Genomic DNA, 56,554 nt, shown 5'->3' with positions numbered 1-56,554 from the left:
TGCCTGGGTCAGGTCGTCGTCCCGGAGGAAGTGGCGGGTCATGCGGTGGTCTCCTGGTCGGCGCCCGCGACGGCAGCCATGCTCTGGGCGAGGATCGCGAGGAACTCGTCGATCTCGTCGTCGGACACGATGAGCGGCGGCGCGATGCGCAGGCTCGATTCGTTCGGGGCGTTGATGATCAAGCCGCGGTCGAGCGCGGCGGCTGACACGGCGGCTGCGACGGGCAGACGCAGGCCGACGCCGACGAGTAGGCCGCTGCCACGCACCTCTTCCACCAGGTCGGAACCGAGTGCGGTGATGCCGGCGCGGATCCGCTCACCCTTGACGACGGCGTTCTCGACGAGGCCGGCCCGTTCGATCTCGGCCAGGACCGCGTTCGCGACCCGGGTGCCGAGCGGGTTGCCGCCGAACGTCGAGCCGTGCTGGCCGGCCGAGAACAGGTCGGACGCTGCCCCGAAGGTGACGAGGGCACCGATCGGGAACCCGCCGGCGATGCCCTTGGCCACCGTGATGGCGTCGGGGGTCACGCCGGTGTTCTGGAACGCGAACCACGACCCGGTCCGGCCGATGCCGGTCTGGATCTCGTCGAGGATCAGCAGGGCACCGTGCTGCTCAGTCAGCGCCCGGGCTGCCTGCAGGAAGCCCTCGGGCAGGTCGACCACGCCGGCCTCGCCCTTGATCGGCTCGAGGATGAGTGCGGCGACGGTGTCGTCGATCGACCGTTCGAGGGCCTCGATCGACGTCTCGATGTGCTCGACACCGGGGATCATCGGCAGGAAGTCCTCTTGCAGGGCGGGCTTGCCGGTGAGGGCGAGTGCCCCCATGGTGCGGCCGTGGAACGCCTGCTGCAGCGCGAGGATGCGGGTCTTCCGACCGTCGGCACCGCGGTTCAGGCGTGCGAGCTTGAAGGCCGCCTCGTTCGCCTCGGCTCCGGAGTTGCCGAAGTACACGCGGCCCGCATCACCGGCTCCGGAGATGCGCTTGAGGCGCTCGGCCAGTTCGAGCTGCGGCGGGGTGGCGAAGTAGTTCGACACGTGCACGAGCTTCGCGGCCTGGTCGCTGATCGCCTCGACCAGCGCCGGGTGGGCGTGGCCGAGCGAGTTCACGGCGATGCCGGCGAGGAAGTCGAGGTACTCGTTGCCGTCCACGTCCCAGACGCGGCAACCCTCGCCGCGCTCGAGCATGATCTTCGGCGGGGTCAGGGATCGCATGAGCGACGCCCCGAACCGGTCGTTCCAGGTCTCGGTCTGCGTCTCGGTGCTCACCGTGGTGTGCCCTTCTCGTCGTGGTGCGGGGTCGTTTGGTGCGGGGTCGCGTGCTCGCCGGCGGCGCGACGGCCGATCTCGGCGTGGGTGTTCTGGTTCTCGGTCCGTCGGCTGGGGTCCGGGATCACCTCGGTGCCCGCACCGCGCAGGGTGAAGACCTCGAGCAGGATCGAGTGCGGGATGCGACCGTCGATGATGGTCGCACCGCCGACCCCGCCGACCACGGCGTCCAGGCACGCGGTCATCTTCGGGATCATCCCGGACTCGAGCGAGGGCAGCAGCTGCCGCAGTTCCTCGACCGCGATGAGGTCGATGATCGAGTCGCGGTCGGGCCAGTTGCGGTACAGCCCGGGGACGTCGGTCAGCATCATCAGCTTCGACGCGTTCAGGGCGATCGCCAGTGCGGCCGCAGCGGCGTCGGCGTTCACGTTGAGCGCCTGGTCGGGGTGCGCGTCGTCGATCGCGATGCTCGACACCACCGGGATGCGGTCGGCGCGGATCGCGGCGAGGACGCCCGACGGGTCGACGTGCGTGATGTCGCCGACGTGGCCGAGGTCGAAGTGCTCGCCGTCCACGACGACGCCCTTCTTCTCGCCGGTGAACAGCGACCCGCCGTCGCCGAACACGCCGACACCCAGGCCGGGGCCGTGTTCGTCGATGAGGTCCACGATCTCGCGGTTCACCTCACCGGCCAGCACGTCGCGGACGACGGTGATCGCCTCGGTGGTCGTCACGCGGTAGCCGCCACGGAACTCGGACTCGATGCCCTGTTCCTTCAGCGCCGCCGAGATCTGCGGACCGCCACCGTGCACGACGACGGGGTGCAGGCCGGCGTACCGGAGGTAGACCATGTCCTCGGCGAACGCCCGCTTGAGGTCGTCGTTCACCATCGCGTTGCCGCCGAACTTGACGACGACGATCTTGCCCGAGAACCGCTTCAACCACGGCAGGGACTCGATGAGGGTCGCGGCCTTGACGGTCGCGAGCTCGTGCTCTTCTTCCTTCGACAGGTCCGGATCGCTCATCAGCTGGAGTACGCGCTGTTCTCGTGGACGTAGTCGTGCGTCAGGTCGTTCGTCAGGATCGTGGCCGCGTACGGTCCGACCCCGAGGTCGATGAGCACGTGGGTGTCCCGCGGGGTGAGGTCGACGCTGTCGCTCGGCTGGTCGGGGGCGCCGGCGTGGCAGACCCGGATGCCGTTCATCGAGACGTCGACCGCGTACGGATCGAACTCCGCGTCGGTCGTCCCGATCGCTGCGAGGACGCGGCCCCAGTTGGGGTCGTTGCCGAAGACGGCAGCCTTGAAGAGGTTGTTCCGCGCCACACTGCGGCCGACCGTGACCGCGTCGTCCTCGCTCACGGCACCGACCACCTCGATCGCGATGTCGTGCGCGGCGCCCTCGGCGTCCTGCTGGAGCTGGCGGGCGAGGTCGGCGCAGACGGCGGTCAGGGCCTCCTGGAAGTCACCGACCTCGGGCGTCGTGCCGGACGCACCGGAGGACATCAGCACGACGGTGTCGTTCGTCGACATGCAGCCGTCCGAGTCGACACGGTCGAAGGTGACCCGGGTCGCGGCGCGCAGTGCCTGGTCGAGTTCGTCCGAGGTCAGCGCCGCATCGGTCGTGATGACCACGAGCATCGTCGCCAGCCCCGGTGCGAGCATGCCCGCACCCTTCGCCATGCCGCCGACCGTCCAGCCGTCGACGGTCACGACGGACTGCTTCGGCTTGGTGTCGGTGGTCATGATGGCCGTCGCGGCGTCCGGTCCCCCACCGTCGGCGAGGGCGTCGGCCGCGAGCGTCACGCCGCGGAGGACGCCGTCGCGGAACGTCTGGTCGCCCCGCCCGATCAGGCCGGTGGAGCAGACGACCACGTCGCCGGCGCCGACCCCGAGGGCGTCGCCGACCGCTTCGGCGGTGAGGTGGGTCGTCTGGAAGCCGAACGCTCCCGTGAAGCAGTTCGCGCCTCCCGAGTTGAGGATGACGGCACGCGCCACCCCGTCCCCGACGACCTGGCGGGACCAGATCACCGGGTGCGCCTGAGCACGGTTCGAGGTGAAGACAGCGGCCACGGCATCGGACGGGCCGTCGTTGACGACGAGCGCCACGTCCGGCTTGCCGCTCGTCTTCAGGCCGGCGGTGACGCCGGCGGCGCGGAAGCCCGCGGCGGCGGTGACGCCCTGGAGCGCATCCTGGGCGGACGGGAGGCCCGTGGTCGCGTCGTCCGCGCCGGTCCCGTCGGTGCTGTCGGTGCTGTCGGTGCTGTGGTTGCTGTCGGTCACGGGGCGACTCCGTCCACGCTGAGGCCGAGCGTCTCGGGGAAGCCGAGCGCGATGTTCGCGGACTGCACGGCTGCGCCGCCGGTCCCCTTGGCGAGGTTGTCGAGCGCGGTGACCGCGACGACTCGACCGGCTGCTTCGTCGACGGCGATGCCGACCAACGCGGTGTTGGCACCGATCGTGTCGGCGACCCGCGGGAAGACGCCTTCGGGCAACAGGTGCACGAAGGGCTCGTCGGCGTAGGCCTGCTCCCAGGCGAAGCGCACGTCGTGCGCGGTGACCCCGGGAGCCAGGCGAGCCGTCGTCGTCGCGAGGATCCCGCGCGACATCGGCACGAGCACCGGGGTGAACGAGATGCGGACGTCGGACGCACCGGCGACGCGGAGGTTCTGCTGGATCTCCGGGACGTGCCGGTGGGTGCCGCCGACGGCGTACGCGCTGGCGGAGCCCATGATCTCGGCGGCGAGGTAGGTCGGCTCGAGCTTCTTGCCGGCACCGCTCGGGCCGACGCTCAGGACGGCGACGATGTCGTCGGACTCGACGAGGCCCGCCTGGACACCGGGCTGGATGCCGAGCGTGACCGCGGTGACGTTGCAGCCGGGGACCGCGATGCGCTTCGTGGCAGCGAGCTCGGTCCGCTGCCGGCCCTGCTCGACGATGTCGTCGACGTCACGCCACTCCTCCGCTGCACCCGGCGCGGGCGGAGCGTGCAGCAGTTCCGGCAGACCGTAGGTCCACGCACCGTGGAACTCGCCGCCGTAGAAGGTCGCCCAGGCGCTCTCGTCGGTCAGGCGGTGGTCCGCGCCGCAGTCCACCACGAGGGTGTCCGCGTCGAGTTCGGCGGTGATCGCACCGGACTGGCCGTGCGGCAACGCGAGGAACACCACGTCGTGACCGCGGAGGTTCTCGGCCGTCGTCGCCACCAGGGTCAGGTGCGCGAGCGATCGCAGGTGCGGCTGCGTCGCGATGAGCGGCTGTCCGGCGTTCGAGAACGCCGTGACCGTCCTGATGTCGAACTCGGGGTGAGCGGAGAGGATGCGCAACAACTCGCCACCCGCGTAGCCGCTGGCTCCCGCCACGGCGACGGATACGGACATGGGTTCCACCTTTGGTCGGACTGTTCGTCGAGAGAGTCGGAGGCGGCGACCCCGGGCGGTGATCCGTCGTGGATCAGTCGCGCAGGGTCGCCCCGAATCGCTCGCCGGCACGTCGGACTGCGCCGTCGCGGGCCTCGGAGGCCTCGGCAGCGGTCAGCGTGCGGTCCGTGGCACGGAAGCGCAGGGCGAACGTCAGGGACTTCTGTCCCTCGTCCACGCCGGCACCCCGGTAGTCATCCACGAGCCGAGCATACTCCAAGAGGTCTCCGGCACCAGCGCGTACCTCGGTCAGGACGTCACCGGCGGGCACCGACACGTCCACCACCAGTGACAGGTCCTGGGTCGCGGCCGGGTACGAGACGATCGCCGAGACGTCGACCAACTCGGGGGCCGCGGCGACCAGGGCGTCGAGGTCCATCTCGACGACGGCGACCACACGCGGCAGGTCGGCGTCCGCCGTGCGCTCCGGCAGCAGCTCGCCCGCGACGCCGACGACGACGTCCCCGACGAGCAGCGACGCAGCGCGTCCGGGGTGCAGCGACGGGTGGCTGGTCTGCGCGACGGTCAGGTCGACGCCGACGGCCCAGGCCACGGTGCGAGCGACGTCGAGGGCGTCCGCGATGCCGAACGGTTCGACCGCGGTGCCCGGCTGCTTGAGCACGGCGTTGCCGACGAGCAGGGCACTGACGTGGAACGGCTGCGGGGGCAGCGCGGCGTCCAGAGCCGTGAGGGTCTCGGCCGTCGGACGCTGCGCCCCGACCGGGACCTCGACGGTGCCGAGCTCCACGCCGGGCTCCGGCAGGAACACCCGGGAGGTCTCGTACAGGGCGACGTCGACAAGGCCGCGGGAGAGGTTCCGACGGGCGACGTCGACGAGTGCCGGCAGACCGCTCCGGCGCAGGTGGTCCTGAGCACTGTCGAGGGCGTTCGCCAGGACGACGCTCGGGCCGCCCGCAAGGTCGATGCCCGGGAACGCGGCAGCGGTGGCGGCGGAGACGAACGGGGCCGTGACGACCTCGGTCAGTCCGGCAGCGGCGAGGGCGGCCGAGACCCGGCGTCGGGCCTGCTGGTGCCGCGTCAGCCCACGTCCGGGCGGCGCGACCGGCAGCACGCTGGGGATGCGGTCGTACCCGACGATGCGGGCGATCTCCTCGACCAGGGAGACGTCGTCCACCAGGTCGGGGCGCCAGCTCGGCGGGGTCACGGCGACGCGGTCACCGTCGACGATGACGGTCGCCCCGATCGCGCGGAGGGTGTCGAGCACCTCGGCGTCGGTGTACTCGACACCGATGAGCCCGGCAGCCCGGTCCAGGCGCATGGTCACGGTGGGGCGCGGCGACTCGTCGACCAGCGTCGACCCGAGGGCGTCCGGCGTGCCACCGGCGAGGTCGACGAGCAGCTCGACGGCGCGGTTCGCCGCGGCCTGGGCGACGAGCGGGTCGACACCGCGCTCGAACCGCCGCGAGGCCTCGCTCGGCAGCTTGTGCCGCCGGGCCGTGCGGGCGATGGACACCTGGTCGAAGCCGGCGGCCTCGATCAGGACGTCGGTCGTCGCCGCGGTGATCTCGGTGCGTGCGCCACCCATGACGCCGGCGAGGCCCACGGCCCCGTCGCCGTCCGCGATGACCAGGTCTTCGGCGTCGAGCGTGCGCTCCACGTCGTCGAGTGTGGTGAGGCGCTCCCCCGCGGCGGCCCGACGGACGGTGAGGCCGCCCTGGAGCGTGCCGAGGTCGTACCCGTGCAGCGGCTGACCGAGCTCGAACATCACGTAGTTGGTGATGTCGACGGGCAGGGAGATCGACCGGACACCGGCGAGCGACAGGCGCGCGACCATCCAGGCCGGCGTCGGACGGCTGGCGTCGATGCCGCGGACGACCCGCGTCACGAAGGTGCTCGACCCCACGCGCCCACGGATCGGCGCGGCGTCGTCGATCGTCACCGCGAAGCCGTCACCGGTGCGCGGCAGGACCCGGTCGACCGGGTCCGAGAAGGTCGCCCCGGTGGCGTGCGCGTACTCACGAGCGACCCCGCGCATGCTCATCGCGTAGCCGCGGTCCGGCGTCACGTTGATCTCGACGGCGGCGTCGTCCAGGCCGAGCAGCGCGATGGCGTCCGCACCGACCTCGGGGTCCATGCCGAGATCCGCGAAGCGGAGGATGCCGTCGTGCTCGTCGCCGAGCCCGAGTTCACGGGCCGAGGCGATCATGCCGTCGGACACGTGGCCGTAGGTCTTGCGCGCGGCGATCGGGAACGGACCGGGGAGCACGGCGCCGGGCAGGGTCACCACGACGAGGTCGCCGACGTCGAAGTTGTGGGCGCCACAGACGATGCCACGGGGTTCGGCTTCGCCGACGTCCACCTGGCACCAGTTGATCGTCTTGCCGTTCTTCTGCGGCTCCGGGACGCGTTCGAGCACCCGGCCGACCACGACGGGTCCGGTCAGGTCGAACGTGTGCACGGCTTCCTCTTCGAACCCGACCGACACCAGGGCGGCGTGGACGTGCTCGAGCGAGACGTCGTCGGGCAGGTCGACGGATTCGCCGAGCCAGCGGAGTGGGACGCGCATCAGACCACCGTTCCGAACTGCTGCGAGAAGCGGAGATCGCCCTCGAGGAAGTCACGCATGTCGTTCAGGCCGTTGCGGAACTGCAGCGTCCGCTCGATGCCCATGCCGAAGGCGAAGCCCTGGTACTCGTCCGGGTCGATGCCGGCGGCGCGCAGGACGTTCGGGTTGACCATGCCGCAGCCACCCCACTCGACCCAGCGCGCGCCGCCCTTGGCGTTCGGCTGCCAGACGTCCATCTCGGCGCTCGGCTCGGTGAACGGGAAGTAGTTCGGGCGCAGTCGGATCTGCGCTTCGGCACCGAAGACCTGGCGCGCGAAGTGCTCGAGCGTGCCGCGGAGGTGTGCCATCGTCAGGCCCTTGTCGATCGCGATGCCCTCGACCTGGGTGAAGACCGGCAGGTGCGTGGCGTCGAGTTCGTCGGCGCGGTACACCCGGCCCGGGGCGATGACGTAGAGGGGGAGCTCGCGCGACAGCAACGACCGCACCTGCACCGGCGAGGTGTGCGTGCGCATCAGCAGGTGCCGGTCCACGGGCTCGACGAACACCGTGTCCGCCATCGCCCGCGCCGGGTGGTCCTGGTCGAAGTTCAGCGCGTCGAAGTTGAACCACTCGTGTTCGAGCTCGGGGCCTTCCGCGACCTCCCACCCCATGCCGACGAAGATGTCCGCGACGGTCTCGTTGAGGACCGACAGCGGGTGCCGCGAACCCGGCGTGCGACGTGACGGCAGCGCGGTGACGTCCACGCGCTCGGCGTCGAGGCGCGCGCGCTCTTCCGCTTCGGCGAGGACCGCTTCCTGCGCGGCGATCGCCTGGTTCACCTGACCGCGGGCCTGACCGACGAGCTTGCCCGCGGCGGCCTTCTGCTCCGGCGGGACGCTGCGCATCGACGCGTTCATCCGCGCGAGCGTCGACTGCTCACCGGTGTGCTCGGCACGGGCCTGCTTCAGCTCGGCGACGGTCGTCGTGGCGCGGACGGCGGCGAGGGCCGCTTCCACGGCACCGGCGACCGCCGATTCGCTGATCTCGAGAGGTTCTGACACGAGAGCCAAGCCTACCGGCCGACGGGATACCGCCGCCCTGCACCGGTCGGACGGGGCCCACGCGGGCCGGTACCGACGCGCTGCGGAGCCTGCGGAGCGGCGTGGCGGCCGAGCCCGTGGGGAGGGAGAGTGCCCCGTCAGTCGCTGGCTGTGGAGGAACGGGTGCGCTGGGCGAACGCGCTCTCGTAGAGGCACACGGACGCCGCGGTCGCGAGGTTCATCGACTCGGCCCGCCCGTAGATCGGCACCTTCACGGCCCGGTCGACCAGCGCGAGGTCCTCGGTGGTCAGGCCGCGGGCCTCGTTGCCGAAGACCCAGACGGTCGGCCCGTCGAGCATGCCGTCGGCGCGGACGTCCGGCAGGTCGTCGCCGGACACGTCGGCGGCCAGGATCGTGTAGCCGAGACCCCGCGCGCGCTCGATGGCGTCGACGAGCGTCACCCCGACCGACACCGGCACGTGGAACAGCGAGCCGGTGGTGGAACGGACGACCTTGGGGTTGTACGGGTCGACACTGCGTCCGGTGAGCACGACGGCGTCGGCTCCGGCGGCATCTGCGGCCCGGATGATCGTGCCGGCATTGCCCGGGTCGCGGACCTCTTCGAGGATGGCGACCAGTCCGGGCAGGGCGCCGGACTCGTCGGAGTCGACACGCGCCTCCAGACGGGCGTCCGGGAAGACGTCCTTGACCGACGTCGGGAACTGCTGGCACACCGCGACCACGCCCTGCGGGGTGACCGTGTCGGCCATCGCGTCGAGCACCTGCTCGGTGACGAACCAGGTGTCGACCGGGGCGTCGTCCAGACCGTGGCGCGCCGCCGCGGTCGGGGTGACGTAGAGCTCGCGGAGGAGCTCCGGGCGGTACTCGATCGCCTCGCGCACGGCCTGCGGGCCCTCGAGCAGGAACAGCCCGGTCTCGGCACGGACGTCCTTCTTGGCCAGGGCGGCCACGGCCTTCACTCGGCCGGCACGGGGGTTCTCGAGGAGTTCGCTCACGGACCCAGTCTAGGAACCACCGGCTGCCCGCCACGACCGGACTGCCGACGGATGGCCCCGGGAACGACGGAACCCCCACTCCACAGGGAGCGGGGGTTCCGGTGCACGGGTGACGTGGCTCAGGCTGCCTTCGGCGCCGAGGTGTCGGCCGGCAGGGCATTCTTGGCGGTCTCGACGAGCGCGGCGAACGTCTCGGCGTTGTTGATCGCGAGGTCCGCGAGGATGCGGCGGTCGACCTCGACGCCAGCCAGGGCCAGACCCTGGATGAGGCGGTTGTAGGTCAGGCCGTTCGCACGCGACGCAGCGTTGATGCGCTGGATCCAGAGGCGACGGAACTCGCCCTTCTTCGCGTGACGGTCACGGTACGCGTAGACGAGGGAGTGGGTGACCTGCTCCTTCGCCTTGCGGTAGAGGCGCGACCGCTGACCGCGGTAGCCCTCCGCGCGCTCGAGGATGACGCGACGCTTCTTGGCGGCGTTGACCGCTCTCTTGACTCTTGCCATTGATCTGTTCCTTTACGATCCGGGTCGACTCAGTGGCCGAGGAGCTTCTTGACGGCCTTGACGTCGGCCTTCGCGAGGACCTGGTCCTCGTTGAGGCGGGCCTTGCGCTTGGAGGACTTCACCTCGAGGTTGTGGCGCATACCGGCCTGCTGCTTCATGATCTTGCCGCTGCCGGTGATCTTGAAGCGCTTCTTCGACCCGGAGTGGGTCTTCTGCTTGGGCATCGTGGTGCCTTTCCGTGGGGTGGATGGGGACCGCGTCGAGCGCGGATCGGCCTGGGAGGACCTATTCGGCCGACGAGTCGGCCGGGGCTGCTGCGGCGGGAGCCGACGTGGGCTCGTCCTCCGACTTGGCCTTGGCGGAGTGCTCGGTGGCCTTCCGCTCGGCCTTCTCAGCGGCACGCTTGGCGTTCTGCTCGCCCTTGACGTCCGACTTGTTCTTGAGCGGCGCGATGATCATCGTCATGTTGCGGCCGTCCTGGGTCGGACGCGACTCGACGACGCCGAACTCTGCGATCTCCTCCGCGAACTTCTGGAGGAGCCGGACACCCTGCTCGGGACGCGACTGCTCGCGACCGCGGAAGAGGATCATCGCCTTCACCTTGTCGCCACCGAGGAGGAACCCCTCGGCGCGCTTGCGCTTCGTCTCGTAGTCGTGCACGTCGATCTTCAGGCGGAACCGGACCTCTTTCAGGTCGGTGTTGACCTGGTTGCGGCGGGCTTCCTTGGCCTTCTGAGCGGCTTCGTACTTGAACTTGCCGTAGTCCATGATCTTGGCGACGGGCGGCTTCGAGTTCGGCGCGACCTCGACCAGATCCAGCTCGGCTTCCTGCGCGAGGCGCAGTGCGACGGCGATGGGGACAACGCCGACCTGCTCGCCCTGGGGTCCGACCAGTCGGACCTCGGGGACGCGGATTCGGTCGTTGGTACGGGGATCGGTGATGCGGAGCTCCTTCAATCAGGTGGTGGCCGTCCGGGGCGTTTGCCCGGGACGACGGCACGAGAGAGGAGATCTGACGCACGGATCGAGACCCGTTCGGCAGCCGCCCGACGCCGACCCTTGCGGTCCGACTTGCGCCGACCCTTGCGGTTCGGCCTGCCGATGTCCACATCGTGGACTCCGGCGGAGCGGTGGTGACCCGGTAGCCTTGGTGCAGCCGCGGGTGGGAGGAACTCCTCTTTCGTGACGCTGTCCTGATCCGGACCTTCCCGAGTACAACCGGAAGGATCTGGGCTCGACCGGAAAGATCCGGGCGCGCGGACAGTGTCTGCCGTCGGCGAGTCTAGCAGAGGAGCACCGTGACCGACACCCCGAGCAACCCGGCCCCCGCATTCGACGATTCCGACGAGGCCGCGCGCGACATCGCCGAGGTCCCCGCGATCGAACTCATCAACACCGTGGCCGTCCACCTGCTCAGCGCCGCCGCCGTGAAGGTCGGCCTGGCCGACGACCCGGAGCAGCAGACCGACCTGGACGAGGCGCGGAAGCTCATCACCTCGCTCGCCGGGCTCGTCACCGCGGCCGCGACCGAGATCGGCGACCAGCACGCGCGTCCGCTCCGCGACGGGCTGCGGTCCGTGCAGCTGGCGTTCCGCGAAGCGTCGGCGATCCCGGACGCTCCGGGCAAGGGTCCGGGCGAGAAGTACACCGGACCCGTCAACTAGGCGGTCCCACTGACGGACGGGAGGCCCGTGGCGGTGTCGCCACGGGCCTCCCGTCCGTCATCCGGTCACGCTGCACGCGCGACCCACCGTCGTCATGCTGCCGAGCGCGCGACCAACCGGTCGACCGCCGCGACGGGGATGCCGACCCAGGTGGGGCGGTTCCGCGCCTCGTAGACGACCTCGTAGACCGCCTTGTCGAGCTCGAAGGCGTCGAGCAGTGCGCGGTGGGCGCGCAGGTCGGAGCCGCTGCCCCGCTCGTACCCGTCGAGGAACGCACTGCGCGCCTCGTGCGCCCAGTCGCCGGTGTCCACGGGCTCGTCCTCGTGCGCGAGGGCGCCGGCGACGTAGTCGAAGGACCGGAGCATGCCGGCGACGTCCCGCAGTGCGACGTCCGGACGTGAGCGCTCCGGCATCGGACGGAGCGGTTCGCCCTCGAAGTCAAGGAAGACCCAGCCGCGGGGCTCGGGCGCCGAGAGCACCTGCCCGAGGTGCAGGTCGCCGTGGATGCGCTGCATGGTCGGCCACGGCACGGTCGCCGCCCGGTCGTAGACCCGGCCGACGGCGGCGGCGTGCTCGGCGACCTGCGGCACCTCGGCGGCCGCCGTGTCCAGGCGACGACGCATCGTCGCGATCGCCTCGTCGACCTGGTCGGGTCCAGAGGTCGCGGTGGGCATCGCGCCGGCCAGGACCGTGTGCACCTCGGCGAGCGCGGCACCGAGTCGGTCGGCGGCGCTGGCGAAGGACTCGCCGCCCCGGGCCGCGGTCAGCGCGACGCGCCAGGCGTCCTCGAGCCCGGGCAGGAACTCCTGTGCGAAGGCGAGGTGGCCGTGCGCGGTGCCGCTCGCCTGACCGGCGTCCGGCCACTCCCCCGTCAGCGCGCCGAAGGTGCGTGGCACGCGGACGGAGCCGGCGGTCGACAACGCACGCTGGGTGGTGACGTCGGGGTTCTCACCGTCGTGCAGGACACGGAAGACCTTGGTGATCACCCGGCCGCTCTCGGCGGTGTCGGCGATGACGGACGTGTTCGACTGCTCGCCGCTGAGGACGCGCGCGCCGGTGACCGGACCGATGTGTTCGCCATCGGCCTCGATGCGGCCGAGCAGCCAGCGTGCGTAGGCGACGTCGTGCGGCGCGTCGTAGACCGCTGCACCGTCGAGTTCGGTGACCAGGGCGTGCGCGAGCTCGGGGACCGCTGCGGGTCGCACGGTGAGCGGGACCTGGTAGAGGACGGGGCCGGTGGGGGCGTCGTCGAGGACGAACAGGGTGCGGATCGTCGCGTCCGCGGTGGTGTCGGTCTGTTCGGCGACGACCCGGATGCTGGGGGTCCCGCCCTTGGCGGCGTACCACCGTTGGTCGGCCATCCAGCCGGCGACGGCGGTCTCGAAGGGGTCGGCGTGCACAGCGTCGGTCATGTCGGGGACGCTACCCGTCGCTGCTGCGCTGGGTCGCGGGATCACGGGTGTGGGGTGCGTCGCGGCGCGGTGGCGGGCCGCGTCGGGTCGCGGGTCCGGGTTGCGTCGGATCGCGGGTGCGGGCTGCGTCCCTTCCTGCACAGGGCGACGCTGGCCGGGAGGCTGTCCACAGTTCGCGGGGACCGTCCCGGCCCCGGGGTGGTCCGGACGACACTGACTGGCATGCCCCAGCGAGACGATCCCCACGATGACGACTTCCCGGCCCCACGCCTGACGTGGCGGGTGCCGGACGCCCGACGGCTGCCCACCCTCGAGCCCTACGCGGACGTCGTCGGGCGGGTCCCGCACGTGATCGTGCGCGAGACCGTCTGGGACACGTCGGACGGGGTGCTCGCCGCCGCCGGGATCGACCTGGTGCGCAGCGAGGACGGCGCCTGGACGATCGACCGCGGGGACGGCCCGGAACACCTGGCGGACCGGACGGCTGACGCCGCGGTGCCGGAACTGGCGGTGTACCTCCGTGGTCGCCCCCTGACCGTGGTGCGGCGGCGCGACACCACGACGGCCCTGCTGGTGCTGCACAGTCGGGACGGCCGTGTGCGTGCCGAGGTCGCCGACGTCCGGGTCGACGAAGGCGCTCCGGGCGAGCCGGTGCTGCGGGTCGGCCGGTGGTGGGCGCTGGCGGACGTCGGCAGCGAGCACGCACTCGTCCGCGGGGTGGAGCGGGCGATGCGGGACGCAGCCGAGGACAGCACGGACGTGGCGTGCACGGACGTGGCGTGCACGGACACGGACACGGCGAGCACGGCCGAGGGCGACGAGCGGGGCGCAGGCCTGTCCGAGCAGCCGCCGGTGTCGCTCCCCCGACGGGCGCCCGTCCGTCGACCGGCCGGAGTGCGCCGCCCGAGATCGGGCACCGCCGCTCGGTTCGTCGTCGATGCCCTGGCCACGCTCCGTGCCGACGTGGTCCGGATCGACCCGCTCGTCCGGCGCGGGGAGCCCGACGCGCTGCACGCCCTCCGCGGGTCGCTCCGCCGGATCCGGAGTGTCCTGGCCGTGTACCGCGGAGCACTCGACCGCGACGCCACCGAAGTGGTGCGACGGAGCCTCGGCCACGTCGGGCGTGCCGCCGGAGTGGCCCGCGACGCCGAGGTCCTGGTCGGGACCGTGCGGTCACTGGCCGACCGCGCACCCATCGGACTCGTCGGCGACGCCGCGTCGGCCGCGCTCCTCGCCCGCCTGGCCACGGCTCACCGCGAGGCGGCGACCGGGTTCGACGAGGTGCTGCGATCCGCCGAGTGGTTCGACGCCCTCGATGCACTCGACTCGCTCATCGCCGACGCGCCACCCGGTCCTCGGGCCGGAGACCCCGTTCGTCCCTTCGTCGAGCGTCGCCTGCACCGCGAACGACGGCGCGTGCGACGTGTGCGGGACACGGCAGCCCGCGCCGGTGACCTCGAGGTGCTCCACGATGCCCGCAAGGCCGCGCGACGGCTCCGGTACGGCGTCGAGGCGGTGGGCGGGTCCGTCGCCGGCCACCAGCACCTCGGTCGACTCCGGAAGGTGCAATCGGCCCTGGGCGACGGACTGGACGCCGCGCACGCCGTCACGGCCCTGCAGCTGGGCACGGACTTCACCGCCGGGGTCCTGGCGACGGTCGGCCGTCAGCGGGCCGACCGTCGGTTCAGGCGCGGGCGTGAGTTGCTCGCCCGCCTCTGATCAGGACGCGCACTTCGTGGTCGAGAACTCGTTCGAGCCGACCACGTCGTTGTCACAGGACACCGTGTTGCCGAGGACCGGACGGAAGGCGAAGGCCACACCGTCGCTGTTGCCGAGGTCCACGGTGTTGCCGGAGAACGTGTTGTCCGTTCCCCATCCGTCCAGTAGCTCGTGCGTCTGGAACCCGTCGAGGATCGAGTGCACACCGCGGTTCCCGGTGACGCTCCAGCCGTTCCCCTTCACGTCGACCCAGGAGTCCGCATGGTTCTGCCCCTGCATGCCCGCACCGTCGAAGGAGTTGTCCGACAGCACGCCGCCGGTGGTCCCCTCCTTGATGTCCACGTTCTCGGCCGCGGTGTCGGTGATCGTGTTCTCCGTCACGACGTTGCGGTCGCTGCGGTCCGGCTTGCAGTCGGACACGTCGCACCAGTTGTTCTTCGACGAGCCGATGTAGATGCCCTCGCCGAACTTCGGCTTGCGGAGTCCGGTCTCCGACACGTGGTTGCCCCGCACCGTGTTGTCGCTGCTGTTGGCACGGACGTGCATCGCCTCGTCGCCGATCTTCCGGACCGTCAGCCCCTGCAGGACGGAGTGCTGGGTGTCGTCGAGCATCACGCCCTTCTGCCCGTTCTGCACGGTGAACCCGGACAGGGTCCAGTACGCGCCGCCGTCGAGGTGCATGACGTAGCCGTCGGACGGGTCGCCGCCGTCGAGGACGGCACCGCTCCCCCCGCACAGGGCGATGGGCTGGCTGGCCGTGCCCGTGGCGGTGCCCTCGAAGGTGCCGTCGTAGGTGCCGTTCGCCAGGGCTATGACGTCCCCGGCTTTGGCGTCCTCGAGCGCGGACTTGAGCGCATCGGCGGTGCTGACCCGGATGGTCGGCGACGTGCACGCCGCGGCCGGGGCCGCCGTGGCGGTCCCACCGGAGCCGTTCGCCGTGCCGCCGCTCGTCCCGCTGCCCCCGGAGTCGGTGCTGTCGGACCCGCCGTCGTCACCGAGGGTGCCGAGTTGCGGAGTGCGGCTCGCACTCGGGGCGCGGCCGGGGTCGGTCGTCGCCGACGAGCTGGGGGCCGGTGCCGCGACGGTCTCGGGGCCGCGCACCGCTGCGCTGACACCCCAGATCCCGCCGACGATCACGGCTCCGGCGACGAGGCCGACGACCCCGGACAGGATCTGGACGCGATGTCGTTCGAAGAGGTTCGTCATCCGCGTCACCGGGCCGCCGCGGCGAGCGCCGCATCGACGTCGGTGCCGTCGGACCGTGCGGCGTGGGCTGCATGCCGGCTGCCGTCGTGGTCCGTACCGACCCGGTCGGTGCCGACTCGGTCGGTGCCCTGGTCCGTGCCGACTCGGTCCGTGCCGACCCGGTCCGCGGCGGCTTCGGCCATCGGCGACGAGATCGGCGACGCGGGGAGGCCCAGCGTGGTCGGGTCGACGACACCACGGGTGAACGAGGACAGCGGTGCGAGCTTGGCGTACGGGTGCTCGCGGGCCTCGCCCCGGCGGCCGCGGATGACACCACCGATGGCGGCGACCACGACGATGAGCAGCAGGATCAGCCACAGCACGGTGAGCGGCTGGAAGATCCCGCGCAGCGTCACGAGCAGCGGCTTGGTGGAGTGCCACCCGGTCGTGGTGTTGCCGTGCTGAACCGCGTCGTCGGACCGTGCCAGGTCGATGGCGCTCGGTCCGCGGCCGGACACCGAGTTGTCGGTCACGGTCGTGCCCTTCGAGGCACCGACCACGGTCACGCCGTGGGTCCGTGCGCCGGAGATCTCGTTGCCGTCCACGTCGGCGTCGGACGCCCGGCTGTAGATCCCGATGTCGGCGCCCGCGATCGTGTTGTCGCTGACCTCCGACGACCGCACCCCGTCGAGCACCGAGATGCCGTTCTGGGTCGAGCCCTTGATGACGTTGTTGCGCACGGTGGTCTTCACGGCGTCCTGACCGACGACGATGCCCATCCGGTTGCCGTCCATCGTGGAGCCGCTGACCTTGACGTTCTCGCCACCGAGCACCTCGACACCGTACCGCCCGTTGTCGGACGCGGTGCTGTCGGTCAGGGAGTTGTTGCCGTAGTCGCCGGTCGGCATGCCGACGGCGTTCGGACCGTCGGCGAGCGCCCCGCCGTTCAACGTGATGCCGTTGCGGCCGTTGCGGTTCGCCGTGACCTGGCTGAGCACGATGCCCGTGGAGGCGCGGGTCATCTTGATGCCGTCCACGCCGTTGTCGTGCGAATCGACGGACGACAGCGTGCTGTTCGTCACGTACCGGTGGAGCACGAGTCCGTCGATGAGCGAGTTCTCGATGGTGGAGTCCGACATCACGACGCCGTCCGCGCTCGTGAGGAACAGGCCGTACGCGTTGCCGTCGAACTCGGTGTGCTGGATCTTCGCCGAGACGAAGCTGTAGGACCCGGCGGCCGTGCTCTCGCCCGGGGTGGTCCCGTCGACGGCACCGGTCGGCAGCAGGGTGGTACCGAAGACGTCCTTCGTGGTGCGCAGGGTCTTCGCCGTCTGGGTGCCGGACGCGGTGTCGAGCGTGGACAGGTCGGTGCCGGTGAGCGAGACGCCGCCGGTCGTGCCACTCCAGAAGCCGAGGTCACGGAACGACGCGTAGCTCAGGGTCGCTGTCCCGCCCTGGACACGGACGTAGGCACGGCCGTCGGTGGTGTCGGTGTCGACCTTGCCGGCCTGCGGGTCCCACGAGTCGATGATGACGGGGGCCTTGGCCGACCCGGCGATCTGCAGCGCTCCGGCCTGCGTGACGATCGACACGAAGCCGCGGTCGTCGCTCTCCATGTGGATGTGCAGGCCGTCGGGGCTGGCGAGCTGCAGGGTCGCGCCGTTCTCGACGACGATGTTCTCGCTGAGCAGGTACGACCCGTCCGGCTGCTTCACGAACGTCGAGGGCGCGAGCTGCTTGAGGTCGTTGACGGTGTACGCCGAGCCTCGGGCGACGAGCACCAGGGTGTACGAGCTCCCCGTGGCGAGTCGGTAGGGCTTGGTGGTCACGAGGCCGCTCCACCGGGCTGCCGATGCGAGCGCGCGCACGTTGTAGATGCGTTCGTTCTCGGCGGCGACGAGCTTCGCCTCCTTGTTCGGGCTGCCCGGGTAGGCCTTGCCCGTGACGACGGAGGACTCCGCCGCGGTCGAGGTGGACCCGGAGGTCGCAGCCTGCGCTGCGGTGGGCAGCGTCAGGGCACCGACGCCAGCGAGCGTCAGGACGAGCGCGGACGCGGTCGCGATGCGACGGCGACGACGGGTGGACGTGGTGGGGGTCAGGTCGGTGCTCATGCTGCTGCCACCTCTCCGCTCTGGAGGCCCGCTGCCGGCTGCGACGCCCGCTGCGTCCCCGACGTGGTCGCGGTCGCGGCCTCGGTCGGCTGGGAAGCGGTGGCCGGGGCCGCCGAGACAGGTGCCGCCGCGGTGGATGCCGGCGTCGCGATCGAGGGGGTCTCTGGTGATCCCGCCGCGGACATGGCCATCTCGGGCGCACCCGCAGAGGACATGGCCGTCGCGGGTGCTCCCACCGCGGACATGACCATCTCGGGCGCTCCCGCCATGGCGAAGGCCGGAGCCGGGATCGGTGCCGGCGTCGGGGCCGGTGGGGTCTGGACCGGTGTGGTCTGGACCGCCGGGCGCGATGCGGGACCGTCGAGGGTCGCCGCGGTCTGTCCGTCGCCACCCATCTGGTCCGCGTGCCGGGTCAGCCACCCCTGCTTGTTCATCGTGATGAACGAGAACACCTTGATCGGCAGGGCGATGACGATCACCACGATCGCCAGGATCGGCAGGACGAAGAGGTCGAGCGGGTGACGGCGCAGGTTGGAGAACCCACGGACGGCACGACCGGCGAGCAACCAGGCGATGGTGAACGCCGCACCGACGATGCTGAGTTCCAGGCGGCTGAACAGCAGGTACCACATGGTGATGCCCATGGTGACGGGGGTCAGGATGATCTGCAGGACGGTGATCTTCGTGACGAAGGGCACGCGCCAGATCCAGCCCTTGGCGATGGCCGTCAGGTAGGTGCGGTACGAGTTGCGGCTCCAGCGGATGCGCTGCTTGAAGAACGCCTTGCCGGTGGCCGGGAACATCGAGAGGGCCTTGGCGCTCTCCTGGTGCACGGTCTTGAAGCCCGAGGCGAGCACGAGCCAGGTGAGACGACCGTCGTCACCGGCGACGCAGCGGCGGCCGAGGAAGAACTCGTTCTCGAGGTTGTCCAGCACGGGCAGGACGGCCGAGCGACGGTACGCGGCGGTGCGTCCGGACAGGCACGGCACCGCACCGGCGGCACCCATGGCGGGCACGTAGTTGAAGTAGCGCAGGTTGACGAGCCAGTCGGCGATGATCCGCCAGATGCTCGAGTTCCGCTGGTAGACGTTCTGCTGCGTCCCGACACCGCCGACGGTGGTGTCGACGAAGGGCATCTGCACGTTCTCGAGCAGTCCCGGCTCCCAGCTGGTGTCGGAGTCCACCAGGACCACGACGTCGTACCGGGCGAGCCGGATGCCCTGGCCGAGGGCGCTGCGCTTGCCGACGTGGTGGAACAGGATCGGCTTCACGGTCGGGTCGCCCACGGCGACGATGCGCTGGTACGCCTCGGTGTCGGCGATGTCGAGCACGATGATGATCTCGTCGGGGTTCTGCGAGCGCCAGGTGTCGAGGCAACGGAGCAGGATGTCGGGGTCCTCGTGGTAGCTCGGCACGACGACGGAGGTCGTGGTGCGGAAGCCGTTGACCACCGGCTTCGCCCGCGCCGACAGCACGACGCGGTAGAGCCACAGGGCCCACACGATCACACCGGCGATGCCGACGGGCACGTACTTGAGGGCTTCGTGGCCGAAGGCGACGAGCTGGTCGATGACGACCTGGGTCGATGTCTGGGATGCGGCGAGCGCGGCCAGGGTGTCCATGGGTTCGGGTCCTTCGGACTGGCAGGGTGGATGATCCGGGGCGCTCGGTGGGTGGCCGGGCGCGGACGGTCGGCGAGTGGGTGGCTCGCACGACGGTCGGTACGGCGTCGTGCTGAGGACGCTAGGCGGAGCGCCGACCACGCGACAAGGGGCTGCGGGGCACTCTTGCGCGTTCGCGCAAGCCGCTGCGGGAGTGCGGCACTCGCGCTTTCCGGACCTGTGTGGTCTGCGGGTCGCGGAGGGCCGCACACGCTCGGAACGGCCGCCTCCAGTCCCTGTACAACGATGTACCGCGTCCGCCAGCATGGGGTCATGAACGCGCACCTCGGCAACGACGCCGCTCCCGTCCTCCCGCTCGCCAGTCGTCAGGACGGCGAGTACCCGCGTCCGCAGATGATGCGCTCCCGCTGGGCGGACCTCGACGGCACCTGGTCCTTCCGCAACACCGGCGACGATCCCGCGTGGCGGAACGGGTTCCCGGACGCTCGCGACATCCGGGTGCCGTTCCCGCCGGAGTCCGTCGCCTCGGGCATCGACGAGCCGGGCTTCCACCCGGTGGTCTGGTACTCGCGGCAGATCACGGCGGCGGACCTGACCGCAGCCGGGTTCGGGGCGGACGCGCCTCGCGTGCTGGCGCACTTCGGCGCGGTCGACCACCGGGCGCGGGTCTGGATCGACGGGCAGTTCATCGGCGAGCACGAGGGCGGCCACACCCCCTTCACCCTCGACGTGACCGAGGCGCTCGCCGGCGGCCCGAACACCGGCACCGGGACCGGGACCGGCAACTCCGGCGCCGACACCGGCGGCACCGGCAGCGGCACCGGCACCGGCACCGGCAGCACCGACAGCACCGACAGCACCGACACCGGCAGCACGACGTCCCACACCCTCGTGGTCCGCGCCGAGGACGACCCGCACGACCTCACCCAGCCCCGCGGCAAGCAGGACTGGCACGAGCAGGCGCACGACATCTGGTACCGCCGCACCACCGGGATCTGGCAGACCGTCTGGCTCGAGGCCGTCCCGACGACCGCGATCCGCGCACTGCGCTGGACGAACGTCGACCACGAGACGATGCGCCTGACCGTCCGGCTGACGGGCGAGCGCCCGGCCGGCACACGCCTCCGCGTCGAGGCGACCTGGACCGAGCACGACGAGCACCTCGCCACGGTCGAGACCACCGTCAGCCCGACCGCGCACGAGTGCGAGCTGGTCGTGCCGATCGCCCGCCAGGCGAACGGTCAGGCGGAGCAGGAGCTGCAGTGGAGCCCGGACACACCACGCCTGGTGGACGCGGTCGTCACCCTGGTGACACCGACCGGGGCTGCCGCCGACGCCGTCAGCTCCTACTTCGGCGTCCGCACCACGCGGATCGGCGGTGGCCGGTTCTTGCTCAACGACCGCAGCATCGACGTGCGGAGCGTGCTCAACCAGGGCTACTGGCCGGACTCGCACCTGACCGCGCCGACGCGACAGGCCCTCCGCCGCGAGGTCGAGCTCATCAAGGAGCTCGGGTTCAACGCCGCCCGGAACCACCAGAAGATCGAGGACCCGCGCTTCCTGTACTGGGCGGACCGACTGGGCCTGATGGTCTGGGGCGAGGCCCCCGGCGCCTACGCGTTCTCGCCCACCGCGGTGCAGCGGCTGATGCGCGAGTGGATGGACGCCGTGGAACGGGATGCCTCACACCCCTCGATCGTGACCTGGGTGCCGGCGAACGAGAGCTGGGGCGTGCAGCACATCGCCACCGACCCGGCGCAGCAGGCGTACGCCCGGGCGCTGGCGGACGTCACCCGGGCACTCGACGCGACCCGGCCGGTGATCTCCAACGACGGCTGGGAGCACCCGGACTCGGACATCCTCTCGGTGCACGACTACGAGGGCGACGGCGACCGGCTGGCGCGGACCTACGCCGACGACGCGGCGCGGACCCGTCTGCTCGCGGGCCTCGGGCCGGCAGACCGCCTCATCCTGGTGGGCGGTGCGGTAGACCGTGGGCAGCCCGTCATGCTGACCGAGTTCGGCGGCGTGAACCACCAACACGGAGCCCACCGCGACGACGCGTGGGGGTACACGACGGCCGCCGACGGCGACGACTGGATCGCCCGCGTCACCGCGCTGTACGACGCGGTCCGCGCGAGTTCGTTCCTGGCCGGCAGCTGCTGGACCCAGCTCACGGACACGATGCAGGAGACGAACGGGCTCCTCAACGCCGACCGGACCCCGAAGGAGCCGATCGAGCGGATTCGCCGGGCGGTCCTCGGACACTGACCGACCCCGGACCGGACCGGACCGGAGGACCGGACCGGACCAGACCCCGGCACCGGCACCGGCACCGGCACCGGCACCGGCACCGGACCAGGAACCGGCGACCGACCCGGACACGACGACGGACGGGAGGCCCGTGACCAGCTGGTCACGGGCCTCCCGTCCGTCATCGCGACAGCCCGGCCGGCCGCCGCCGTGCGGTGATCGGGCTACTGCGCCAGGAAGCGCAGGACCGCCTCGTTCCACTCGTCACGGTGCGACGCGAGGACGCCGTGCGGCCCACCCTCGATGACGTGGACCTGCGCGTTCGGGATCGCCTCGGCGGTCCGCTTGCCGGAGACCTCGAACGGGACGATCCCGTCGGCGTCGCCGTGGATGACGAGCGTCGGGACGTCCACCTTCGTCAGGTCGTCGCGGAAGTCCGTCGTGGCGAACGCGACGGTGCAGTCGAGCGTGCCCTTCGGCGACGCGAGCTCCGCGATCGCCAGGTCGTAGGCCCGCTGGTCGTCGCTGACGAGCGGCTTGTGCGTCAACGACACCGTGCCGCCGGCCGTGTAGAACTTGTCGACGAACTCGTGCAGGAACGCCGGACGGTCGCCGGTGATGCCGTTCGCGAACCAGTCCGCCAGGCCCTGGTCGACGCCGCCGTCCGGGTTCTCGTCCGACTTCCACAGGTACGGCGGGACCGCGCTGGCGAAGACGAGCTTCGCGACCTTGCCGGTGCCGTAGGTGGAGACGTAGCGGGCGAGTTCGCCGCCGCCCATCGAGAACCCGATGAGGGTGACGTCGGTCAGCCCGAGCTCGGTGATCAGCTTGTCGAGATCCGCGGCGAACGTGTCGTAGTCGTAGCCGCCCCACGGCTGCGACGACTGGCCGAAGCCGCGACGGTCGTAGGCGATGACCCGGTGGCCGGCCGCGACGAGCGCGGGGACCTGGCCCTCCCACGACCGACCGGACAGCGGCCACCCGTGGATAAGGACGACCGGGGCACCGGTGCCGAAGTCGTCGTAGTGCAGGTCGATGTCGTGCCCGTTCTCGGCTCCGACGGTGATGAACGGCATGGTGCCTCCGAGTGGTTGGTGTCCAGGGGTCGACCGCGATGCAACGCCCTGCCGCTGGACGCGGCCTGGCCGTCGTGCGGCGAGTGGACACCACCGGGTCTGGGAGGATCGTGCGCGTGACGGACCTGCTGGAGACGACCCGGGCCTCCGCGCCGACCCGCCTCCATCGGACGGTGACGGCCGTCCTGGAGGCACGCTCCAGCAGGTGGACCACTCCCCTGCTGCTGTGGTTGGCCTCCCGCGTGGTCAGCACGCTGCTGCTCGGCACCGTCTACCTGCTGGCGACCGCGAACGGCTGGCACTTCGCCTCGTACCGGCGCGATCCGTCGTTCGCGACGTTCTCCGGGTCGTGGGACGCGTCCTTCTACCGGACCATCGCCGAACACGGGTACCCCCACGATCTGCCGACCGACGGCTCCGGCCACGTGGTGCCGAACCCGTGGGCGTTCCTGCCGGTGTTCCCCGGGGTGGTGCGTGCGGTCATGTCCGTGACCGGTGCCTCGTTCTGGGTGGCCGGGGTCCTGGTCGCGACGGTCTGCGGTGCCGGTGCCTGCGTCGTGCTGTTCCGGCTCGTGCTGGCGGTCGCCGACGCCCGACGTGCACGGTGGGCGACGGCCCTCTTCGCGTTCGGCGCGACCGGGTACCTGCTGCAGGTCGCCTACGCCGAGAGCATGTTCCTGCTGCTGCTGTTCGGGGCACTGCTCGCCCTGGTGCGGCGGCGGTACTGGCTGGTGGCGGTGCTCGGCGTCGTCGCGGCGTTCACCCGGCCGGGGGTGCTGGCGCTGGCTGTGGCGCTCGCGGTGCACCTGGTCGTGCGCTGGGTCGCGGACCGGCGGGGCTCTGCAGCGCAGGGCGCGGCCCGAGCGGTCGCCGGACCCGTTGTCGGTCCGCCCGCTGTCGGCGCGCCCCTTGTCGGTGCGCCCGCTGTCGACGCGCCCGCTGTCGGCGGACGCGATCCGTTCCCGTGGCGGGAGCGCGTGGCGGTCGTCGTCGCCGGGCTGGTGGTGGCCGCGGCCGGACTCGCCTGGCCGGTCGTGGCGTCGGCGGTCACCGGGCGTCCGGGGGCGTACCTCGACACGGAGCTGTCCTGGTGGGTCGGGTTCGTTGGCCGGGTCGACTTCACCCCGCTGACGCCGTGGTTCCTGATGGCCGGACGGTGGCTGGGGCCGGCGGGACTCGTCCTCGTGGTGGTGGTGCTCGCGGGCACGGCGTGGTTCCTCGGGCGACGGGACGTCCGGGCGCTCGGGCCGGAGGTGCTCGGCTTCGTCATCGCCTACGTCGCGTACCTGGTGGCGGTGTTCCTGCCGCAGCAGAGCCTTCCGCGGCTGCTCATGCCGGCCGCGCCGCTGCTCGGGTCGGACGTGTTCCTGGCGACGCGGCGCCGGGCCGTCGGGTGGCTCGTCACGGGTGTGTGCCTGCAGGCCGTCGCGGTCGTGCTGCTCTGGTTCCTCGGGTTCCCCTGACGCGCCCCGCATCGGGGGACCCCGGCGCTCGCGTCGGGTGACCCTCGCGTCCCTCGTCGGGCGACCCCGGCGCTCCGTGTCGGGTGACCCCGGGCGGGCTACGCGTCGAACGTGTGGAACCAGGCGGTGCCGCCCGGGTGCTGCACGGTGATCATCTCGTCGAGGTCCCGGTACGGCCCGTCCTGGTTGTGGCTCGCCGACTTGATGCGGATCGTGCCGTCGGACTCGGTGAACACCTCGGACACGATGGTCGTGTGGTCCGGCGAGCCGTTCGCGTTCCAGTCGAACATGACGATGTCGCCGACCTTGACGTGCTGTCGCTCGTCGGAGGTCCGCCGCGTCAAGCCGAACGTCGACGCGTTCTGGTCGAGCCACGGGTCCATCGCCGGGCAGTAGGTCCAGGTGGCGGAGTGCTCCGCGCCACCGGCCCGGTTGTACCAGTCGCTGCGCTGCTGCCACCCGCGGGCCTGCAGCGTCTGGTTCACGTAGTTGGCGCAGTCCCCGCCGATCGGGTTCATGGTGCCGTACTCGGCGGTGTTGTAGTCCGACCAGTGCCGCATGGCGTACTGCAGCTGCCGGTCGACGTCGGTCTTCGCGGCGTAGGCCACCGTCGTGGTCGCGACCGCGGAGCTCGCATCCGGCACGGCAGCCGTCGTCGGGGTGGGCGTCGCCGTCGTGGAGTCCTGGGTCGCACCGACCTGGCCGTCGTTGGCCGCGCTGCCGTTGCCGTCCGAGGTCTGGTTCGCCGAGGGCACCGGACGGACCGCGGTCGTGAACAGTGCGACGTCCGCCGATCCCGCCGTGTACATCGCCTGGTGCGGGGCCGTGAAGGTGACCGTCGTGGCGGTGGCCGACACGTCGCGCGCGGCGACACCGCCGACCGTGACGCCCGCCACCGAGGCCAGCCCGGTGCCAGTGACCGTCACGGTGACACCGCCGGCGAGCGGGACCTCCGCAGGCCGCACGGACGTGGCGGTCGGCTTCGCGGCAGCCTCCTTCGTCGGACTGGAGGCGCCCCCCGAGCCCGCAGCGCCGGAACCGCGAGCCGCCGAGGACGACCCGGCACCCGGTCCGTCCGACGAGCAGGCAGCGGCGACGAAGCCGACACCGGTGATGCCGGCGAGGGACAGGAGGGTGCGGCGCGTGATCGGGGCAGTCATGACGTGTCCCAGGCTATGCGAAGGTGTCGGAGATCTGCCGACCGACTCGGCAGCCCCACCCGGGCGCCCCAGGTCAGGCGTCGGGCGACGGCTGCGTCGCGGTGATGTTGACGAGCCAGGTCACGCCGAACCGGTCTGTCACCATGCCGAACTCGTCACCCCACGGCGCCTGGGTCAACGGCTCGAGCACGGTCCCGCCGTCGGAGAGCGCCGCGAAGTAGCCGCGGAGGTCGTCAGCGTCGTCACCGTCACCCGAGAGCGACATCGAGATGTTGTTCGTCTCGGACCGGCTCATCGACGACGGGGTGTCCGACGCCATGAGGGCGTAGCCCCGGGTCGTCTCGAGCTGGCCGTGCATGACCTTGTCGGCGTCCGCCGGGTCCTGCACGGCACCCATCTCGGCGAACGTGCCGATGCGGAGGTCCCCGCCGAACACCGAGTGGTAGAACTCCAGCGCCTGCCGGGCGTCGTTGCGGAAGCCGAGGTACGGGTTCAGTCGTGAGGTCATGATGGGCTCCTTCGTCCGGGGCTCATCGTGCCAGCCGTGCCGAACACCGGCAAGGACCGACCGCGGAACGCACGCACGGAAGACCACAGCCCTGGAACACGACCGGCTCGCAACACGACCGACCCGGAACACGACAGGCTCGGAACCGATGGTCCCGAGCCTGTCGTCCTACTTGGTGGAGCTAAGGGGATTCGAACCCCTGACCTTCTCATTGCGAACGAGACGCGCTACCAACTGCGCCATAGCCCCAAGTGCTCGACCACGATAGCACCGCGGTGCAGCGATCCGAAATCGGGCCGCGGCGGTCGGGCGTGCCGCTGCCGGTCAGACGGCGCGACGTCGACGCATGATCGCGTCCAGGTCGGTCTGCCCGTACGCGTCATCGCCGATCACACCCATCCCGGCCCAGCGGCTCGGCGCGGACGGGGCCTCGGGCTCGGGTGCGGACCCAGCCGCCTTCGGGCCAGCCGACGCCTCCGGTCCGGCCGCCGGCGCCGCCCGCAGGCCGAGCCGCTCCGCCAGCCGTCCCTGGTCGTGCGACGACAATGCCGCCGCGGCCTCCTCGACGTCGGCACGCATCCGCGACACCCGAGCCAGCGACGGGTCGGACTCACCGGCCCGGATCGCAGCGGCTTCGGCCTCGGCCTCGGCCTTCGCCTTCGCGACCCGCTCCCGCAGCCGCGCGGCGAGCACGGCCGACGACTCCGGCGACGGCTCGGGCGCTGCGGGGGTCTGCACGTACAGCGGCTTCGGGACGGCACCGGGCGTCCAGGTGCGTTCGGCCGGCGCGGCCTCGGGCTGCTCGGTCGACAGGGGTGGCGCGGGGTCGGTCCAGGTGCTGGCCGGACGGGAGGCGCGGCGCTGCTCCGGCGCACCGGCTGCGGCCCGACGGCGCCGTGCGGTCGCCACCTGGTGCAGTTGCGCGAGCACCGCGGCGGACCCCGCGGCGGCGACGAGTCCGGCGACGGCGAGGATCCAGGCCCCGGGCGCTGTGACCAGGACGACGAGCGCCGTGACGAGCCCGAGCGTGCCGAGGATCGTGGCGCCGAGGCGGGAGCGACGCATCCGCATCGCGGTCAGTGCGGGCACGGAGGACACCTGCTCGAGGACGGGGGCCTGGGCGGCCAGACGACGGGTGATCTCGCGCTGCCGTGCGGCCTCGTGGGCGCGGACGATGGCGGCACGCTTAGCCTCTTCGGACCGGGCGACGCGCTGGGCCTCGGCGAGGGACTTCGCGTTCATCTCGACGCGCACCTCGTCCGGCAGCTCGGCGGTCTGCGCCAGGATGCGGAGGGTCTGCTGCAGTCGGATGGCGTTCCGCTCGGTCGCCAGGTACTCGCGTCTCGCTGCCCACGCGGGCATCAGGTACACGACCCAGAGCACTGCCGCCACGAGCAGCACGACGCCGCCGCCCCAGGTCCCGAATCCCATGGGGCAACGGTAGGGGGAGCGCACCGCCGGGACGCCCATTGCCGGGAGCGTGTCGAGCGAGTCGTGACGGATCCGTCGGACGGAGGGCGGGCCTCCCGACCGACAGCTATGTCAGGAGGACCGGCGGCTGCGGACCGGCTCAGCCATGCGGCGAGACGGGGAGCGGCACGGCCGCTTCGTCCCAGGCGTCCTCGGGCACGCGCCCGGTGCCGAGCGGGACCTGTCCGCGGACCCAGCGGTCGAGGACGCCGTCCCGCACCTCTTCGCCGACGAGACCGAAACAGAAGTGGTCACGCCAGTCACCGTTGATGTGGATGTACCGGCGACGGAGACCCTCGTACCGGAAGCCGAGCTTCTCGACGACGCGGAGGCTCGGCGCGTTCTCCGGACGGATGCAGATCTCGAGACGGTGGATGCCGACGACGCGGAAGCAGTGGTCCGCTGCCAGGGCGACCGCGGTCGGGGTCACGTTGTGGCCGGCCGCGTCCTGCACGACCCAGTACCCGATCGACGCGCTGGCGAGCGAGCCGTACGTGATCCCGGACACGTTGAGCTGGCCGACGAAACGACCGTCCAGTTCCATCGCGAACGGGAGGCCCAACCCGGCCCGGGCGTTCGCCTGCAGTGCGCGGATGCTCCCGCGGACGTCCGAGGACGCCATGCCGGAGGGGTTCGTCGCCTCCCAGGTGCGGAGCCAGGAGCGGTTGCCGGCGAGCGCGAGGTCGAGGTCGCGGGAGTCACGGACCCGGAGGGGGCGGATGGTGACCCGCCCGTGGGTGAGGGTCGGGATCGTCGTCATCGCTTCTGGTTCCTCCGGGGTCCCGATCTCGTCGGGACGGGTGTCCCGCACGGGCCCGGGTGCACCGGACCCGTGCGGGATGGGTCGACTCATTCGCCCGCGTTGAACTCCTTGAGCCAGGACTTGAGGTCCGGCCCGAGGTCCGCACGGTCCGAGGCGAGCTGCACGATCGCCTTGATGTAGTCGAGTTTGTCACCGGTGTCGTAGCGGCGTCCACGGAACACGACGCCGTACACGCCCCCTGTCCATTCCTCGGCGCTCGCCATCTTCATGAGCGCGTCGGTCAGCTGGATCTCGCCGCCCTTGCCGGGCTCCTGCTTCTCGAGGACGTCGAAGACCTCGGGGCGGATCACGTAGCGGCCGATGATGGCCAGGTTCGAGGGGGCTTCACCCTGCGCCGGCTTCTCGACCAGGCCGGTGATCTTCACGACGTCGTCGGTGTCGGTCGGCTCGACCGTCGCGATGCCGTAGAGGTGGGTCTGCGACTCCGGGACCTCGAGGAGGGCGACGATCGTGGCGTTCTTCTCGCCCTGGACCTCGATCATGCGCTTCAGCAGCGGGTCGCGGGCGTCGATGATGTCGTCGCCGAGGAGCACGGCGAACGGCTCGCGGCCGACGTGCATCTTCGCGCGGAGCACCGCGTGGCCGAGGCCGAGCGGGTCGCCCTGCCGGACGTAGTGCATGTCCGCGAGGTCGGTCGACTGGTTGACCTTCTGCAGCTTCTCGTGGTCGCCCTTCTTCCGGAGGGTCTCCTCGAGCTCGGACACGTGGTCGAAGTGGTTCTCGAGCGCGTTCTTGTTGCGCCCGGTGATCATGAGGACGTCGGTGAGACCCGCGTCCACGGCCTCTTCCACGACGTACTGGATGGCCGGCTTGTCGACGACGGGGAGCATCTCCTTCGGCATCGCCTTGGTCGCGGGGAGGAAGCGCGTGCCCAGCCCTGCAGCGGGGATCACGGCCTTCGAAATCTGGAAGCCCATGCAGCGACCGTATCCGATCCCCTATTCCGAGGCATGTCAACGGATAGGGGGACACCGAGATCGGCGGGAAGCCGCATCACCCGTGATCGCTACACTCGTCGCCATGACCGCCGATCTCGGGAACGAGAAGCGTGCCCTGCGAGCCGACCTCCGGCAGCGGCGGCGCAGCCGGACCTCGACCGAACGCGACACCGACTCCCTGTCGCTCACCGCGACCCTGCAGCGGTTCGTCGAGGAGCGGCAGATCGCCTCGGTCGCCGTCTACCTCTCGGCGCCCGACGAACCCGACGTCCGGCCGTTCCTCAACTGGGCGTTCGAGCAGGGCATCCGTGTGCTCCTGCCCGTCACCCGCGAGGACGGGCTGCTCGACTGGGCGGTCGGCGACGGCACCTCCGAGCGCGAAGGGCTGTTCGGCATGCCCGAGGTCGTCGGCGAGGTCCTCTCCCCCCTCGCGATCAACGACGTCGACGCGATCCTCACCCCGGCCGCCGCGGTCGGCCACGACGGCGTCCGGATGGGCTGGGGCCGGGGCTACTACGACAAGACGCTCGGGTCCATGGCGAAGCGCCCGCCCGTCTATGCTGTGGTGTTCGATGCGGAGTACCTCGACGAGGTCCCGCGCGAAGCCCACGACGAACCCGTGGACGGCATCATCACGCCGTCGCGCATCATCACGTTCCGGAGCTGACGTGCCCACCTACTCGTACCGCTGCACCGAGTGCGACAACGCGTTCGACATCAAGCAGTCGTTCTCCGACGCCACCCTGACCGAGTGCCCGGTCTGCGGCGGGGTCCTGCGCAAGGTCTTCTCGCCGGTCGGCGTGACCTTCAACGGGGGCGGCTTCTACCGGACGGACTCGCGGCCGGCGCCGAAGAGCGAGGGCGGGGGCAGCTCGGGGTCGAGCTCGTCCGGGTCATCGGCGTCCGGGTCCTCCGGGTCCGGGTCGTCCGGGTCGGGTTCGTCCGGCTCCGGGTCGTCCGCGAGCAAGCCGAGCACCTCGAGCGCAGGATCGTCGACCTCGGGATCCTGACCGACTCCGCGCCCGCTGGATAGGTTGGAGCGGGTCACCACACGGTGGCCGTCCACGACAGAAGGGGGGCTCACGTGAAGGGCTTCAAGGAGTTCCTGCTCCGCGGCAACGTCATCGACCTGGCCGTCGCGGTCGTCATCGGTGCGGCGTTCACCGCCATCGTCACGAAGATCGTGAACTCGCTCATCAACCCGCTCATCGGTGCGGTGTTCAACGCGTCGAGCCTCGACAAGGCGTTGATCTGGAAGATCCCGACCGTCTCCGGCGGCAGCGCGGACATCCTGTTCGGCGCGATCATCGGCGCCGTCCTGAACTTCGTCATCGTCGCCGCGGTCGTGTACTTCGCCCTCGTGGTGCCGGTGAACCACCTGAAGAAGGTCGCGTTCGACCGGGTGAAGAAGAACGAGGAGCAGACGCCGCAGGACGTCCCGCCGACCGACGTCGAGGTGCTGCTCGAGATCCGCGACCTGCTCCGTCGACAGGGTGGTGACGAGGCGTCCGTGCCGACCGGCGGTGGCGCCCACGTCGCACCGTCGACCGCTCCCGAGGGTCCCGGCATCGCCGGCTCGACCAAGCTGTAGGGCGCAGCCGCCCCCGCCGAACGGTCACGACACCCCGTCGGCCCGACGCCGAGCGGTCACGACACCCCGTTCCGCCGGAAGGTGAACGGGGTGTCGTGACCAGTCGAGGGTGCCACGCGGGCGTGGCGGGCGTCAGCCGGGCCTCCCGTGGGTCGCACGTCAGGCCGGAGCGGCCCCTACCGAGCGGTCACGACACCCCGCTGGCATAGCGCCGAGCGGTCGCGACACCCCGTCGAGCCAGAAGGTGAACGGGGTGTCGTGACCGCTCGGCGGAGGGACGCGGGCGCGCCGGGGCGCCGCGCGCGGCGGAGGCACCTACGCCGGGGCGCGCTGCGTCCGGTGCTTCCGGGACATCTCCGCCGCGTACTGCAGCCCGGCCAGGACGTGCCCGACTGTGCCGAGCCAGACGAACACGAGCGCCACGTTCCGGATCCAGTGGTGGTCCACCGCGACCGAGGTGGACGAGAACAGCAGCACCGGCAGCCCGACGAACAGCAGCGCCGACCGGATCTTGCCGGTCCACGTCACGCGGAGGCCCGGGTTGCCGCGGAACCACGCACTCGACAGGGCGAGCAGCGCCAGGTCGACCGTGACCACGATGACGACGACGATCCACGGCAGCAACCCGACGAGCACGAGGGACAGCACGATCGCGACGATCGCCAGCCGGTCGGCGATCGGGTCGAGGGCCTTGCCGAGCTCGGACTCCTGGTGCAGGCGGCGGGCCAGGAACCCGTCCGCCCAGTCGCTGACGCCGAGGACGACCAGCGAGGTCAGTGCCCATCCGGGGTGGCCGGCGACGACGAGCGCCACGTAGACCGGGATGAGGACGAACCGCACCATCGTGATGAGGTTCGGCCACGTCTGCCAGTCGGGCCGGGTCCGCCGGGAGGGCTCCGTCATCACACGCTTCCGTTCGGGGTTCAGGACCCCCAGCGTACCGGTCAGCCCCAGTGCGGCGGCCGGTCGCGGAGGAGCCGGTCGTCGTTCTCCCCCGTCCCGTGCCGCGGGGGCTCGGGTGACGGGGTCGGGTCGCTGCCGGGGACGGGCCTGGTGGTGACGCGACGGCCGGACCGGACGACACCGACGGACGGCGCGGGCGACGTGTCCGCGACCCCCTGCGGGACGGGAGGCTCGGCTGCGGTCGGCTGCGCGCCTCCCGTCCGTGGGGTGGTCGCCTCGGGCGTCCACGAACCGGTGAGCTGCTCCGTGGTCGACGTGACCGGGCCGGCCGGGCGCGCAGCCCGACGGGAGGGCCGAGCGGTCACGAGCGGCAGGAACCGACGGTCACGAGCGGGAGGGCGATGCTCATCGGCGTGCGGGCACCGGGGGGATCGAGATCTCCTGGGTGGCGCCGCGGTCGACGCCGAGCACCTGCGCGACCGTGTTCGCGACCCGGTCCGGGTCGGAGAACAGCTGGAACGCGTGCACGCGGACGTAGTGCCAACCGAGACGGCGGAGCACCTCGGGTCGGAGGCGCAGCGACTCGCGCAGCGACCCCTTCACCAGCGACGCGTCGGTCTCGATCGTGACGCAGACCCCGCCGTGCGCGGCGACCAGGCCGAGCTTGCCGCGGTGGCCGAGCGCGACCGGGATGCCGCGCATCTCGAGCCGGCGGGCCAGGTCGACGAGCAGCGGGTCGGAGTCGTCCGGCACGTACTCGGCGGTGGTGCGGGCGCGGACCTCGGCCAGGATCTCGGCGAGGGCGACGGTGCCGTGGCCCATCCGCTCGGCCTCGATGTCGGACGGCTGGAAGCACGTCACGATGACCATCGACCGGCGGGCACGGGTCATGGCGACGGCGAGCAGGCGCTCCCCGCCGGGCTTGCCGAGCGGGCCGAAGTCGCGGAGGACGCGGCCATGCGGGGTCCGGCCGTAGCCGATCGAGAACACGACGCGGTCACGGCTCTGCGCGACGGACTGCTCGAGCGTGGCGACGATGAACGGCTCGGGACGGTCGCCGATGACGAACTCGGTGAGGTCCTTGTGCCCCTGCGCTGCCGCGAGGACGGCCTGCTCGACCCGGACGGCGTGCTTCGCCGAGGCCGTGATGACCATGAGCGACTCGGTCGGCCGGGTGCGGGCGTGCTCGATGACGTGACGGACGACACGGTCCACCTCGGCGTCGACGCTCTCGACGGCACCGGACTCCGGGTCCGGGACGGCCTTGCCCTCGCTGACGTAGTCGAGCGCGATCGACCCGTGGCCGAGGAACGAGCCGGCCCAGGGCAGCGACTCGATCCGGCCGCCGTAGAAGCGACGGTTGACGAGCTCCGCCAGGTCCTCGCCGCCGGCCCGGTACGAGCGGGTGAGCGACAGGGTCGGCAGCAGCGTGGACAGCTTCGCCAGGGCGGAGTCCGCGTGCAGGGCGTCGAGGGTCTGTTCGTCGACCTGCAGGGCGCGGTGCTCCGGGTCGACGGCGATGCGGAACGGCGACGGCGTCTGCGTGACCGGGTCGCCGAAGACGACGGTCTGGCGGGCACGACGGACGGCTCCGACGGTCTCGGCGATGGTGACGGCTCCGGCGTCGACGAGGATCACCGTGTCGAACGGCATCGTGTCCGCGATCTGCGCGACCTCGTACGGCGAGGCGAGCCAGACCGGGGCGATCGCACGGGACAGGTGCGGTGCCGAGTCGTGCAGCAGGCGGGAGGTGATCGCGCCGTCGCGGAGCTGGCTCTTCAGCGCGGCGGACTCCTCCGGCCAGTCGACGAGCCCGACCTTCCAGTTCTCGGCGAGCTGCCACGCGAGGCCCTGGGACACCCCGGCCGCGTGCGCGTCGTCGACGAGTCGGAAGTCGGCCTCGACCCGGTCGAGCATGTCGGTGTTCGCGCCGAGCAGTGCCCGGTCGGACTCCAGCATGGTCTCGAGCGCGGACTGCCACCAGGCGAGTTCGAGCTCGGCGGGCACCTGCACGTCGGGGACGTGCCGGTTCGCCAGGTCGGTGAGGAGCGGCTCGAGCTGCAGGTCGCGGAGCGTCTGCATCAGCTCGGTGCGCTCCTGCAGGTTGTGCAGGACGTCGGACTCGGCGGCGAGCTCGGCGATCGTCGGTACGAGGCGCTCGATCGGCAGGTTCGCGAGCTGCTGGTCGCGGCTGGCGCGGCCGAGCGGCTCGTCGAGACGCGCGAGGTCCTCGACGACGTTCGAGAACAGCACCTGGACGTCGGCGATGCCGGTGGGGACCTCGGGGTTCACGCCGGCCGCGACGTAGCGCTGCCAGAGGACCCGCTGCTGCTGGACGCGGGTGAGCGCCTCGTGCAGGTCGGAGACGTGGACGCCCGGTCGGACGTACTCACGAGCGAGCTTCTTCAGCCGGCGTCGGTTCGTGCTCGACATCGGCGCACCCTCGCCCCGGGGTGCGGTGGCGGCGACGAGCTCGGACACCGACCGGTCGAAGACGATCGGCAGGAAGCGGTCGAGGGTGTCGCGGATCTCGGTGAGCAGACGCAGGTAGATGCCGAGCTCGTTGATCGTCGTGAACTGCCGCATGTGCGTCGACGCGACCAGGTCGTGCGCACGCTGCAGGAGGGCCGGCAACGATCCGCCGTCGAGCTCCCGCGCCGTCGCGTGGGCGCGCTGGGCACCGTCGCTCGAGTTGAACTTCGCGCCGTACCAGGGCGAGTCGTCCGGGCCGTAGCGGAACTCGCCGAGGTTCGCGGCGCTGACCATGGTCTCGGCGACGCGGGCGCGGCCGGACACCATCGACACGACGGACTGCTTGGACAACCGGGCCGTGGTGGAGGGGGCGACCGGCAGCAGGGACAGCCGCGACAGCTCGACCAGGCAGTCGAGCACGCTGACGCCGAAGTCCGGGTCGGTGCGGGTCAGGGCGCCGCGGTAGTCGGTGAGGACCTTGCGGAGCCGGACCAGGGCGTCGTCGACCTCGCGGAGGTTCGGGCGACTGGCCTTCTCATTGCGGGCGATGGCCCGGACGACGTCCCGGCGCAGGGTGCCCGGCGTGACGGCGACGCCCGGCAGGTGCACCTCGCCGAAGCGGGCCGCGATGCCGCGGAGGGTCGCACGACGCGGGCTGACCACGAGCACGCGCTTGTTCGCCGCGACCAGTCCGCCCAGGGCGTTCACGATCGTCTGGGTGCCGCCGGTGCCGGGCAGGGTCTTCACGACGATGGAGTTGCCGGCCGTGATCTGTGCGATCACGTTCTCCTGCTCGTCGTCGGCGTCGAGCAGGAGTGTGTCCGTCTCCGGGCTGCGCTCGTCCGAGGGGGTCTGCTCGACCGGGTGGTACGACTGCTCGACCTGCCACTTGGCGCTGGGGTTGCCGGCGAGGGCGTCGAGCACGGGGTGTGCCAGGTCGTCGGTGTCCTCGACGAGCCCGGTCGCGACCTCGGCGAACGTCGACACGACCAGTCGGGCGTGGACGGAGAAGCCGGGGATGTGCGCGGTGAGGCCACGGAGGCGGTCGATCACGGGGTTCGGCGTGAACGAGCCGTCCTGCTGCGCGAGGGCGACGAACGACTGCGCGTCGAGTGTCACCCCGAACTGCTCGCGGAGGGCGTCGGACAGGCCCGGGTTCAGGACGGGTTCGCCGAGCAGGCGTACCTCGAAGTCCCGACCGTGACGGCGGATCGCCAGCGGGCGGAGCAGGACGGGCCCGCGGAAGTGGTCGTCGCCGTGCTGCCAGTCGGCGATGCCGATGCCGAGCTTCACGGCGTCGATGCCCCGGACCGTCGCGAGCTCGGTGCCCTTCGCCTCGACGTGCCCGGCGGCGACGCGGGCCGCCCGGAGCGCCACCTCGTCGCGGATCAGGCTGGAGAGCAGGGTCGTCTTGCCGGTGATGAACTGGGCGAGGCCGCCCGGGTGCGTCGTCGACAGCTCGATGCGGCCGCGCGGGTGGTCGGCGAAGTGCACGAGCGGGCTGGTGCCCCCGACGCCGGCGAGCTGCTCGCGCCAGGCGTCCCACGCGGGCTCGGCGGCGTTGCCCGCGGTGAGACGCGGGTCGCCGAGGCTGATCGCGTGCGGGCTGGTGACCTGGAGTTCGGGGCGCAGCGCGGACCGTTCGTCGGGCAGGTCCGTGCCCTCCGTCGCATCGCCGTCGACCGAGGCGTCGTCGTTCGTCACGTCGTCCTCATCGCCGGTCGTCCTGTCCACTCGCCACACACGCCCACTGTAGGCGGAAGCGTCGTGGCACTCCGGCAATGAGCGCGCGGTTCCGGGTTTTCGCCCGGTCACCCCGCCCGCCACACCGCGGCCGGACGCGCGGGTGTGGTACCAACGGTGCATGGCCATCGACGACCGAACCGCTCCGTCCGCCCCTGCCGTCTCCCGGCGTCGATCGGTCCCCGCCGAGATCTCGCGCTCGTGGCTGCTGGTCGCCGGCACCGCCGAGGACCGCTTCGACGGTGCCACCCGGTCCCGCGCCGACCAGGTGATCCTGGACATCGAGGACGCCGTCGACCCCGCTGCGAAGCCCGCCGCCCGGTCCACCGTCGCCGCCTGGCTGGCCGGCTCCGGCGAGGCCTGGGTGCGGGTCAACGACGTCACGACGGACTTCTGGGAGGACGACCTCGAGGAACTGCGCGGCCTGCCGGGTCTGCAGGGCGTGATGCTCGCGAAGACCGAGAGCCCCGCCCAGGTCACCGACACCTGGCACCGTCTCGGCGGTCACACGCCGGTGATCGCCCTGGTCGAGTCCGCGGTCGGCATCGAGGACGCGACGAGCATCGCGAAGGCACAGGGTGCGTTCCGCCTGGCGTTCGGCAGCGGCGACTACCGCCGCGACACCGGCACGAGCGCGGACACCCTGGCCATGGCGTACCCCCGCTCCCGACTGGTCGTGGCGTCCCGCGTCGGTGACCTGCCCGGCCCGATCGACGGCCCGACCGTGGGCTCGTCGCACCCGATCCTCCGCGAGCAGTCGCAGGTCGCGGTGTCGCTCGGCCTGACCGGCAAGCTCTGCCTGGACACCGAGCAGCTGCCCGTGATCAACGAGGTCATCTCCCCCACGCCGACCGACGTCGCCTGGGCGCAGGACTTCCTGGACGACTTCGAAGCCCGCGGGCGCGTCATCCGCGACGGTTCGGACCTGCCGCGCCTGGGTCGCGCGCAAAAGATCCAGCGCCTCGCCCAGGCGTTCGGGGTGGAGCCCCGGTAGGACGGTCCCATGACCTGGTCGAACGTCCCCGGATCCGGACCCGAGCACCACCGCACGCAGCACGACGGCCCCGCACAGCCGTGGGGCCCGGGCGCCCAGCGTGCCACCGACGCCGAGCGCGCCGCGTGGGAGCAGGGGGCGACCTCGCTGTTCCCGCCCGGCAGGATCGCGGATCGGGTGTCCACCGTCCTGCTCCTCGTGGCGGGCGCCGTCCTCACCGCCGTCGCGGCCGTCGCGGGCGTCATCGCGGTCGCGTCCGCCGCGACGTCCTGCGGCACGGATGCGACCTGCAGCGCGGGTGGGCTCGTCGGCGGTGCCGTCCTGGCCGTCGGCGGGGCCTTCGTGGTCGGCGTCGTGACGCTGGTGTTCGCGGTGCGCGCCTGGATCCGCCGTCGGACGTCGTGGTGGATCGCCGGCATCGGCTTCGTCCTGGCCGTCGCGGCGGTCACCTGGGGCACCGTGCTCTTCGTGCACACCCTCGACGACCAGGGCGTCGGCCGGGGCGCCTCCGTCGCGACCGCGCAGCTGCCCCACCACCTGACCGGTCCTCCCCTGGACGCCGGGCCGACCCCCGGGCGCATGCTGGGCGCATGAAGCAACGAGTCATCGGAGACACGTCCGTCAGCGCCATCGGACTCGGCGGCATGCCGATGTCCATCGAGGGGCGGCCGGACGAACGGCGCTCCGTCGCCACCATCCACGCCGCCCTCGAGGCCGGCGTCACCCTCATCGACACCGCCGACGCGTACCACCTGGCCGCGCACGACGAGGTCGGGCACAACGAGGAGCTCATCGCGAAGGCCGTCCGGGAGTACTCGGGCGACACCTCCGCGGTCCTCATCGCCACCAAGGGCGGCCACCTCCGCCCCGAGGCTGGCGCGTGGGCCCAGAACGGCGACCCGGCGTACCTCAAGGAGGCGGCGAAGGCCTCCGCGAAGCGCCTCGGCGTCGACGCGATCGGCCTCTACCAGTTCCACCGCCCGGACCCGGCCGTGCCGTACGCGGACTCGGTCGGGGCACTCGCCGAGCTGCTCGACGAGGGCGTCATCCGGATGGCCGGCATCTCGAACGCCACCGTCGACCAGATCCGGGAGGCCAACGAGGTCCTCGGCGGTCGGCTCGCCTCGGTGCAGAACCGGTTCTCGCCGGTGTTCCGCTCGAGCGAGTCGGAACTCGAGCTCTGCGACGAGATGGGCATCGCGTTCCTGCCGTGGAGCCCCCTCGGTGGCATCGGCGGCGCGGCGGACCTCGGCACCACGGCCGAGGAGTTCGCCTTCCTCGCCCGGGAGCGCGACGTCACCCCGCAGGTCATCGCCCTGGCGTGGGAGCTCGCGAAGAGCGACGTCGTCGTCCCGATCCCGGGAGCGTCCCGCCCGCAGTCGATCCTCGACTCCGTCACGGCGGCGACCGTCAAGCTGCGGCCCGAAGAGGTCGACCGGCTCGACGCGTCACGACCGGACCAGGCGGAGTAGCCGGCCAACGGCACGACGCACCACGGGCCTCCCGGCCGGACAGCCGGGAGGCCCGTGGTGCGTTCAGCGACGCGGGTCGCGTGTCAGGACGCGCAGGTCTTGTCGAAGTCGGTGCCGGCGGTCTGGACCGCGGTGGCGGAGGACTGGAACGCCGACAGGTCGGCGGACTTCGGGTCCTTGGTGATCGCCTCGAGGCGGGTCACCATGTCGCCGTAGGCGCTCTGGAACGCCTCGGCCTTGCCCTTGACCTCGGTGTTCGTCACCGCGGCGACACCGTCGTCGATGCTCGAGTCGAGCTCCTTGAGCTTCGCGACCGCGGCGGACGGGTCCGACTGCAGCTTGGCGGCCTGGGACTGCAGGCCCTCGGCGGCGGAGCGGACCTTGCTCTCGAAGGCCTGGCAGGCGTCGGCCTTGGACTGCGTGCCGGACGCGTCGGCGGCCTCCGTCGGCGCGCTCGACGATCCGCTCGAGTTCGCACCCGTCGTCGCCCCCTGCGACGCCGAGCCCGTCCCCGTCGTGCCGCCACCCGCGGAACAGCCGGTGAGCAGGACCGCGGCGAGTGCGGCGGTGGCGAGGACGGTGAGGTGCTTCGTGGACATGGGATCCCCCGTGAGTTCGCGACGTGTCCCTGATCGGACACGTTCGCGTCCGACAGTACCGACGGCTGCCTCTGGGCGACCGGGCGGGCCCGGCTTCGCGGTTCGACAGCCGCCGGCGGGCGCGTACGGTCGAGGGATGCGTGCCATCACCTTCTCCCAGCCCGGCGACGTCGACGTCCTGACCCTCGGCGACCTGCCCGACCCGGTCCCCGGTGACGGTGAGGTCCTCGTCGAGGTCGCCGCCGCCGGCGTGAACAACGCCGACCTGCAGCAGCGCCAGGGGAACTACCCGCCGCCGCCCGGAGCATCGGACGTGCTCGGGCTCGAGGTGTCCGGCACCGTCCGTGCCCTCGGCACCGGCGCCACGGACTGGGCGGTCGGCGACCGGGTGTGTGCGCTGCTCAGCGGCGGCGGGTACGCCTCGCTCGCCGTGGTCCCGCAGGCGCAGCTGCTGCCGGTGCCGGACGACCTGGACCTGGTGGCGGCCGCCGGGCTGCCCGAGGCGGCCTGCACGGTGTACTCGAACATCGGGATGCTCGCCGGACTGCGACCGGGCCAGACCCTGCTCGTGCACGGCGGGACCGGTGGGATGGGGTCGCACGCGGTGCTCTGGGCGAAGGCCCTCGGCGCGCGGGTGATCGCGACCTCGGGCGGCGAGCGGAAGGTCCGGGCCTCCCGGGAGCTCGGCGCGGACCTGGTGATCGACCACCGGGACGAGGACTTCGTCGAGCGTGCGCTGGCCTTCACGGACGGCGTCGGCGTGGACGTGGTCCTCGACGTCGTGGGCCCGTCGTACCTGCACCGGAACCTCGAGGTCCTCGCGCCGAACGGGCACCTGGCGATCATCGCCGCGGGTGCCGGGGCGGATGCGACCCTGCCGATCGGACAGCTCATGCGGAAGCGCGCGACGGTGAGCGGGACCACGCTCCGGGCTCGTCCCGCTGCCGAGAAGGCCGAGATCGTCGCGGCCGTGCGGCGGGACGTCTGGCCGTTCGTCGAGGACGGACAGGTGCGTCCGGTGATCGATGCCGTGCTGCCGATCGCGGACGCAGCCGAGGCGCACCGCCGGCTCGCCTCCGGCGACGTCATCGGGAAACTCCTGCTGGCCATCTGAGGACATCACATGCGAGATGTCGCCAGGTCGCTGCTCCACCATGGGCGGGTCCGACCCATGCCTGAAGGAGCATCATGTCCCGTCGCACCCTCCGCACCCGTCTCCTCGCATCGGCGCTCACCGCCGCCGCGGTGACCGGAGCCGTCCTCAGCGCCACGCCCGCATCGGCGTCCAACGCGATCATCCCGACCCCCTCCGTCCAGCTTGTCGACAACCGCCCGGTGGTCGAAGGGGTCATCGGGGAGTTCGTGTTCCAGGTCGACCAGCACGACTTCCCGGTCCGCGTGCACGCCGAACCGGGCGACCTGCGCATCACCGACGAGGACGGCACCGAGCTCTGCACGGTCAGCGCTGCCGACTTCGAGCGCGACGACTGCCAGGTCCGTGGCCTCGGCCCCGGCACCCACCAGATCACCGCGACCGTGACCAACCGATGGGGCACGGTGTCGTCGGCACCCGTCGCCCTCGAGTCGTACGCACCTCCGCTTCCTGCGCGCAGCGTCGAGCGGGAAGCGTCCGCCCCGGTCGCCGTCAGCTCGATCCGTACTTCGCCGCTGATGGGTGGCTACGCCGCCATCACGCTCCGGACCACGCCGGGCGCCCACCCGACCAGCGTCGTCATCCGTGACGACCGGCGCGGGCTCGCCGGCGGTGTCGTCTACGGGGAGAAGACGTTCTTCGCCCGTGGGATCGGCTCCGGCACGACGGTCCTGACCGTGACGGTCGACAGCAAGACCGTGCTGCAGTTCCCCGTCACCGTCTGATCACTCCGTCCACCACCGGTGCGTCACGCGCTCAGGCAGCGTGCACGCGTGCCAGGAACGCGCGGAGAGCCGGGTGCTGCGGATCGTCGAGCACCGCGGCGGGAGCGCCCTGCTCGACGACCTCGCCGTGGTGCAGGAACACGATCCGGTCGGCGACGTTGCGCGCGAAGTGCATCTCGTGCGTCGTCATGAGGATCGTCGACCCCTGCTGCTTGAGTTCGGTCACCAGGTCGAGGACCTCACCCACGAGCTGCGGGTCGAGTGCGCTCGTCACCTCGTCGAGCAGGAGCAGCTCCGGGTCCGACGCGATGGCACGGACGATCGCGACGCGCTGCTGCTGCCCGCCGGACAGCCGGTCCGGGAACGCCGCGGCGAAGTCACCGAGACCGATCCGGTCGAGCAGCCGGCGCGCGTTCGCCTCGGCCTCCGGACGGGAGGCGCGGTGCACCTTCCGCGAGGCCAGCGTCACGTTGTCCAGGACGCTCATGTGCGGGAACAGGTTGAACTGTTGGAAGACGACGCCGATCCGGGCGCGTGTGGCGTCCACGTCGACACGGGGGTCCGAGACGTCCTCGCCCTGCAGCAGCACCTGACCGTCGTCGATCCCCTCGAGCAGGTTCACGGTCTTCAGCAGCGTCGACTTGCCGGAGCCGGAGGCCCCGATGACGCAGATGACCTCGTGGCGGTGCACGGCCAGGTCGATGCCACGCAGGACCTCCTGGTCACCGAACGACTTGCGCAGGCCGCGCAGTTCGAGGACGGGAGCGGTCGTGTCGGTCACACCGCGCCTCCGATCTGTTCGCGCTGCTGCTGCTTCCGGGCGATCGCGTCGGTGACCCGGATCAGCGGCAGGCTGATGAGCACGAAGAGCAGGCCCGCCACCAGGTACGGCGTGAAGTTCGTCTGCTCCGCCTGGGCGATCTGGGCGCTGCGGACCGCGTCGACGGCACCGAGGATCGAGACCAGCCCGACGTCCTTCTGCATGGAGACGAAGTCGTTCATGAGCGCCGGCGTGACCTTGCGGATCGCCTGCGGCAGCACGACCAACCGCAGCGTCTGTGCGTGGGACAGGCCGAGCGACCGGGCGGCCAGACGCTGGGACGGGTGCACGGCCTCCATCCCGGCCCGGAGCACCTCGGCGACGTACGACGAGTACGTCAGCACGATCGCGATCGTCCCCCAGAACTCGGGCGCCAGCCGCGGGAAGACGCCGAGACCGGGCAGGCCGAAGCCGACCAGGTACAGCACGATGATGAGCGGCAGGCCGCGGAACAGGTCCGTGTAACCGGTCGCCAGCATCCGCAGGGGGAAGAAGACCGGGTTGCGGAGGCCTCGGACGACGGCGAGCAGGGTGCCGAGCACGGCGACGCCGATGCTGGCGGCGAACAGGATCCGGACGTTCAGCCAGAGGCCGAGCAGGATGTCCGGCAGCGTCTCCCAGGCGACCTGCGGGTCGAAGAACGACTGCTGGACGGCCGCCCACCCGGGGGTGTTGACGATGCCGATCCAGGCCAGCACCACGACCACCAGGGTCGAGACGACGGAGACGGTGACGGACCGGCGTCCGCGCTGCCGACGGTAGAGCTGGCGTTCGCGTTCGACCTGGCTGGGTGCCGGCGTGACCAGCGGCGTGCCGGCCCCTGCGGGCGTCGTCATGCCCGCGTCACTTCAGGACCGGGGTGTTCGTCTCGGAGGACAGCCACTTCGTCTGCAGGTCCTGCAGCGTGCCGTCGCCCTCGAGGGACTTGAGTGCCGCGTCGACCTTCGGCGTGAGCTTCGAGTCCTTCGGCAGGACGATGCCGAACTGGTCGCCGGTGCCGTCGGCCGGGAACTGCGCCGACACCGTGCCGCCCTTCACCTGCGATGCACTGATGTAGAAGGCCGTCGGCAGGTCGGTGACGATGGCGTCGATCTGGCCCGACTGCAGCGCCAGGACGGCGTCGTCGTTGGAGTTGAAGACCTGCGGGGTGACACCGAGCACGTCCTTGACGCTCTGGATGCTCGTCGAGCCGGCCGCGACGCCGATCGTGTCCTTCTTCAGTGCGGCGACGGTGGTGTCATCGGCGGCGTCGGACGCCTTCTTCGTCACGACCGCCTGCGTGGTCGTGTAGTACGCGGACGACATGTCCACGGCCTTCTTGCGCTTGGCGTTGATCGAGAACTGCTGCAGGTTGAGGTCCCAGTCCTTCGCACCCGGCGCGATGGCGCTGTCGAAGGTGCTGCGCTTCCAGACCACGTCGCTCTTGCCGTAGCCCATCTCCTTCGCGACGGCGTAGGCCAGGGCGGCCTCGAAGCCCTTGCCGGACTGCGGCTCGTCGTCCTCGACCCAGGGCGAGTACGCGGGCTGGCCGGTGGCGATCGTGAGCTTGCCGTCGGTCACAGTGCCGGCGGCGTTGTCACCACCACCGGACGAGCAGCCGGCGAGGGCGGTCGCGGCGACGAGGGCCGTGGCGAGGGCGATGGTCAGGCGGAGGGGTCGGGTCACGGTCTGGCCTTCGTCAGAGGGGAACAGGGCAGGTCGAAGTGTACTTCGATGTGGGATACCAGCGCGAAGCGGATGACGCGACGCGACGACCGGTGCCGTCCGCGCGCCGGTTCAGTCGGCGAGGGTGAAGTCCTCGAACGAGAACCCGGGCGACACCAGGCAGCTGAGGAGCACCTCGCCCTCGTGCGGGATCGTCCGCTGCCAGACACCGCCGCGGACGAACGCCTGCGCGTCGTTGACCCGGTCGCGACCGGCGTCCGGCCCGAGGGTGATCCGCGCTCCGGGCTCCGGCTGGTCGCCCGACCCGCCGAGTTCGAGCTCGACGGTGTCGGGTCCGTGCCACATCCAGATCTCGTCGCTCGTGACCCGGTGCCAGGCCGAGGACTCGCCCCGGGGCAGCAGGAAGTGGATGAGCGTCGCGGCGGGACGCTCCCCCGCGGGCGTCTGCACGGTGGCCGGGGAGGTCCAGGTCCGGACGTACCACCCGCCCTCGGGGTGCGGCTCCATGCCGAGGGCACGGGCGCGGGACGGGACGTCGAGCCACTCGACGAGGTCGCCGGTGACGGTCCGGCGTGCGGCCATGCCGGGTCGGGGTGCGGTGTCGGTCATCAGGGCTCCTTGCTGGGGGTGACGGGAGATGTGGTCGTGGGTGCCGCACTGGCGGTGCCGGGCACCGTCCGGGCTGCGTCGGCGGTCCGGACGACCCCGCGGATCACGGTCGCCGCAGCACGTCCGCCGCCGTCCTCGACCAGTTCGGCGAGCGCGTCGGGCACGGTCCGCGAGTCGACGTCGAACACGGCGAGGTCGGCGCGGGCGCCCACGGCCAGGTGTCCGATGCGGTCGGGGCCGACGGCGAGACCCATCGCGTGCGCCCCGCCGAGCGTCGCCGCGGCGAGCAGTCGTTCGTGCAGGTCGCGACCGGTGTAGCCCTGCGCGCGGGCGATCCGGTGCAGTGCGGTGACGTCGGCCATCGGGTCGAGCGACGGCGACGACGACAGGGAGTCGGTGCCGACGGCGATCGGGCTGCCCTCCCGCAGGTAGTCCGCGACGGGTGGCGGGTCGAGTCCGATGACGGCGTTCGACCGTGGGCAGAGCGCGACCGCGGTGCCGCGGGCTCGGAGCAGTGCCCGGTCGGCGGCGGTCATGTACACGCCGTGTGCGATGTGGCAGTCCGGGCCGAGGACGCCGAGCCGGTCGACGAACGACGTCGCGCTCGCGCCGAACCCGAGCGCGCGCATCGCCCGGAAGGACGGCACGTTCGCCAGGTGCCAGTCCGCGCCGTGGCCGACGCCGGCGACGCCCGCCAGCCCGGGGATCGGCTCGACGGCGGTGCGCTCCCCCTCGAACGCGGCTTCGCCGAGGTGCAGGTGCAGGCGCAGTCCCCGCTGCCGCACGATGTCGGGCAGCTCGAGCAGCGGTGCCACGTCGAGCGAGTACGGCGCGTGCGGTGAGAGCCCAGCGCCGGGGGTGGTCGGGATGCGGGCGAGTTCGTCGAGGACCTGGTCGCGTCCGTGCTGCTGCCAGGCGGCGTTCTCCCAGTCCATCACCTCCCAGTAGGCGATCCCACCGAGGCCGGCGTCCTGCAGTGCGGTCGCCGCGTCGAGGTCGGTGACGACGTCGGCGATGCTCGTCACCCCGGCCGCGATCGACTGCACGGCACCGGCCGCGGCTTCGGCCCGCCAGTCGTGCGGTTCGGCGTAGACGGTGTTGAACGCCGACGCCCAGTCCTCGAACCCGTCGTACTGGCCCTGCCCGACACTGGCCATGCCGGTGTACTGCAGGTGCGAGTGTGCGTTGACCAGACCGGGCAACAGCGCGCCACGCCACCGTCGCTCGGTGAACGGGGTGCCGTCGAGCTGGTCCACCACCCACGAGCGCTCGCCGACGTGCAGGATCCGCCCGTCGCGGACGGCCACGGCACCGTCGGCGATCGGCGGTGCGGTCATCGGCACGACGACCCGCGCCGAGTGCACGGTCGTCGCCGACCCGGTCGGCATCGGCGCGCTCACGCCGGGTCCCCGAACCGTCGCGTGCGGACGTCCGGTTCCCGGTCCGCGGGCTGCGCGGCCGGCCAGGTCGTGTCAGCCGAACGGCCGGGAGGCCCGACCACCGTCCCGAACGCGGCGAGCGCCGCGCGGGCGGTCACCGCGTCCACCTCGGGGTCGATCGGCACGACGGCACGCTCGAGCTCGTCCCCGCGCTCGACGAGCATCCGCACCGCCCCGAGCTGCGCCGCGAAGGACAGGTCCATGATCTCGATCGGGTTGCCCTCGGCAGCGGTGATGTTGATGCAGCCCCCGCCGTCGAGCAGGAGCACGTCGGAACCGTCCGGGACGCTCAGACGTTCGACCTTCCGTCCGATCGTCGTGCGGACCGCTCCGGCGGCGAGCGCGTCGTCGACGGCGACCTCCTGGTCGACCCCGCCGGCGACCGCGACGACCGTTCCGGCAGCGCAGGCCCGCAGCACGGCGAGGCTGATCGTGTCCGGCGCCCCGGAGGCACTCATCACGAGGTCGGCGGTGCGGACGGCCTCGGTGAGCGGGGCGACGGCGTACCCGGCGAACAGGGCCTGCAGCGCCCGGACGGGGTCGGGGTCCGCGACGGTGACCCGGAACCCGAGCGCGCGGAGCACCAGGGCGACCCCCTCGCCGACGTGACCGAACCCGGCGACGACGGCCGAGCCTCCCAGCCGGAGCACCGCCGAGGGGTCGTCGAGGCCGTCGAGCAGGTCCAGCGCGGCGAACACGGTCGACTGCCCGGTGCCGTACCGGTTGTCGAAGAACGTCTTGGTGCGGGCGTCGTTGACGGCGACCACCGGGATCCCGAGCTGCCCGCGCGACGCCATGACCCGCAGCGGGCGGAGACCGCTCGTGGTCTCCTCGGCGGCCCCGAGCATCGTCGGCAGCAGGTCCGGGCGGTCCTGGTGCACGAGCCGGATGACGTGCGAGCCGTCGTCGATGAGGACGTGCGGCCGGGTGTCGAGCATCGCGAGCGCCAGGTCCCGCTGTTCCGGCACGGTCGCCGTGCTGCTCGCGTGCACCGGGATGCCCGTGCGGCGGAGCACGTCCGCGACGGCGTCGTCGGCCTCGTCGGCGTGGGCGTAGACGACGACCTCGGCGCCGGCGTCCTGCAGCAGCAGGGCGAGCACCGCGGTCTTCGGCTCCAGGAACAGGCTGACGCCGATGCGTGTGCCGCGCAGCAGACTGCCCTGCCGGAGCTCGTCGGCGACCGCGCGGGCGACCGGCATCGATCGTCGGGCCCAGCGGATGCGGGCCTCGGCGGCGGGGACGTCCTCGGCGGAGCGGCCGGTGGAGACGAGGAACACGTCGTCGGACGTCGTCGGTACGCCGAGCACCCCGGGTCGGGCGAGCGTCGTCGGACCGAACGCGTCCTCGTCGACGGCGGGGACGTGGCGGCCGGCGTCGACCACGAGCAGCGTGGACCCGCGCGGGCGGTCGGCGGCGGCCTGCTCGACCGCGAGGACGGACTCCTCCGGCGTGCCGAGGCACCAGAGCTGGTCGACAGCGGCTGGATCGGCGGCTGGATCGGCGGCCGGGTCCTCGGCCGGCCGGGCACCGAGTCCCACGAGCAGGTCGTGGAGGACTGCCGCGTCTCGGGCGTCGCCGCCGACGATGCGGAAGCGTCGGGCGGCGATGAGCATGTTCGTCACCCGGGCGGTGTGCCGCACGGCGGCGGAGGCCCAGGCCAGCACGGCCGGGTCGACGCGGGCTGTCGGGTCGGCGCGCGGCATGCGCCCATCGTAGGGCGCTCCGGACCGCCTCAGCGCAGCGGGTGTGGCGGCGGGGACCCGGCCCAGGTGCCGAGCTGCGCGAGCTGTCGGGCGTCGATCCGCCGGGCCCGCCGCCGGTAGTGCAGGAGCACACCGACCAGGACGGCCACGCCGATCACGGACACGACCGCGAGCCCGGCGACGTACAACGACGTGACGACGCCGGCGAGGGACGACGGCACGGTCCCGTTCTGCGCCGCCGAGAACGGCGTCCCCGTCAGGACGAACGCCAGCAGGGTCGAGATGGTCGAGTTCGAGTCCCACAGCCCGTGCAGCACCGCGACGACGACGTAGGCGACCAGGATCTGCCACGCCCACCGGAACGTCGGCCGCCCGTGTGCCACGCCGAACAGCACGGACCCGAGGATCGCCGTCCAGAGCACGTGGCCGACCGGGGACAGCACGGCACGCGCGACCTCGGTCTGCAGCAGCGAGGACAGGTCGATGCCGCGGGTGGTGATCGCGGCGTTGAAGGCGTACCCGGCGGACTCGAACGCCGAGAACCCGGCGCCGACGGTCGCCCCGAGGAGCGCCCCCTGCCGCGCGGTCTTCGGTCGGACCCGCCACCCGACCACGACGAGCAGCACCCCCTTGACGAGCTCCTCCACGAAGCCGACGAGCAGGTACAGCCCGGCTCCCGGTCGGAGGTCGGACTCCAGCAGTGACGCCCCGAGGACACCGAGCACCCCGCCCACGAAGAACGCGGTGACGAGCTGCATGGTGCTGATCGTGCCGGTGACCCGCTCGATGACGAACAGCACGACCGTGAAGGGGACCAGGAAGCTGCCGATCAGGATGATCGTCGGCACCAGGTTCGTGTTCTGGGTGGCGATCGTCACGATGATCGTCACGACCCAGAGCAGGAACCCGCCGAGCAGGGTCTTCCACCACCAGCCGTGCCGGTGGTGCGGGTGGGCGCTGCCCTGCGCCTCGGTCTCGATCGTCATGGGGCCATCGTGCTCCCGCGCATGCCGACCCGGTCACCGGGAATACGGAAGGCGCGGCGGACGTAGTGACCGACATGACTGACGAGACGTTCGACAAGGTGACCATGTTCGGCGCGGACTGGTGCCGCGACTGCCGTCGTTCCAAGGCGCTGCTCGACCGCCTGGGCGTGGACTACGAGTACGTCGACGTCGAGGCCGACCTGTCGGCAGCGGACCGGGCCGAGGCGATCAGCGGCCGCAAGAACATCCCCGTCGTCGTGCTGCCGAACGGCAAGCACTTCGTCGAGCCGTCCGACGCCGAACTGCAGGGTGAGCTGGAGTCATCGGGCGCGCTCTGAGCACCCGCCGCGGCTGGCGTCCTGGTGGATGGCGACCGTTCCTGATGACACCCTGAGACGATCCGGTGTTCAATCGGGCTCCGGCCCTGAGCGCGGTGATCTGCCGCACCCTCGGACCGGCCGCAGAACAAGGAGAACACCATGGGCGTACTCGGCCTCATCATCAGCCTCATCGTCATCGGCCTCATCGCCGGTGCCCTCGCCCGACTGATCATCCCCGGTAAGCAGAACATGTCGATCCTGATGACCATCGTCCTCGGCATCGTCGGCTCGTTCGTGGGTGGCCTGCTCGGCTTCCTCATCTTCCAGCATGACCCGACGGACGGCTTCTTCCAGCCGGCCGGCATCATCGGCTCGATCATCGGCGCCGTCATCGTGCTGTTCCTCTACACGCGCTTCGCGGGTCGCGGCGCCCGCCGCTGACGCACGGAACGTCACGACGGGAGGCCCGGTACCAGCTGGTACCGGGCCTCCCGTCGTCTGTTCGCCAGCACGTCCCCCGTCGTCCGGACGCCGCGCAGCACGCGGCGCGTACCGTCCACGTCATGACTGACGAGAACGACACCCGTCGCCCGGAGCAGGACGCAGCGCGACTCGGGCTGGTCGTGGTCGGCGAGGCCTCGGCGCTGCAGTCCGGTGACGAGCAGGCGCTGGACGCGAGCGAGGCGAACATCCGCGACGCTGTCGACGAGCTGGTCGACGTGCCGCTCACCCCGCGCCAGGAAGAGGTCGTCGAGCGGCTCGCGCAGGCCGGCGGGACCCTGACGGCGGGCCTCAGCGGTGCGCTGGCGGCCCAGACCGGGCACCCGGTTGAGGACGTCCTCGAGGGCGCGGCCCGCAGCATCGTCTGGCAGGAGCGTCTCGCCAGCGAGGGCGCCCAGGGCCAGGACGGCAGCCGACCGGACGATGGGCGTCAGGGCGCTGGGCACCCGGACTCCGACCGTGACCGTCGCGACGACCGCGACCAGGCCTGACCGTCCCGCCAACCTGACCCACCGACAGACGGTCACGCCGTCGCGTGCCACCACTCGTCGAACGGCGTCGCGGGCACCTGGCGCTTGTGCTCCGTCGCGCGGTAGCGGGCCTCGATCGCCTCGGCGACCTCGACCGGGACGTCGTGGCCCTGCAGGTAGGCGTCGAGCTCGGCGTAGGTGAGGCCGAGGTTCGCCTCGTCCGTCTGGCCGGGCAGGTCGTCGAGCAGGTCCGCGGTCGGTGCCTTCTCGTACAGCCGGGCCGGTGCGCCGAGGTGCTCGAGCAGCTGGCGCCCCTGGCTCTTCGTCAGGCCGGTCAGCGGGGTGAGGTCGACGCCGCCGTCGCCGTACTTCGTGAAGAAGCCGGTCACCGCCTCGGCCGCGTGGTCCGTGCCGACGACCAGGTACCCGCGCTGCCCGGCCACGGCGTACTGCGCGACCATCCGCATCCGGGCCTTGACGTTGCCCTTGACGAAGTCGCTCAGCGGCACGCCGGCGTCCGCGGTGTCCTGGACGACCCCGTCGACCCCGTGCTCGATGTTGACGACGATGCCCGGGTCGGCGGCGATGAACTGCAGCGCGAGCTGCGCGTCGTCCTCGTCGGCCTGCACGCGGTACGGCATCCGCACGGTGGTGAACTCGGCCGCGTGGCCCTCGGCGCGGAGCGACTCGATCGCGAGCTGCGTGAGGCGACCGGCCAGGGTGGAGTCCTGCCCGCCACTGACGGCGAGGACGTAGCCCTTCGCGCCGGTGGTCAGCAGGTAGTCGCGCAGGAAGCCCACGCGCCGGGCGACCTCCTGCTCGGGGTCGATGGTCGGCTGGACGTTGAGGTCCGCGGCGATGGCGGCTTGGAGTTCTCGCACTCCCCCAGTATCCGCCCGCACCACCGTCATGCGCACGGGTTCTCGGCACCTGCTCGGATCGGATCAGGACGCTGGCGACGGGTACGTGGTCACTGCTGTTGCACGGAGAAGACGTTGCCGGCGGGGTCCGCGAACCAGGCGATGTCCGGCCCCATGGCACGGGACCGGCCGCGGAGGACCTGCCGCTCGTCCGCCCACTGTCCGCCGTCGGTCGGGTGGACACCGAGAGCGGCCAGGTCGTCGAGCGCGGTGTCGATGTCGTCCACGACGAAGTTCAGCACCGTGAACGTCGCCGGAGTGTGGTCCGGTTTGCCGTAGACCAGGACGGGGACGTCGGAGCCGGGCAGCAGGAGCTGCATCATCTGGCCGGCGACGAGGACACGGACGTCGATCCCGAGGACGCCGGCGTAGAAGGCCACGGCAGCGTCGACGTCGTCCACGCTGAATCCGCTGTAGGCGCTGGCGGGTTGGAACACGGGGGCCTCCTCGTCCGGGTGCAGCAAGTGTGCACCCGCGGGCCCGCCACGTCGACAGTGCCCCTGGAGGGACTCGAACCCCCAACCCTTTCCTTAGGACGGAACTGCTCTTCCATTGAGCTACAGAGGCCGGCTCGACCACTCTAGCGGGAGCCGCAGAACGCTCCCGCTGGTGCAGTCGGCAACAGACTCTGGACGCACGGCACTCTCCCAGCTAGCGTCAGCCGTGGCCCCCGGTCGGGGGCAGCCCCGGACCGAAGGACCCGCATGACCCTCCCCTCCCCCGCGCGCCGTTCCGCCGCGGTCGCCGCCGTCACCGCGGCCGCGCTCGCCGGTGCCCTGCTCAGCGGCACGGCGGCGAACGCCACCACGACCGCAGCCACCACGACGAGCAGCAGCAGTGCGACCAGCCGCGCCGACCGACACCTGACGCCCCGTACACACTTCACGATGGCGCCGGACGGCTCGTCGGGGAAGACCGAGGGCGGCGAGGGCATCCCGAACATCGACTCCGTGAAGAAGACGATCGCGGCGTACTACGGCGACCCCGGCACCGGCATCGCGGACAAGACGGACAGCCCGTACATCCGCGAGATGCGCTCGATCGTCGCGAAGCAGACCCGCTCCCTGCAGAAGACCTACGACCGCGCGGTCCGGCGTCACGAGAAGCCGGCGATCGTCCTCGACACCGACGACACCACGCTCGAGACCTACGACATGGAGGTCGCGGACATGCACTTCGTGTTCGACCCGGCCGAGCAGGACGTCTGGGTGCAGGACCAGCGCTTCCCGGCGACCCCGTCGATGGTGGGCTTCGTCGCCGCCGCGCAGAAGGTCGGCTTCACCGTGTTCGGGCTGACCGGTCGGAACGACGACCAGAAGGCCGCGACGCTCGCCAACCTGGCGAAGGTCGGGTACTCGGGCTTCACCGACGACCACTTCTTCACGAAGTGGACCGGCAAGGGTGCATCGCAGCAGCCGAGCTACGTCACGTGTGCGACGGCGAAGTGCACGACGGTCGAGTACAAGGCCCTCACCCGCAAGCACATCGAGCAGGACCTGGGCTACGACATCGCGCTGAACGTCGGCGACCAGTGGTCCGACCTGCAGGGCGGCTTCGCCGACGCGACCCTGAAGCTGCCGAACCCGACCTACTACCTGCCCTCCGCGAACCTGCCGGGTGTCCGTGAGCCGAAGCTCGCCCCACAGACGCGCTTCCGCATGGCTGCGGACGGTTCGTCCGGCCGCACGCAGGGCGGCGAGGGCATCCCGAACATCGACTCGGTCAAGGCGACGATCGCTACGTACTCCGGCGACCCCGGTACCGGCATCGCGAACAAGACGGACAGCCCGTACATCCGCGAGATGCGGTCGATCGTCGCGCGCCAGATCCCCCAGGTCGCCGCCGCGTGCACCGCGGCCGACCGTCGCCACCGCAACCCGGCGATCGTCCTGGACGCCGACGACACGACCCTCTGGACCTACGACATGGAGGTCGCGGACATGCACTTCGTGTTCGACCCGGCCGAGCAGGACGTCTGGGTGCAGGACGAGCGGTTCCCGGCCACGCCCTCGATGACGAACCTGGTGTCCGTCGCCGAGCGCTCCGGCTGCACGGTCATCGGTCTCACCGGACGAAACGAGGCACAGCAGACCGCCACGATCGACAACCTGCACAGGGTGGGCTTCCCCCAGTTCGCCGCTGAACAGGACGGACATCGCACCTACTTCACGAAGTGGACCGGCACCGGTACCTCGCAGCAGCCGTCCTACGTGCACTGCGCGACGGTCAAGTGCACGACGATCGAGTACAAGTCGCAGACCCGCGCGTTCATCGAGTCGCGAGCCGGTGGCAGCTACGACATCGTCGCGAACGTCGGTGACCAGTACAGCGACCTGATCGGCGGTTCCGCCGACCGGTCCGTGAAGCTACCGAACCCGACGTACTACCTGCCCTAGCAGGCAGAGCCCTGCCGTAGCAGGCAGAGCCCCGCCGGAGCAGGCAGACGACGGACGGGAGGCCCGTGGCGACCCCGCCACGAGCCTCCCGTCCGTCCTGGTGCGCGCCCGGCGGAAGCAGTCGCGCCGACGGTCAGCGGAGGATGCCCAGGCTCCTGGCCTCGGACACCGCGGCCGTGCGTGAACTCACCCCGAGCTTCGAGAACACGTGCACCAGGTGCGACTTCACGGTGGCGTCGGTGATGTGCAGCCGCGCCGCCACGTCGCCGTTCGAGGCACCGCCGGCGACGAGCTGCATGACCTCGATCTCCCGTACGGACAGGCTCACCCGCGGTGCCCGCATCCGCGCCAGCAGACGACCGGCGATCGCCGGTGCGAGGGCGCTCTCGCCGGCGGCGGCAGCCCGGACGGCGGCGAGGAGTTCCTCCGGCGGCGCGTCCTTGAGGAGGTACCCGCTGGCCCCGGCCTCGACCGCGCTCAGGATGTCCCCGTCGCTGTCGTAGTTCGTGAGGACCAGGACGTACGGCGGAGCGTCCGCTGCCCGGATCGCGCGCGTGGCATCGGCTCCGGAGCGGCCCGCGCCGAACTGCAGGTCCGTCAGCACGAGGTCGGGGTCGGTGGAGGTGGCGAGGACGACGGCCTCGTCCGCGGTCGCTGCCTCGCCGACGACCTCGATGCCGTCGTCGTTGTCGAGCAGTGCCCGGAGTCCAGCGCGGACGACGGGGTGGTCGTCGGCGATCACGACCCGGATCATGCGGCGCCCCGGTCGACGACCGCGGTGACGGTGGTGCCCCGGCCAGGTGCGCTGTCGACGGTGAGTCCGCCGCCGAGCTGTTCGACGCGCTCGGCCATCGCGCGGAGGCCGAACGAGTCAGAGGTGGCGGTGTCGAGGCCGACGCGGTCCCGGTCGAACCCGACGCCGTCGTCGTGCACCACCAGGGTCGCCTCGGTCGGGGAGAGGGTCAGGCCGATGTCGACGGTCGTGGCACCGGCGTGCTGCGCGACGTTCGCCACGGCTCCCTGGGCGATGCGCAGCAGGGCGGTCTGGACGTCCATCGTCAGGTCCGCGCCTGCGGTCGGGACGGAGACCTCGATGCGGAGGCCGTCACGTCGCCACTGCTGGCTGAGGCGACCGAGCGCGGCGGCGAGGCCGGCGTCGAGGGACGGTGGAGCGAGTTCGCGGATGAACCGACGGGTGTCGGCCAGGCCGTCGGCCGCGGTGGACCGGGCGAGGCGGATGTGGTCGATGCCCGGCCGCTCACCGTCGGCGGCTTCGGCCGCGTGCAGCAGCATCTGGATGCTCGAGAGCCCTTGCGCGACGGTGTCGTGGATCTCCCGTGCGAGACGGGCCCGCTCGGTGAGCACCCCCTGCTGCCGTTCGGTCGCCGCCAGCAGGTCCCGGGTCGCGAGCAGCTCCGCGACGAGAGCCTCGCGCTCGGCGGCTTCACGGGCGAGGGCCCGGTAGCCGAGGCCGATGAGCAGCGCGACGCCGGCACCGACCAGCGGGCCGATCACTCCGCCCACCGTGAAGCCGCCGTGCACGCCGAGCGCGACGATCGAGATCGCGGTCGCGACCACGACGGCCACCGGCCCGACGATCCGGGGCAGGACGTGCAGGTAGAGGAAGAACAGCGGGAAGACCAGGTACGCCGCCTCGGGCACGAGGACGAGCAGCGCGACCCACACCGTCGTCAGCGCCGCGATCCACAGCGCTCCCACGAGTGCTCGGCGTGGTCCCCGCACGGTGGCGACCCTGGCACCGAGCACGTAGAGCACTGCGAACAGTGCGGCCAGGCCGGACTCCGCCCACACGGTGTCGTCCTGCACGACGACGACCCGGACGACGACGAGCGCGAGCAGCGCGGCGAACAGCACGTGCAGTCCGGTGCGCAGCCCGACGAAGACGGGCGTGAGGGTGCTGTGAGGCATGTCCGTTGCAGCGTACGGCCGGCGGGCACACGGCGGATCAACCAGAAGTCGTACCCGAGGAGTCGACCTCTCGTCGATGGCACCGGACCGGACCCCGGCGAGGCTGGTCGGGACGACGGGGAACGCCCCCGACGTCGGGAAGGAACCATCGTGTTCGTCGCTTGGCGTGACCTCCGGTCCGCCCGTGGCCGGTTCGTGCTGATCGGGTCCGTCGTGGCCCTGATCACCCTGCTGGTCGGGTTCCTCGCCGGGCTGACCGGCGGGCTCGCCACCCAGGACGTGTCCGCCGTCCTCGGGCTCCCCGGGGACCGGCTCGTCCTCCAGCAGCCGGTGGACGGCAAGCCGTCGTTCTCGGAGTCCTCGATCGGCACGTCGACCGTGGCCGCGTGGCGGGACACCGCTGGCGTGGACGGGGTCACCCCGGTCGGGATCGCCCAAAACCGGGCAACGGGTGCGCGGGGGTCGTCCGCCGTCGCGGTCGCCCTCTTCGGTGTCCCGCACGGCGCCCCCAGGTCCGTGACCACCGACCTGGCGCCCGCGACCGACGACACCGTCGGGCTGTCCGCCGGCGCCGCGGCCGACCTCCACGTGGGCGTCGGGGACCGCGTCACGATCACCGGCACCACCTACCGCGTCGCCACCGTCGGCGGCGACGCCTGGTACAGCCACACGCCGGTCGTGGCGCTCTCCCCCGACGCCTGGGCGCAGGCCGACCGCCGACTCGGTGGCGACGGGACCGCCACGGTGCTCGCCGTCTCCGGGACACCGGACTGGGCGGCTGCCGCGGCCCGCACCCACACCGCGGCCGCCTCGCCGCTGATGAGTCTGCCGGCCCTCCAGACCTTCACGTCCGAGGTGGGCTCGCTCGGGCTGATGATCGTCATGCTCTTCGGCGTCTCCGCCCTCGTCGTCGGTGCGTTCTTCACGGTCTGGACCATGCAGCGTTCAGCCGACATCGCCGTCCTCAAGGCGCTCGGGGCCTCCGACGCCTCCCTCGTCCGCGACGCCCTCGGCCAGGCACTCGTCGTCCTGGTCGTCGGCATCGGCGTCGGCATCGGCCTGGTGTCCGTCCTCGGGGCGCTCGCCGGCGGGACCCTGCCGTTCCTGCTCAGCCCACTCACCACCGTCCTGCCGGCGAGCGTGATGGTCGTCCTCGGACTCGCCGGCGCCGCCGTCGCGCTCCGCACCGTCACCCGCGCCGACCCCCTCACCGCCCTCGGGAGCAACCGATGATCCGACTCGACGACGTCACCCTCACCTACCCGGACGGCGACTCCCGCACCACCGCCGTCGACCACGTCTCACTGTCGGCGCCGGACGGGGTCGTCACCGGCATCACCGGCCCGTCCGGCTCCGGCAAGTCGTCCCTCCTCGCCGTGGCCGCGACCCTGATCCGACCCGACTCCGGGCACGTGTGGATCGACGACGTCGACGCGGCCGCCCTCACCCGGAACGAGGCCACGGCGCTGCGGCGTACCGAGATCGGGATCGTGTTCCAACAGTCGAACCTCGTGCCCGCCCTCACCGCGCGCGAGCAGCTGCTCGTGATGGCCGAGCTCGACGGCGACGGACACCGACGTCGTGCCGCTGTCCGCCGCCGTGCTGACGAGTTGCTCGACGCGGTCGGACTCGCGCAGCACGCCCGGAAGCGTCCCGCGCAGCTCTCTGGCGGCCAGAGGCAACGTGTCGCGATCGCCCGGGCGCTGGTGAACGAACCCTCCGTCCTGCTCGTCGACGAGCCGACCAGCGCACTCGACCAGGAGCGGGGCGCGGCGATCATGGCGCTCATCGCGCAGCTCACGCACGAACAGTGCACCGCCACGCTGCTCGTCACCCACGACCTCGGCCACCGCGGCACCCTCGACGGACTCGTCACCCTGGTCGACGGCAGCATCACGGACGGCGGCCGGCCCGTGCCGAGTCCTGTCGAGGCGACCGTCTCGCGCTGAGTCGTCGGGCAAGCGCTGCGTCGTCCTGCACGCGCGGCGCCGTCCGT

Annotated in this window: 53 protein-coding genes and 2 tRNA genes (1 of these 55 running past the window's edge); 18 read left to right on the top strand and 37 right to left on the bottom strand. The window is 71.7% G+C overall.

Going from position 1 to position 56,554, the window contains the following annotated elements:
- The 11 genes from argF to infC form a co-directional block, all read right to left on the bottom strand.
- On the bottom strand, nt 1–42 hold the start of the coding sequence (gene argF / locus QL987_RS06120) for an ornithine carbamoyltransferase (RefSeq protein WP_111073729.1). The gene continues 900 nt to the left of window position 1, outside the view; 42 of the gene's 942 nt are visible here — the first part of the coding sequence; the start codon lies at nt 40–42; its stop codon lies off the left edge, out of view.
- Nucleotides 39–1,265, bottom strand: coding sequence for an acetylornithine transaminase (locus QL987_RS06115; protein WP_221850506.1), 1,227 nt, complete (start codon nt 1,263–1,265; stop codon nt 39–41). Before QL987_RS06115 ends, argF begins: the two co-directional genes overlap by 4 nt.
- The gene (argB, locus tag QL987_RS06110; RefSeq protein WP_258376626.1) at nt 1,262–2,290 is read right to left on the bottom strand and encodes an acetylglutamate kinase; all 1,029 of its coding nucleotides are present in this window, start codon (nt 2,288–2,290) and stop codon (nt 1,262–1,264) included. Before argB ends, QL987_RS06115 begins: the two co-directional genes overlap by 4 nt.
- Nucleotides 2,290–3,546: a bifunctional glutamate N-acetyltransferase/amino-acid acetyltransferase ArgJ gene (gene argJ / locus QL987_RS06105; RefSeq protein ID WP_290156768.1), complete on the bottom strand. Its 1,257-nt coding sequence runs from the start codon at nt 3,544–3,546 to the stop codon at nt 2,290–2,292. Before argJ ends, argB begins: the two co-directional genes overlap by 1 nt.
- A complete protein-coding gene (locus QL987_RS06100) occupies nt 3,543–4,640 on the bottom strand; it encodes an NAGSA dehydrogenase family protein (RefSeq protein ID WP_290156766.1) in 1,098 nt (365 codons plus the stop codon). Before QL987_RS06100 ends, argJ begins: the two co-directional genes overlap by 4 nt.
- 73 nt (nt 4,641–4,713) lie before the next feature.
- Nucleotides 4,714–7,206, bottom strand: coding sequence for a phenylalanine--tRNA ligase subunit beta (gene pheT, locus QL987_RS06095; protein ID WP_290156765.1), 2,493 nt, complete (start codon nt 7,204–7,206; stop codon nt 4,714–4,716).
- Nucleotides 7,206–8,246, bottom strand: coding sequence for a phenylalanine--tRNA ligase subunit alpha (pheS, locus tag QL987_RS06090; protein ID WP_290156764.1), 1,041 nt, complete (start codon nt 8,244–8,246; stop codon nt 7,206–7,208). Before pheS ends, pheT begins: the two co-directional genes overlap by 1 nt.
- Before the next feature lie 137 nt (nt 8,247–8,383).
- Entirely contained in the window at nt 8,384–9,241 is an 858-nt protein-coding gene (locus tag QL987_RS06085) for an RNA methyltransferase (RefSeq protein ID WP_290156762.1), read from the bottom strand.
- 119 nt (nt 9,242–9,360) lie between these two features.
- Nucleotides 9,361–9,744: a 50S ribosomal protein L20 gene (gene rplT / locus QL987_RS06080; RefSeq protein WP_290156761.1), complete on the bottom strand. Its 384-nt coding sequence runs from the start codon at nt 9,742–9,744 to the stop codon at nt 9,361–9,363.
- A gap of 29 nt (nt 9,745–9,773) precedes the next feature.
- Nucleotides 9,774–9,968 (bottom strand): 50S ribosomal protein L35, encoded by a 195-nt coding sequence (rpmI, locus tag QL987_RS06075; RefSeq protein WP_111073736.1) that lies wholly within the window; start codon nt 9,966–9,968, stop codon nt 9,774–9,776.
- Nucleotides 9,969–10,029: 61 nt separating this feature from the next.
- Entirely contained in the window at nt 10,030–10,701 is a 672-nt protein-coding gene (gene infC, locus QL987_RS06070; RefSeq protein WP_111073737.1) for a translation initiation factor IF-3, read from the bottom strand.
- A 341-nt stretch (nt 10,702–11,042) separates the two neighbouring features.
- Here infC and QL987_RS06065 point away from each other — a divergent pair, with 341 nt between their 5' ends.
- Entirely contained in the window at nt 11,043–11,408 is a 366-nt protein-coding gene (locus tag QL987_RS06065) for a DUF1844 domain-containing protein (RefSeq protein WP_111073738.1), read from the top strand.
- Between the two features lie 92 nt (nt 11,409–11,500).
- Here the strand turns inward: QL987_RS06065 and QL987_RS06060 are convergent, their stop codons facing one another.
- Nucleotides 11,501–12,820, bottom strand: a complete 1,320-nt coding sequence (locus QL987_RS06060) for a phosphotransferase (RefSeq protein ID WP_290156759.1) — start codon at nt 12,818–12,820, stop codon at nt 11,501–11,503.
- 222 nt (nt 12,821–13,042) lie between these two features.
- Here QL987_RS06060 and QL987_RS06055 point away from each other — a divergent pair, with 222 nt between their 5' ends.
- A complete protein-coding gene (locus tag QL987_RS06055) occupies nt 13,043–14,539 on the top strand; it encodes a CHAD domain-containing protein (protein WP_290156758.1) in 1,497 nt (498 codons plus the stop codon).
- On the opposite strand, the gene QL987_RS06050 is transcribed toward QL987_RS06055, so the two are convergent.
- From QL987_RS06050 to QL987_RS06040, 3 genes are read right to left on the bottom strand one after another with little or no spacing between them, the layout of a single operon-like run.
- Complete coding sequence (locus QL987_RS06050; RefSeq protein ID WP_290156757.1) at nt 14,540–15,745, bottom strand: right-handed parallel beta-helix repeat-containing protein; 1,206 nt, start codon at nt 15,743–15,745, stop codon at nt 14,540–14,542.
- A 5-nt stretch (nt 15,746–15,750) separates the two neighbouring features.
- Nucleotides 15,751–17,835 (bottom strand): right-handed parallel beta-helix repeat-containing protein, encoded by a 2,085-nt coding sequence (locus tag QL987_RS06045; RefSeq protein ID WP_290156756.1) that lies wholly within the window; start codon nt 17,833–17,835, stop codon nt 15,751–15,753.
- Nucleotides 17,832–19,457 (bottom strand): glycosyltransferase, encoded by a 1,626-nt coding sequence (locus QL987_RS06040; RefSeq protein ID WP_290156755.1) that lies wholly within the window; start codon nt 19,455–19,457, stop codon nt 17,832–17,834. Before QL987_RS06040 ends, QL987_RS06045 begins: the two co-directional genes overlap by 4 nt.
- Before the next feature lie 312 nt (nt 19,458–19,769).
- On the opposite strand from QL987_RS06040, the gene QL987_RS06035 reads away from it, so the two are divergent.
- Nucleotides 19,770–21,728, top strand: coding sequence for a glycoside hydrolase family 2 TIM barrel-domain containing protein (locus QL987_RS06035; RefSeq protein ID WP_290156754.1), 1,959 nt, complete (start codon nt 19,770–19,772; stop codon nt 21,726–21,728).
- Nucleotides 21,729–21,934: 206 nt separating this feature from the next.
- Here the strand turns inward: QL987_RS06035 and QL987_RS06030 are convergent, their stop codons facing one another.
- The gene (locus tag QL987_RS06030) at nt 21,935–22,786 is read right to left on the bottom strand and encodes an alpha/beta hydrolase (RefSeq protein WP_290156753.1); all 852 of its coding nucleotides are present in this window, start codon (nt 22,784–22,786) and stop codon (nt 21,935–21,937) included.
- Nucleotides 22,787–22,902: 116 nt separating this feature from the next.
- Here QL987_RS06030 and QL987_RS06025 point away from each other — a divergent pair, with 116 nt between their 5' ends.
- Nucleotides 22,903–24,249, top strand: a complete 1,347-nt coding sequence (locus QL987_RS06025) for a hypothetical protein (protein ID WP_290156751.1) — start codon at nt 22,903–22,905, stop codon at nt 24,247–24,249.
- Nucleotides 24,250–24,347: 98 nt separating this feature from the next.
- Here QL987_RS06025 and QL987_RS06020 read toward each other — a convergent pair whose 3' ends face one another.
- The 6 genes from QL987_RS06020 to galU form a co-directional block, all read right to left on the bottom strand.
- Nucleotides 24,348–25,409: an amidase domain-containing protein gene (locus tag QL987_RS06020; protein WP_290156750.1), complete on the bottom strand. Its 1,062-nt coding sequence runs from the start codon at nt 25,407–25,409 to the stop codon at nt 24,348–24,350.
- A gap of 73 nt (nt 25,410–25,482) precedes the next feature.
- Nucleotides 25,483–25,917 carry a VOC family protein gene (locus QL987_RS06015; RefSeq protein ID WP_290156749.1) on the bottom strand — a complete coding sequence of 145 codons (435 nt, stop codon included), beginning with the start codon at nt 25,915–25,917 and terminating at the stop codon, nt 25,483–25,485.
- 173 nt (nt 25,918–26,090) lie between these two features.
- Nucleotides 26,091–26,166: transfer RNA gene (locus QL987_RS06010), tRNA-Ala, on the bottom strand.
- Nucleotides 26,167–26,241: 75 nt separating this feature from the next.
- Complete coding sequence (locus QL987_RS06005) at nt 26,242–27,348, bottom strand: hypothetical protein (RefSeq protein ID WP_290156748.1); 1,107 nt, start codon at nt 27,346–27,348, stop codon at nt 26,242–26,244.
- A 139-nt stretch (nt 27,349–27,487) separates the two neighbouring features.
- Complete coding sequence (locus QL987_RS06000; RefSeq protein ID WP_111074169.1) at nt 27,488–28,147, bottom strand: GNAT family protein; 660 nt, start codon at nt 28,145–28,147, stop codon at nt 27,488–27,490.
- 89 nt (nt 28,148–28,236) lie between these two features.
- Nucleotides 28,237–29,127 (bottom strand): UTP--glucose-1-phosphate uridylyltransferase GalU, encoded by an 891-nt coding sequence (galU, locus tag QL987_RS05995; protein WP_111073746.1) that lies wholly within the window; start codon nt 29,125–29,127, stop codon nt 28,237–28,239.
- Between the two features lie 103 nt (nt 29,128–29,230).
- Between galU and QL987_RS05990 the strand changes: the two genes are divergently transcribed.
- The 3 genes from QL987_RS05990 (at nt 29,231) to mscL (ending at nt 30,739) form a co-directional block, all read left to right on the top strand.
- Entirely contained in the window at nt 29,231–29,815 is a 585-nt protein-coding gene (locus QL987_RS05990) for a 5-formyltetrahydrofolate cyclo-ligase (RefSeq protein WP_111073747.1), read from the top strand.
- A gap of 1 nt (nt 29,816) precedes the next feature.
- Nucleotides 29,817–30,158, top strand: a complete 342-nt coding sequence (locus tag QL987_RS05985; protein ID WP_221850488.1) for an FmdB family zinc ribbon protein — start codon at nt 29,817–29,819, stop codon at nt 30,156–30,158.
- Between the two features lie 74 nt (nt 30,159–30,232).
- Complete coding sequence (gene mscL / locus QL987_RS05980) at nt 30,233–30,739, top strand: large conductance mechanosensitive channel protein MscL (protein ID WP_290156746.1); 507 nt, start codon at nt 30,233–30,235, stop codon at nt 30,737–30,739.
- A gap of 315 nt (nt 30,740–31,054) precedes the next feature.
- Here mscL and QL987_RS05975 read toward each other — a convergent pair whose 3' ends face one another.
- Entirely contained in the window at nt 31,055–31,642 is a 588-nt protein-coding gene (locus QL987_RS05975; protein WP_111073750.1) for a CDP-alcohol phosphatidyltransferase family protein, read from the bottom strand.
- Nucleotides 31,643–32,047: 405 nt separating this feature from the next.
- Nucleotides 32,048–35,746, bottom strand: coding sequence for an AAA family ATPase (locus QL987_RS05970; protein ID WP_258376648.1), 3,699 nt, complete (start codon nt 35,744–35,746; stop codon nt 32,048–32,050).
- A 232-nt stretch (nt 35,747–35,978) separates the two neighbouring features.
- Here QL987_RS05970 and QL987_RS05965 point away from each other — a divergent pair, with 232 nt between their 5' ends.
- The 3 genes from QL987_RS05965 to QL987_RS05955 are packed head-to-tail and all read left to right on the top strand — an operon-like array spanning nt 35,979 to nt 38,323.
- Nucleotides 35,979–36,851, top strand: a complete 873-nt coding sequence (locus QL987_RS05965) for a CoA ester lyase (RefSeq protein ID WP_221850485.1) — start codon at nt 35,979–35,981, stop codon at nt 36,849–36,851.
- Between the two features lie 9 nt (nt 36,852–36,860).
- Entirely contained in the window at nt 36,861–37,445 is a 585-nt protein-coding gene (locus QL987_RS05960; protein WP_290156745.1) for a DUF6264 family protein, read from the top strand.
- Nucleotides 37,442–38,323, top strand: coding sequence for an aldo/keto reductase (locus QL987_RS05955; RefSeq protein WP_290156744.1), 882 nt, complete (start codon nt 37,442–37,444; stop codon nt 38,321–38,323). The genes QL987_RS05960 and QL987_RS05955 overlap by 4 nt, the downstream gene beginning before the upstream one ends.
- A gap of 83 nt (nt 38,324–38,406) precedes the next feature.
- Here QL987_RS05955 and QL987_RS05950 read toward each other — a convergent pair whose 3' ends face one another.
- Nucleotides 38,407–38,922, bottom strand: a complete 516-nt coding sequence (locus tag QL987_RS05950; RefSeq protein ID WP_290156743.1) for a hypothetical protein — start codon at nt 38,920–38,922, stop codon at nt 38,407–38,409.
- Nucleotides 38,923–39,058: 136 nt separating this feature from the next.
- Here QL987_RS05950 and QL987_RS05945 point away from each other — a divergent pair, with 136 nt between their 5' ends.
- Together QL987_RS05945 and QL987_RS05940 are read left to right on the top strand one after the other, a co-directional pair.
- On the top strand, nt 39,059–40,036 hold the full coding sequence (locus QL987_RS05945) for an NAD(P)H-quinone oxidoreductase (protein WP_290156742.1): 978 nt from the start codon (nt 39,059–39,061) through the stop codon (nt 40,034–40,036).
- Between the two features lie 74 nt (nt 40,037–40,110).
- Entirely contained in the window at nt 40,111–40,800 is a 690-nt protein-coding gene (locus tag QL987_RS05940; RefSeq protein ID WP_290156741.1) for a hypothetical protein, read from the top strand.
- Between the two features lie 31 nt (nt 40,801–40,831).
- Here the strand turns inward: QL987_RS05940 and QL987_RS05935 are convergent, their stop codons facing one another.
- The 7 genes from QL987_RS05935 to QL987_RS05905 all read right to left on the bottom strand — a co-directional run bounded on the left by QL987_RS05935 (nt 40,832) and on the right by QL987_RS05905 (nt 48,022).
- On the bottom strand, nt 40,832–41,581 hold the full coding sequence (locus QL987_RS05935; protein ID WP_290156740.1) for an amino acid ABC transporter ATP-binding protein: 750 nt from the start codon (nt 41,579–41,581) through the stop codon (nt 40,832–40,834).
- Entirely contained in the window at nt 41,578–42,456 is an 879-nt protein-coding gene (locus QL987_RS05930) for an amino acid ABC transporter permease (RefSeq protein ID WP_253464809.1), read from the bottom strand. Before QL987_RS05930 ends, QL987_RS05935 begins: the two co-directional genes overlap by 4 nt.
- 7 nt (nt 42,457–42,463) lie before the next feature.
- Nucleotides 42,464–43,285, bottom strand: a complete 822-nt coding sequence (locus QL987_RS05925; protein WP_290156739.1) for an ABC transporter substrate-binding protein — start codon at nt 43,283–43,285, stop codon at nt 42,464–42,466.
- A gap of 111 nt (nt 43,286–43,396) precedes the next feature.
- Nucleotides 43,397–43,894, bottom strand: a complete 498-nt coding sequence (locus tag QL987_RS05920; protein WP_258376629.1) for a cupin domain-containing protein — start codon at nt 43,892–43,894, stop codon at nt 43,397–43,399.
- Nucleotides 43,894–45,294, bottom strand: a complete 1,401-nt coding sequence (locus QL987_RS05915; RefSeq protein WP_356839941.1) for an amidohydrolase family protein — start codon at nt 45,292–45,294, stop codon at nt 43,894–43,896. The genes QL987_RS05920 and QL987_RS05915 overlap by 1 nt, the downstream gene beginning before the upstream one ends.
- Nucleotides 45,291–47,036: an adenosylhomocysteinase gene (locus QL987_RS05910; protein ID WP_290156738.1), complete on the bottom strand. Its 1,746-nt coding sequence runs from the start codon at nt 47,034–47,036 to the stop codon at nt 45,291–45,293. Before QL987_RS05910 ends, QL987_RS05915 begins: the two co-directional genes overlap by 4 nt.
- A gap of 29 nt (nt 47,037–47,065) precedes the next feature.
- Complete coding sequence (locus QL987_RS05905; protein WP_290156736.1) at nt 47,066–48,022, bottom strand: PrsW family glutamic-type intramembrane protease; 957 nt, start codon at nt 48,020–48,022, stop codon at nt 47,066–47,068.
- Nucleotides 48,023–48,096: 74 nt separating this feature from the next.
- Between QL987_RS05905 and QL987_RS05900 the strand changes: the two genes are divergently transcribed.
- The 3 genes from QL987_RS05900 to QL987_RS05890 all read left to right on the top strand — a co-directional run bounded on the left by QL987_RS05900 (nt 48,097) and on the right by QL987_RS05890 (nt 49,334).
- Entirely contained in the window at nt 48,097–48,360 is a 264-nt protein-coding gene (locus tag QL987_RS05900) for a glutaredoxin domain-containing protein (RefSeq protein ID WP_204606914.1), read from the top strand.
- Between the two features lie 141 nt (nt 48,361–48,501).
- Entirely contained in the window at nt 48,502–48,783 is a 282-nt protein-coding gene (locus QL987_RS05895) for a GlsB/YeaQ/YmgE family stress response membrane protein (protein WP_111073761.1), read from the top strand.
- A gap of 122 nt (nt 48,784–48,905) precedes the next feature.
- Complete coding sequence (locus QL987_RS05890) at nt 48,906–49,334, top strand: hypothetical protein (protein ID WP_290156735.1); 429 nt, start codon at nt 48,906–48,908, stop codon at nt 49,332–49,334.
- Nucleotides 49,335–49,366: 32 nt separating this feature from the next.
- On the opposite strand, the gene nadE is transcribed toward QL987_RS05890, so the two are convergent.
- The 3 genes from nadE to QL987_RS05875 form a co-directional block, all read right to left on the bottom strand.
- Nucleotides 49,367–50,194, bottom strand: coding sequence for an ammonia-dependent NAD(+) synthetase (nadE, locus tag QL987_RS05885; protein ID WP_111073763.1), 828 nt, complete (start codon nt 50,192–50,194; stop codon nt 49,367–49,369).
- Between the two features lie 89 nt (nt 50,195–50,283).
- Nucleotides 50,284–50,670: a VOC family protein gene (locus tag QL987_RS05880; protein WP_290156734.1), complete on the bottom strand. Its 387-nt coding sequence runs from the start codon at nt 50,668–50,670 to the stop codon at nt 50,284–50,286.
- Nucleotides 50,671–50,728: 58 nt separating this feature from the next.
- Nucleotides 50,729–50,800, bottom strand: a tRNA-Arg gene (locus tag QL987_RS05875).
- 137 nt (nt 50,801–50,937) lie between these two features.
- On the opposite strand from QL987_RS05875, the gene QL987_RS05870 reads away from it, so the two are divergent.
- Nucleotides 50,938–52,629 carry an HAD family acid phosphatase gene (locus QL987_RS05870; RefSeq protein WP_290156733.1) on the top strand — a complete coding sequence of 564 codons (1,692 nt, stop codon included), beginning with the start codon at nt 50,938–50,940 and terminating at the stop codon, nt 52,627–52,629.
- A 133-nt stretch (nt 52,630–52,762) separates the two neighbouring features.
- On the opposite strand, the gene QL987_RS05865 is transcribed toward QL987_RS05870, so the two are convergent.
- A complete protein-coding gene (locus QL987_RS05865) occupies nt 52,763–53,383 on the bottom strand; it encodes a response regulator transcription factor (RefSeq protein ID WP_290156732.1) in 621 nt (206 codons plus the stop codon).
- Entirely contained in the window at nt 53,380–54,558 is a 1,179-nt protein-coding gene (locus QL987_RS05860; protein WP_290156731.1) for a sensor histidine kinase, read from the bottom strand. Before QL987_RS05860 ends, QL987_RS05865 begins: the two co-directional genes overlap by 4 nt.
- A gap of 150 nt (nt 54,559–54,708) precedes the next feature.
- Between QL987_RS05860 and QL987_RS05855 the strand changes: the two genes are divergently transcribed.
- Both QL987_RS05855 and QL987_RS05850 read left to right on the top strand, forming a co-directional pair.
- On the top strand, nt 54,709–55,791 hold the full coding sequence (locus QL987_RS05855) for an ABC transporter permease (protein ID WP_290156730.1): 1,083 nt from the start codon (nt 54,709–54,711) through the stop codon (nt 55,789–55,791).
- Nucleotides 55,788–56,507, top strand: a complete 720-nt coding sequence (locus QL987_RS05850; protein ID WP_290156729.1) for an ABC transporter ATP-binding protein — start codon at nt 55,788–55,790, stop codon at nt 56,505–56,507. Before QL987_RS05855 ends, QL987_RS05850 begins: the two co-directional genes overlap by 4 nt.
- Nucleotides 56,508–56,554: the final 47 nt, after the last annotated feature.

Source organism: Curtobacterium sp. APC 4022, from assembly GCF_030407555.1.
Classification (GTDB): domain Bacteria; phylum Actinomycetota; class Actinomycetes; order Actinomycetales; family Microbacteriaceae; genus Curtobacterium.
The sequence above is the reverse complement of the archived record's forward strand: the minus strand, read 5'-3'. Positions and strand labels throughout refer to the sequence as shown.

What these genes read in the sequence shown, in the direction of transcription:
- QL987_RS05910 (WP_290156738.1), bottom strand. Translation starts at nt 47,036, where the DNA reads ATGCCGCGCGCCGACCCGACAGCCCGCGTCGACCCGGCCGTGCTGGCC.
- QL987_RS05870 (WP_290156733.1), top strand. Translation starts at nt 50,938, where the DNA reads ATGACCCTCCCCTCCCCCGCGCGCCGTTCCGCCGCGGTCGCCGCCGTC.
- QL987_RS06055 (WP_290156758.1), top strand. Translation starts at nt 13,043, where the DNA reads ATGCCCCAGCGAGACGATCCCCACGATGACGACTTCCCGGCCCCACGC.
- QL987_RS05920 (WP_258376629.1), bottom strand. Translation starts at nt 43,894, where the DNA reads ATGACCGACACCGCACCCCGACCCGGCATGGCCGCACGCCGGACCGTC.
- rplT (WP_290156761.1), bottom strand. Translation starts at nt 9,744, where the DNA reads ATGGCAAGAGTCAAGAGAGCGGTCAACGCCGCCAAGAAGCGTCGCGTC.
- QL987_RS05965 (WP_221850485.1), top strand. Translation starts at nt 35,979, where the DNA reads ATGGCCATCGACGACCGAACCGCTCCGTCCGCCCCTGCCGTCTCCCGG.
- QL987_RS06020 (WP_290156750.1), bottom strand. Translation starts at nt 25,409, where the DNA reads ATGACTGCCCCGATCACGCGCCGCACCCTCCTGTCCCTCGCCGGCATC.
- galU (WP_111073746.1), bottom strand. Translation starts at nt 29,127, where the DNA reads ATGGGCTTCCAGATTTCGAAGGCCGTGATCCCCGCTGCAGGGCTGGGC.
- QL987_RS05950 (WP_290156743.1), bottom strand. Translation starts at nt 38,922, where the DNA reads ATGTCCACGAAGCACCTCACCGTCCTCGCCACCGCCGCACTCGCCGCG.
- QL987_RS05900 (WP_204606914.1), top strand. Translation starts at nt 48,097, where the DNA reads ATGACTGACGAGACGTTCGACAAGGTGACCATGTTCGGCGCGGACTGG.
- argB (WP_258376626.1), bottom strand. Translation starts at nt 2,290, where the DNA reads ATGAGCGATCCGGACCTGTCGAAGGAAGAAGAGCACGAGCTCGCGACC.
- QL987_RS05860 (WP_290156731.1), bottom strand. Translation starts at nt 54,558, where the DNA reads ATGCCTCACAGCACCCTCACGCCCGTCTTCGTCGGGCTGCGCACCGGA.
- QL987_RS05955 (WP_290156744.1), top strand. Translation starts at nt 37,442, where the DNA reads ATGAAGCAACGAGTCATCGGAGACACGTCCGTCAGCGCCATCGGACTC.
- QL987_RS06060 (WP_290156759.1), bottom strand. Translation starts at nt 12,820, where the DNA reads ATGACCGACGCTGTGCACGCCGACCCCTTCGAGACCGCCGTCGCCGGC.
- QL987_RS06030 (WP_290156753.1), bottom strand. Translation starts at nt 22,786, where the DNA reads ATGCCGTTCATCACCGTCGGAGCCGAGAACGGGCACGACATCGACCTG.
- QL987_RS06045 (WP_290156756.1), bottom strand. Translation starts at nt 17,835, where the DNA reads ATGAGCACCGACCTGACCCCCACCACGTCCACCCGTCGTCGCCGTCGC.
- QL987_RS06040 (WP_290156755.1), bottom strand. Translation starts at nt 19,457, where the DNA reads ATGGACACCCTGGCCGCGCTCGCCGCATCCCAGACATCGACCCAGGTC.
- pheT (WP_290156765.1), bottom strand. Translation starts at nt 7,206, where the DNA reads ATGCGCGTCCCACTCCGCTGGCTCGGCGAATCCGTCGACCTGCCCGAC.
- QL987_RS06050 (WP_290156757.1), bottom strand. Translation starts at nt 15,745, where the DNA reads ATGACGAACCTCTTCGAACGACATCGCGTCCAGATCCTGTCCGGGGTC.
- QL987_RS05940 (WP_290156741.1), top strand. Translation starts at nt 40,111, where the DNA reads ATGTCCCGTCGCACCCTCCGCACCCGTCTCCTCGCATCGGCGCTCACC.
- QL987_RS06035 (WP_290156754.1), top strand. Translation starts at nt 19,770, where the DNA reads ATGAACGCGCACCTCGGCAACGACGCCGCTCCCGTCCTCCCGCTCGCC.
- rpmI (WP_111073736.1), bottom strand. Translation starts at nt 9,968, where the DNA reads ATGCCCAAGCAGAAGACCCACTCCGGGTCGAAGAAGCGCTTCAAGATC.
- QL987_RS05890 (WP_290156735.1), top strand. Translation starts at nt 48,906, where the DNA reads ATGACTGACGAGAACGACACCCGTCGCCCGGAGCAGGACGCAGCGCGA.
- QL987_RS06100 (WP_290156766.1), bottom strand. Translation starts at nt 4,640, where the DNA reads ATGTCCGTATCCGTCGCCGTGGCGGGAGCCAGCGGCTACGCGGGTGGC.
- QL987_RS05865 (WP_290156732.1), bottom strand. Translation starts at nt 53,383, where the DNA reads ATGATCCGGGTCGTGATCGCCGACGACCACCCCGTCGTCCGCGCTGGA.
- QL987_RS06000 (WP_111074169.1), bottom strand. Translation starts at nt 28,147, where the DNA reads ATGACGACGATCCCGACCCTCACCCACGGGCGGGTCACCATCCGCCCC.
- QL987_RS05905 (WP_290156736.1), bottom strand. Translation starts at nt 48,022, where the DNA reads ATGACGATCGAGACCGAGGCGCAGGGCAGCGCCCACCCGCACCACCGG.
- QL987_RS05990 (WP_111073747.1), top strand. Translation starts at nt 29,231, where the DNA reads ATGACCGCCGATCTCGGGAACGAGAAGCGTGCCCTGCGAGCCGACCTC.
- QL987_RS06005 (WP_290156748.1), bottom strand. Translation starts at nt 27,348, where the DNA reads ATGGGATTCGGGACCTGGGGCGGCGGCGTCGTGCTGCTCGTGGCGGCA.
- QL987_RS05960 (WP_290156745.1), top strand. Translation starts at nt 36,861, where the DNA reads ATGACCTGGTCGAACGTCCCCGGATCCGGACCCGAGCACCACCGCACG.
- QL987_RS05850 (WP_290156729.1), top strand. Translation starts at nt 55,788, where the DNA reads ATGATCCGACTCGACGACGTCACCCTCACCTACCCGGACGGCGACTCC.
- QL987_RS05930 (WP_253464809.1), bottom strand. Translation starts at nt 42,456, where the DNA reads ATGACGACGCCCGCAGGGGCCGGCACGCCGCTGGTCACGCCGGCACCC.
- QL987_RS05975 (WP_111073750.1), bottom strand. Translation starts at nt 31,642, where the DNA reads ATGACGGAGCCCTCCCGGCGGACCCGGCCCGACTGGCAGACGTGGCCG.
- QL987_RS05895 (WP_111073761.1), top strand. Translation starts at nt 48,502, where the DNA reads ATGGGCGTACTCGGCCTCATCATCAGCCTCATCGTCATCGGCCTCATC.
- QL987_RS05945 (WP_290156742.1), top strand. Translation starts at nt 39,059, where the DNA reads ATGCGTGCCATCACCTTCTCCCAGCCCGGCGACGTCGACGTCCTGACC.
- QL987_RS06015 (WP_290156749.1), bottom strand. Translation starts at nt 25,917, where the DNA reads ATGACCTCACGACTGAACCCGTACCTCGGCTTCCGCAACGACGCCCGG.